Below are 50,115 nucleotides of genomic sequence, written 5' to 3' on the forward strand. Positions count from 1 at the left end.
ACACAGAAGTTAAGCTTCTCTACGCCGATAGTAGTTGGTGGGAAACTGCCTGCGAGGGTAGGAAGCTGCCACGCTCAAAATGGAGGATTAGCTCAGTTGGGAGAGCGTCTGCCTTACAAGCAGAGGGTCACAGGTTCGAGCCCTGTATCCTCCATTGAGCCGTTAGCTCAGTTGGTAGAGCAACGGACTTTTAATCCGTGGGTCGACAGTTCGAGCCTGTCACGGCTCATTTCTTTTTATGAAACGCAGTCATGCGGGTGTGGCGGAACTGGCAGACGCGCTAGATTTAGGTTCTAGTGGTTATCACCGTGGGGGTTCGAGTCCCTTCACCCGCATTTAGCTGTAGTTAGGCAGCAAACATGCCGACTTAGCTCAGTAGGTAGAGCATCTGATTTGTAATCAGAGGGTCGGGCGTTCGAATCGTCTAGTCGGCATTAACCAAATACGCGGAAGTAGTTCAGTGGTAGAACATCACCTTGCCATGGTGGGGGTCGCGGGTTCGAATCCCGTCTTCCGCTTTTCGCGCCACTTGGTACGGAAAGTTTAGTTAAATAATATGCACCCATAGCGCAACTGGATAGAGTGTCTGACTACGAATCAGAAGGTTGTAGGTTCAAGTCCTACTGGGTGCATTGTTCGGGAAATAGCTCAGCTTGGTAGAGCACCTGGTTTGGGACCAGGGGGTCGCAGGTTCGAATCCTGTTTTCCCGACTTGCGAAATGCGGAAGTAGTTCAGTGGTAGAACATCACCTTGCCATGGTGGGGGTCGCGGGTTCGAATCCCGTCTTCCGCTTTTTTTTATTACCGGGAAGTAGCTCAGCTTGGTAGAGCACTACGTTCGGGACGTAGGGGTCGCAAGTTCAAATCTTGTTTTCCCGACTTGGTAGTCATGACAGCGGTCATGACTTTTTTTGTGCGTTGACGGACACAATCACCTAATTGTGCTATTGGAAAGACGATAGCGACTTGCTGAGGGGAATGCCATTGAGTATAATGAATGTCAAGATTAGTCAAAGATTCAGCAGACTAGTGGATTAAGGCAGGGGTGATTCTGTGCAGGCACAAAATATGTCTGATATAATCGAATCTTATCTTAAATCGATTCTTGAGGAACAGCGGAAGATTGAAATTCGGCGTTCTGAAATAGCAGATCGATTTAATTGCGTACCGTCGCAAATCAATTATGTGATTAAAACACGGTTCACGCCTCAGCGCGGTTACGTTGTGGAGAGCAAACGTGGCGGCGGCGGATATATTCGAATAGTGAAAGCGAAACTAAGACCGGATCCATCATCGATTGCGGTCTTACGCGCAAACATTCCCGATCGGCTGCGAGAACACGATGCACGGATAATGACCCAACAGTTGTTTGACGCAAACGTCATCCAACGCGAAACGGGGAATGCGATGCTTGCAGCCATGAGCCATAATGAATTGGCACTAGATGACAGTAAGCTCGAAGAAACGATTCGTGCACGCATTTTCCGCGCCTTTTTGGACAGCTTACGGTTTGAGCACTAGTTATGTGCAACTAACAACGAATCAAAGGTTGCAAAATTGACACATTTGGTTAGAATGGCGTCTAAAGTAGTATTTTTTATTGGATAGGGCACCAGCCATAGGAGGTATGTGCATGGATAACTTATTTACAGCGAGCGCCAAAAACGTTCTGTTAATCGCGCAAAAGGAAGCACGCGCGTTCCACCACCACGCTGTGGGCACCGAGCACATTTTACTCGCACTGGTTACCGAAAATGTCGGCGTTGCTGGCAAAACCTTGCGCCAACTCGGTGTGACCGTGGATACGGTTCATGATGACATTGAGACGTACACGGGCTACGGTTCCCAGCCAGTTAGTGCAACTGGCGCCGATGCATACTTGCCATACTCACCCAAGGGAAAAGCCATTTTGGCCGCTGCTGGTGATGAGGCTAAGCGTTACGGTGCAGCCAAAATTGGGACTGAGCACATTCTGCTTGGCCTACTCTCGGACGAACAGACGATTGCCGTGCGTATTTTGCAAAGCTATGATCTGTCCGTCAAAAAACTGCGCCAATTAATAATGAAGAAAATGGGTGTGAACGATAAAATTGGCACCCGCCCAAGTCGGCCAAGTGGGGTCAGCCCCACACCAACCCTGGACGGACTGGCGCGTGACCTAACCCAAATGGCGCGTGAAAGTAAGATGGATCCCGTTGTGGGCCGAGACCAGGAAGTTGCACGCCTGATTCAAATTCTGGCGCGGCGGACCAAGAACAACCCTGTGCTCATCGGTGAACCCGGGGTTGGTAAAACAGCCATTGCGGAAGGCTTTGCTGAACGGATTGTTGCCGGGAAGGTGCCGCTTGAAATGCGGACCAAGCGAGTCATGATGCTCGACATGGGCTCACTCGTGGCCGGGACCAAGTACCGTGGTGAATTCGAAGACCGCCTTAAGAAGGTTATCGACGAAATTTACAAGAACGGTGACGTGATTCTGTTCATCGATGAACTGCACACGTTGATTGGTGCTGGCGGCGCTGAAGGGGCGATTGATGCCTCGAACATCCTGAAGCCCGCACTAGCACGTGGTGAGCTCCAGATGATTGGGGCAACAACGCTGGATGAGTACCAGAAGTACATCGAAAAAGACGCGGCCCTTGAACGGCGGTTTGCCACCATTCAGGTGAATGAACCAAGCCAGGATGAAGCTGAACAAATTCTGCGGGGGTTGCGGCCACGTTACGAAGAGCACCACGGAATTACAATTAGTGATGAGGCGCTCCACGCGGCGGTTGAACTGTCGAGTCGTTACATCACGACCCGTTTCCTGCCCGACAAGGCGATTGACCTGATTGATGAGTCGGCCGCAAAGGTACGGATTGCAAACGCGGATAAGCCAACGCAACTAGACAAGATTTCGGCCAAGGTTGCCGACGCCACTGCAGCCAAGGAAGCGGCCATCGCTGCTCAAGATTTCGAAAAAGTAGCCACTCTGCGTGAGGATGAACAACGGTTAACGCAAGAATTGAACGCTAAAGAAGCCGGTGCCGGTGACGATAAGAAGGTGCGGCGCGACGTGGTCGTTTCGGCTACGGACGTGGCCGAGGTTGTGGCACAGTGGACCGGTGTTCCGGTAACGCAGATGACCAAGCGTGAGAGTGAACGCCTGATGCATCTGGAGCGGGAATTGCACCAGCGGGTAGTTGGCCAGGACGAAGCAGTGTCAGCTGTTGCCCGGGCAATTCGCCGTGCACGCAGCGGGCTTAAGGCGCCAAACCGGCCAATCGGAAGCTTCATGTTCCTTGGTCCGACCGGGGTCGGGAAAACTGAATTGGCCAAGGCACTTGCACAGTCCATGTTCGGCAGTGAAGACGCCATGATTCGGGTAGACATGTCTGAATACATGGAAAAATACAGCACCAGCCGTTTGATTGGTGCTGCACCTGGGTATGTCGGCTACGAAGAGGGCGGCCAGCTCACGGAGAAGGTGCGCAACAAGCCGTACTCCGTTGTGCTCCTCGATGAAGTGGAAAAAGCGCACCCAGACGTGTTCAACTTGCTGCTGCAGGTTCTAGATGATGGGTACTTGCGTGATGCCAAGGGCCGGATGGTCGATTTCCGGAACACCATTTTGATTATGACCTCCAACCTTGGGGCCGCAGCACTGCGGGATGAAAAGAGCGTCGGCTTTGTTGCTAAGTCCAACGTGGACGATTACAAGGCAATGAGCGGGCGCATTATGGAAGAACTGAAGCGTTACTTCCGTCCAGAATTCCTGAATCGAATCGATGAGACGCTTGTGTTCCACAGCCTGGGCAAGACCGAGCTACACTCCATCGTTAAGATTATGGCCAAGCAACTGCTTAACCGTGTCCGCGAGCAGGGTATTGGCGTAAAACTGACCCCAGCGGCGGTTGACGCTATTGCTAAGGCTGGGTACGACCCTGAATACGGCGCGCGGCCAATCCGGCGGGCGCTGCAGCGGGACGTGGAGGATCAGCTGAGCGAAATTTTGCTGGCTGGCTCCGCAAAGCCTGGCGACACAATTACAATTGGGGCGAAGAAGGGGAAAATCACCTTCACCACGCACCACGCAGAAAGTGTCGACGCGGAACCCGAAACGGTTCAATAGGATAAACTAGCTGAGTTGATCTGCGGTCAACGAAGCGAGCAAAATAATTAAGCACGGGAGGCAGACAGCTGATTCTTGACAGTCTTGCCTCCCGTGGTGTATGATTACCTGCAGTTGTGTATCAGTTCGGACATCGACGCCGCGTGATCTATTGTCCATGCGGGGTTCGGCATAAAAGTCAAAAGTAGCAGCATCCTGATTGCTACTTTTGGTTTTTTTTTGCCTAAAAAGTCTCGCCGATACCACTTGTAAACTAAATGTAATATTTGGCTTACGTGCAATTTAATCAATGTTGATTCGTTAACTACGTAGTGTGCCGCACGCGGCGCGCTACCTGACTACTTATAGAGGGGTGAATAACTTGGCAGGACACTTAGTGAACTACGGTAAGCACCGCACCCGCCGTTCCTACGCCCGTATCAAGGAAGTTCTCGATCTACCAAACCTGATTGAGATTCAAACGAACTCGTACCAGTGGTTCCTTGATGAAGGCCTGCGTGAAATGTTCGATGACATCATGCCGATTTCTGACTTCCAAGGAAATCTAAGCTTGGAGTTTGTCGACTACCAGTTGCTTGAACCAAAGTACACTGTGGAAGAAGCTCGGCAGCATGACGCGAACTACTCCGCACCTTTGCACGTTACTCTGCGCTTGACTAACCACGAAACTGGCGAAATCAAGTCTCAGGACGTGTTCTTTGGCGACTTCCCACTGATGACTGAACAGGGTACGTTCATCATTAACGGGGCTGAACGGGTTATTGTTTCTCAGCTCGTTCGCTCGCCTGGTGTGTACTTCAACAGTGCCGTGGACAAGAACAGCCGCACCACTTACGGGACAACCGTAATTCCTAACCGGGGCGCTTGGCTTGAATACGAAACCGACGCCAAGGACATCGCCTACGTCCGCATTGACCGGACGCGGAAGATTCCATTGACGGAATTGGTTCGTGCACTTGGTTACGGTTCCGACCAGGACATCATCAACATGTTCGGGGACAACGATTCTTTGATGCTCACCTTGGAAAAAGATGTGCACAAGAACACGGATGATTCGCGCACTGATGAAGCCTTGAAGGACATTTACGAACGTCTACGCCCAGGCGAACCAAAGACTGCTGATTCCAGTCGTTCGCTGCTGTACGCACGTTTCTTCGACCCAAAGCGTTACGACTTGGCAAATGTTGGTCGTTACAAGGTCAACAAGAAGCTCACCTTGAAGAACCGTTTGCTCGGCCAGACGCTTGCTGAAACGCTCGCTGACCCTGACACCGGTGAAGTTATCCTGAACAAGGGTGACAAGGTGACCCGTCAGGCAATGGATACTCTTGCACCATACCTTGACCGTGAAGACTTCAAGACCGTGACCTACACACCAAGTGCCGATGGTGTATTGCAGGACCCAATGGAACTGCAAATCATCAAGGTCTACTCCCAGGTTAACCCTGAAAAGGAAGTTAACCTGATTGGTAACGGCCAAATTGGTAAGAAGACCAAGCACCTGACTCCTGCTGACATCATCGCCTCCATGAACTACTTCCTGAACTTGCAGGAAGGGCTCGGGAACACGGACGACATTGACCACTTGGGTAACCGTCGTATCCGTTCCGTTGGTGAATTGTTGCAGAACCAGTTCCGCATCGGTCTTTCCCGGATGGAACGTGTTGTTCGCGAACGGATGTCCATCCAGGACGCTTCCACCGTTACACCACAGCAGCTCATCAACATTCGGCCAGTTGTTGCTTCTATTAAGGAATTCTTCGGTTCATCCCAGCTGTCTCAGTTCATGGACCAGACCAACCCACTTGGGGAATTAACCCACAAGCGGCGTCTGTCTGCCCTTGGACCTGGTGGTTTGACTCGTGACCGTGCTGGTTATGAAGTTCGAGACGTGCACTACACCCACTACGGGCGTATGTGCCCAATTGAAACCCCAGAAGGTCCTAACATCGGTCTGATTAACAGTCTTGCCAGTTACGCTGTTGTTAACCCTTATGGCTTCATCGAAACTCCATACCGGCGTGTTTCATGGGAAGACCACAAAGTTACCGATAAGATTGACTACCTGACCGCTGACGAAGAAGATAACTACATCGTTGCGCAGGCCAACTCCCCACTGAACGAAGACGGTTCGTTCGAACAAGACACCGTCCTCGCACGGCACAAGGATGACAACATTGAAGTTAGCCCCGAAAAGGTTGACTACATGGACGTTTCGCCTAAGCAGGTAGTTGCTGTCGCTACGGCTTGCATTCCTTTCCTGGAAAACGATGACTCCAACCGTGCCCTCATGGGTGCTAACATGCAGCGTCAGGCTGTGCCTTTGATCAACCCACACGCACCACTTGTTGGTACCGGGATGGAATACAAGGCTGCACATGACTCAGGTACTGCTGTTCAGGCTCGCTTTGACGGGACAGTTACCTACGTTGACGCAAAGACCATCAAGGTTCGGCGCGAAGACGGTGCTGAAGACACGTACCGGCTGATGAAGTTCCGCCGCAGTAATGCTGGTAAGAACTACAACCAGAAGCCAATCGTGCACCTCGGCGATAAGGTTGACGCTGGCGAAATCATTGCTGATGGTCCCGCAATGGACAATGGGGAACTTGCTCTTGGGCAAAACCCAGTTATCGCGTTCATGACGTGGAACATGTACAACTATGAAGATGCTATCGTGCTTTCCGAAAAGCTTGTTCGTGACGATGCGTACACTTCGATTCACATTGAAGAGTACGAATCTGAAGCACGTGACACAAAGCTTGGACCTGAAGAAGTAACGCGCGAAATTCCTAACGTTGGGGATGACGCACTGAAGGACCTCGACGAATACGGGATTATCCGTATTGGCGCTGAAGTTCACGACGGTGACATTCTGGTTGGTAAGGTAACGCCTAAGGGTGTGACCGAACTGTCCGCTGAAGAACGTCTCCTGCACGCTATTTTCGGTGAAAAGGCGCGCGAAGTTCGTGACACCTCGCTCCGTGTTCCTCATGGTGGTGGCGGGATTGTCCAGAACGTTCACATCTTCACTCGTGAAGCTGGGGACGAACTGGCACCCGGTGTTAACATGATGGTCCGGGTCTACATTACCCAGAAGCGTAAGATTTCCGTTGGGGACAAGATGGCCGGCCGTCATGGTAACAAGGGGACCGTTTCTATCGTTGTTCCTGAAGAAGACATGCCATTCCTGCCAGACGGTACCCCAGTTGATATCTGCCTGTCACCAATGGGTGTGCCATCCCGTATGAACATCGGGCAAGTGCTCGAACTTCACCTGGGGATGGCCGCACGCAAGCTTGGCATCCACGTTGCAAGTCCTGTCTTTGATGGGGCTCGTGAAGCGGACCTTTGGGAAACCGTTAAGGAAGCTGGCATGCCATCTGATGGTAAGTCAATCCTTTACGATGGTCGCACTGGTGAACCATTCGAAACCCGTGTCTCCGTTGGGGTTATGTACTACATGAAACTTGCCCACATGTCCGCCGACAAGCTTCACGCTCGTTCCATTGGACCTTACTCTCTTGTTACGCAGCAGCCACTGGGTGGTAAAGCCCAGTTTGGTGGCCAGCGTTTCGGGGAAATGGAAGTTTGGGCCCTCGAAGCTTACGGTGCCGCATACACGCTGCAAGAAATTCTGACCTACAAGTCAGATGACGTTGTTGGTCGTGTGAAGACATACGAAGCAATCGTTAAGGGCGAACCAATTCCTAAGCCTGGTGTTCCCGAAAGTTTCCGCGTTCTGGTTAAGGAACTGCAGTCACTTGGTCTGGACATGAAGGTGCTCGACGCAGCAGACAACGAAATTGAGCTGCGGGACATGGACGATGACGACGATGATGTCGTGAACGTCGATGCACTCGAGAAATTTGCCAAGGAGCAGGAAGCTAAGAAGGCTGCTGATGAAGCAACCAAGGCTGCCGCAACTGAGCAAAAGTCAGAAGATAAAGAATAGGAGGGTACCCTGTGATTGACGTCAACAAGTTTGAAAGCATGCAGGTCGGTCTGGCTTCACCAGACAAGATCCGTAGCTGGTCTTACGGGGAAGTAAAGAAGCCCGAAACGATCAATTACCGCACGCTCAAGCCAGAGCGCGATGGGTTGTTCGATGAACGCATTTTTGGCCCAACCAAGGACTGGGAATGTGCTTGTGGTAAGTACAAGCGGATTCGGTACAAGGGCATTGTTTGTGACCGTTGTGGTGTTGAAGTAACGCGGGCCAAGGTTCGTCGCGAACGCATGGGTCACATCGAACTCGCTGCACCTGTATCCCACATCTGGTACTTCAAGGGTATCCCTAGCCGGATGGGACTTGTTCTTGACATGTCCCCACGTTCCCTTGAAGAAGTTATTTACTTCGCATCTTACGTTGTTATCGACCCAGGTGATACTGCTCTGGCCAAGAAGCAGCTTTTGACCGAACGTGAATACCGTGAAAAGCGCGAAGAATACGGCAACGGATTCAACGCGAAGATGGGTGCGGAAGCCGTTAAGGAACTTCTCCAGGACGTTGACCTCGAAACCGAAGTCAAGGAACTGAAGGAAGAACTGAAGACTGCTTCTGGCCAGAAGCGGACCCGGGCAATCCGGCGTCTCGACATTCTGGACGCATTCCGTCAGTCTGGCAATAACCCTGCATGGATGGTTATGGATACGATTCCCGTTATCCCACCAGACTTGCGGCCAATGGTTCAGCTCGAAGGTGGACGTTTTGCCACGTCTGACCTGAACGACCTGTACCGCCGGGTTATTAACCGTAACAACCGTCTCAAGCGTTTGCTCGACCTGAATGCACCAAGCATCATCGTGCAGAACGAAAAGCGGATGTTACAAGAAGCTGTCGACGCCCTCATCGATAACGGTCGTCGTGGCCGTCCAGTTACCGGTCCTGGTAACCGTCCACTGAAGAGTTTGTCCCACATGCTGAAGGGTAAGCAAGGACGTTTCCGTCAGAACTTGCTTGGTAAGCGTGTTGACTACTCTGGTCGTTCCGTTATTGACGTTGGCCCAACGCTTAAGTTCTACCAGTGTGGTTTGCCTCACGAAATGGCGCTTGAATTGTTCAAGCCATTCATGATGCGCGAACTGGTTAAGCGCGACATGGCTTCCAACATCAAGAACGCTCGCCGCAAAATTGACCGTCAGGATGACGACATCTGGGATGTTCTCGAAGATGTCATCAAGGAACGTCCAGTTCTCCTTAACCGTGCACCTACCCTGCACCGTCTTGGGATTCAGGCATTCGAGCCTGTTCTGGTTGATGGTAAGGCTATGCGTCTGCACCCAATCGTGTGTGAAGCCTACAACGCCGACTTTGACGGTGACCAAATGGCTATCCACGTGCCACTGTCTGACGAAGCCCAAGCTGAAGCACGCCTGCTGATGCTTGCTGCCCACCACATCTTGACTCCTCGTGATGGTACGCCTATCGTTACTCCTTCCCAAGATATCGTTCTGGGTAACTACTACCTGACGATGGAAGAAGCTGGCCGTGTTGGTGAAGGTATGATCTTCAAGGATGCATCTGAAGTAATCATGGCGCACGAAAACGGCGATGTGCACTTGCACACCCGGATTGGTCTGGCTGTTGACTCCATGCCAAACAAGCCATTTACCGAAGACCAGCGTAGCAAGATTATCGTTACCAGTGTTGGTAAGGTAATGTTCAACGAAATCATGCCTGAAGGGTTGCCATACCTGAACGAACCAACCGTTGACAACATTGTTAACGGTGTTCCGGACAAGTACTTCCTGAGCAAGGGTGAAGATATTTCCGCATACCTTGAGAATGCAGAAATCATCAAGCCATTCAAGAAGGGCTTCCTCTCCGACATCATTGCTGAAGTCTTCAAGACCTACAAGGTTCAGCGGACTTCTGATCTGTTGGACGACATGAAGACGCTCGGTTACACGCAGGCAACTAACTCCGGTCTGACCGTTGGGGTTGCCGACGTGCCTCACGTTCCGGAAAAGCAGGAAATCGTTGACGCTGCCCACAAGCAGGTTGCCACCGTTTCTAAGCAGTTCCGTCGTGGGCTGATCACCGATGATGAACGACACGAACGTGTTATCAGCATCTGGAACAAGGCGAAGGATGACATCCAGCAGAAGCTGGTTGAAAACTTCGACCCGAAGAACCCTATCTCCATGATGAGTGACTCCGGGGCCCGTGGTAACATTTCTAACTTTACTCAGCTTGCCGGGATGCGTGGTCTGATGGCCGCTCCTAACGGTGGGATGATGGAAGTACCTGTTATCTCGAACTTCCGTGAAGGTCTCTCGGTTCTGGAAATGTTCATGAGTACTCACGGTGCCCGTAAAGGGATGACCGATACGGCGCTGAAGACGGCTGACTCAGGTTACCTGACCCGTCGTCTGGTTGATGTTGCTCAGGACGTTATCGTTCGTGAAGAAGATTGTGGCACCGACCGCGGTCTTGAAGTTACCTCCATTCGTGAAGGTAACGAAATGATTGAACCTCTCTACGACCGTTTGGTTGGCCGTTACGCACAGAAGACTGTTCGTGACCCTCAGACTGGCGAAATCATTGCACCTAAGGGAACACTGCTTGACGAAGATACCGCTCAGCGCATTGTTGATGCTGGTATCGAACGCGTCACGATTCGTTCCGTCTTCACATGTAACACCAAGCATGGTGTCTGCCAGAAGTGCTACGGCCGTAACCTTGCAACCGGTGAACAGGTTGAAGTTGGTGAAGCAGTCGGGACCGTTGCTGCTCAGTCTATCGGTGAACCTGGTACCCAGCTGACGATGCGTAACTTCCATACCGGTGGTGTTGCCGGTGGTGAAGATATTACTCAGGGTCTTCCTCGTATCCAGGAAATTTTCGAAGCACGTAACCCTAAGGGGCTTGCGGTTATTACCGAAGTTACCGGTGAAGTTACTGCTATCGATGAAAACCCAGCTGAACACACCCGTGAGATTACGGTGCAGGGTAAGACCGACACCCGTTCCTACAGCGTGCCATACGCTTCCAGTGTGGCCGTTGCTGAAGGTGACCACGTTGGCCGTGGTCAGCGTCTGACTGGTGGTTCAGTTGACCCTAAGCAGTTGATCAAGGTTACCAACGTCATGGGTACGGAAAACTACCTGCTCTCTGAAGTGCAGAAGGTTTACCGTATGCAGGGGATTGAAATCGGGGACAAGCACATCGAAGTTATGGTGCGCCAGATGCTCCGTAAGATCCGCGTCATGGACCCAGGTGACACTGAGATTCTGCCAGGTACCTTGCTTGATATTGGTGAATTCAACGATCGCAACCGCGAGACCTTGATTAGTGGGGGTATCCCTGCTACTGGCCGTGCTGTTCTGCTCGGGATTACCAAGGCTTCCCTTGAAACCAACAGTTTCCTCTCCGCTGCTTCCTTCCAGGAAACAACGCGTGTGCTCACGGATGCATCTATCCGCGGCAAGAACGACCCACTGCTTGGGCTCAAGGAAAATGTTATCATCGGGAAGATCATTCCTGCTGGTACTGGTATGGCAACATACCGGCACATGGAACCAAAGACAGTTGGTGCCGTTTCCGAAAACGTCTACTCAATTTCCGATTTGGAAGAGAAGATGCACAAGGAAGACGCTCCAGCCGACAATCCAGAAAGTGCCAAGTAACATCTAGCATCTAAGAAGGCGTCAGCCCCATAAAAAGGGTTGGCGCCTTTTTTGTATAGTCTTTTCCTAATAACAGTCTCGCGCAGAGGTGAAGCATGGACCTGATTGCGTGAGGCCGTGCCATTTCGGGCTTTGCGCTTAAGTGCCTGAATAATTATCACACTTAACAATATCGCACCCCTGAATCCTGTTACCGCTAACAGAGCAACTTGACTTGTTGCACCCCGCCCGTCCCGATAACCTTAAGCAGGAAGGAAGGGATTGATATGGCGTCTTGGTATGACCGAGCAATTATTTACCAAATTTACCCCAAGTCATTTCAGGATAGTAATGGGGATGGCATTGGGGACTTGAACGGCATTCGGCAGCGAATTCCGTACCTGCAAGCGCTGGGGATTAACGCCGTTTGGCTCAATCCGGTGTTTGTCTCGCCCCAGGTCGATAACGGCTATGACGTGGCCAACTATTACGCGATTGACGAACGGATGGGGACCATGGAAGACATGGAGGCATTAATCCGCGACATGCACGCGGCCGGAATCCACGTCATCATGGATTTCGTGTTGAACCACACGTCGGACCAGCACCCGTGGTTTCAGGATGCCGTGCGCAACAAGGCCAGCATCTACCGGGACTACTACATCTTTGCCGGAGAAAATGGCAAAAAGCCGAACAACTGGGGCAGCTTCTTTGGCGGCTCGGTTTGGGCGCCGGACCCCAGTGGCAGTGGCCAGTCATACTTTCACCTGTTCGATAAGCGGATGCCCGATCTGAACTGGGCCAATCCGGAAGTCAGGCTGGCGATGGGTGATGTGGCTGAGTTCTGGCTGGGCAAAGGCATTGATGGCTTGCGGCTGGATGCGTTCATCCACATCGCCAAGGCGGATTTACAGCAGAGTTTCCCGTCTAATTCAGACGAGCCAATTGTTGCTGAACCGTTCTTTGCGAACCTGCCAATGGTGCAGGAGTGGCTGCGGCCATTCGCTGAGCGGATTAAGGCTGACTACCCCCAGGCGTTCCTGCTCGGGGAGGCGGCCAGTGCGAGCGTCAACTTGGCGGTCGACTACACGAGTGCGTATACCCACCTGATGGATTCGGTTATCACGTTCCGTTACTTCACGACCGATGAGACCGGGCTGGATGCACGGTTGCCCAAGCAGTATCAGCCAGTGCCGCTTGACTGGCGGGAATTCCGCAAGACGCAGGTTGTTTGGCAACAGACACTTGCAGCACAGCCAACACTCTACTGGGGGAATCACGACATGGCGCGGCTTGCTACGCGCGTGGCGCATTCGGAAACCGAGGCGCGCAGCTTGGCAATGCTTATGTACCTAGAGCGCGGGATTCCGATTATTTACTACGGCGAAGAGCTGGGGATGCAAAACCTGCAGTTCAATGCGGTCAGTGAGTTTAAGGATGCTTCGGTCGATGACTTTGTCCAAAAGGCAATGGCGGCGGGCAAAACGAAGGCCGCCGCGCTCAAGATGGTTAGTGACACCCACAAGTTACCGGCACGTGGCCCCATGCTGTGGGACGATTCGAAGCACGGCGGGTTTACAAGCGGTACGCCGTGGCTGACTGGCCAATTGCCGGCCGTGGCGTCTGTTGCCCAGCAGCAAAACGACAAGCACAGCATGCTGCATTTTTACCAGCAACTAATCGCGATTAAGCAGCAACCCGTGTTCCAGGATGGGGCTTTCCGACTGCTCAATCTGGGGGAATCCACGTACGTTTACACTAGAACGACGGCGATGGAAAGTGCGCTTGTCGCCATCAACCTGACCGGTGCTGAGGTAGAGGTTAAGCTGCCGGCCGGCGAGTACACGCAACTCCTGTCTGCGGGGGAATACGAGCAAGTTAGCGACAAGCTCGTGTTAAAACCGCACGCTGGCGTCGTGTTCCAGCGGTATTAATTCAATAATTCGGCGCCAGAGTTGGCGCTTAGTATGGAGGTCAATATGATTACTAGTGCATTAAGGCATCGTCCTGAAAGTGAAGATTGTTTTCTCTATGACGCAGACCACTTACGACTGCGGCTGCACACAGCCAAAGACGACATCGCGTCCGTGACCGTGATTGCCGGGGACCCTTACTGGATATTTGCCGATGCAAGTGGACAAAACATCTTCAAGTACACGGAAACCAAGATGACGCGCATCGGGCAAGGCGAGACGCAGGACTACTGGGGGGTTACCCTCACCGCGCCGTACCACCGCGTGCAATATCAGTTCGTGATTGAAGGACTTGATGGCACCAAGATGCTGCTTGGCGACCGGGGACTGCGCGCTGACACGGAGGCCAACCGGCAGGAACTATCGAATTACTTCCGCGTTCCGTACATGCACGCGATTGATGCCGTGCAGACCCCGGATTGGGTGAAGCGTACGGTCTGGTACCAGATTTTCCCGGAACGGTTTGCTAACGGTGATTCAAATAATGACCCGGTCGGGACGAAGCCGTGGCGGCCGGAAGATCACCCTGGCCGGGATGACTTTTACGGCGGCGATTTGCAGGGCGTGCTGGATCATCTCGATGACCTGCAGAAGCTGGGCGTGAACGGACTGTACTTCTGCCCAATCTTTGCGGCTAGCTCCAACCACAAGTACGACACGATTGATTATCTCGAAATTGACCCGGCGTTCGGGGATAAGGCCCTCTTTGCCAAGCTGGTGAAGGCGGCGCACAAGCGCGGGATGAAGATTATGCTCGACGCCGTGTTTAACCACATGGGCTATGAAAGCATGCAGTGGCAGGATGTGCTCGCAAACGGTGCGCAATCACGGTTTGCCGATTGGTTCCACATCAACGAGTTCCCCGTTATGCCGTTTAGGAACCCAATTAAGGGTGAGGGCCAGCCGCAGTACGAGACCTTCGCGTTCGAGCCGCACATGCCGAAGCTGAACACGGCTAACCCGGAAGTTCAGGATTACCTGCTGACGGTGGCCAAGTACTGGGTCAAAGAATTCGACATCGATGCTTGGCGGCTGGACGTTGCCAACGAGGTCGATCACCACTTCTGGCGGCGGTTCTACTCTGCAGTTACGTCCATCAAGACTGATTTTTACGTGCTTGGTGAGGTTTGGCACTCCAGCCAGCCGTGGCTGAATGGCGGTGAGTTCTCCGGCGTTATGAACTATGCGTACACCGAGCTAACGATGGACCACTTCCTGACCCACAAGCAAACCGCAACCCAAATGGTGGCACGCCTGACCGACCAACTCATGCTGTACCGCGACCAGGTGAACCAGGTCATGCTCAACATGCTGGATTCACACGATACCGCGCGGTTACTGACCCTGGCGCACGATGACCAGGAGCTCGCGCTGCAAACACTCGCCTTCATTTTCACCCAAACCGGGGCACCGTGCATTTACTACGGCACCGAGATGGGGATGGACGGGGATAACGACCCCGATGATCGTCGGCCGATGGACTGGTCGAAACTTGGGGGCGCGACCTGGCAGTCAGTGGCCGCGCTAATCAAGCTGCGGCGCAAGTACGCAGACACGCTCGGCAAGGGGACAACCAAGCTGAGCGTTGCGCCGAACGGACTGATTGTGGTGGAACGCGTGGGTGAGCAGAAGCTGACGGCGTACTTCAACACAACGGACGCACCGGTGCAACTGACGACAGATGCCGCTTTGGCGCAGGGTTACGCGGCCGGTAAGCTGGCGCCAAATGGTTTTGTAATCAAGGTCGATTAAAATCCTGATAACGGTAACAGAGTTTCCCTAATTGTAAAAGCGCTTACCCGCCAACATAATTAAGACTGTAGCAAGCAGCTTGCCCGAGTCGGCTGGCATTGTTGCTGCAAGTTAGCCAGCAATGGCAAACAGATTATGAGGAAGGTGCGTGGCACGAGTTGCGCACCGTGTGAGGGATAAGATGAAACGAATTTTTGAAATCGATCCCTGGCTTGTCCAAACGCATCAACTAGCGACTGCAGATAAACGGCTGCAAGAAAGTTTGACCGCGATTGGTAATGGCTACATGGGATTGCGCGGGAACTTTGAAGAGGGTTACTCGGGCGATCACCTCCAGGGAACATACATCGCGGGGACGTGGTTCCCCGACAAGACGCGTGTTGGCTGGTGGAAAAATGGTTACCCAGCGTATTTCGGGAAAGTGATTAACGCACCGAGCTTCATCGACCTTTTCCTGACGGTTAACGGCGAGCGCGTCGATTTAGCCAAAAGTAAGTTCAGTGACTTCACGCTCTGCCTGGATATGCACCAGGGTTTGCTCACCCGCAGCTTCGTTCTTCAGCAGAAGGACTGCAAGGTGCGCTTCGAGTTTGCCCGTTTCCTGAGCAACGTGATTCGCCAGGCCGCCTTGATTAAGGTGAAAGCCACGGTCCTTGCCGGCACCGCGGAGATTAAGTTTGATGCGGGCATCAACGGTAACGTGGTGAACGAAGATAGCAATTACGATGAGCATTTCTGGATGCCAGACGTCACCGATGTCAGTGATGGCTTGATCCAAATGACGACTAGACCCAACCCGTTCGACGTTCCGCAATTCACGGTGCTGGTTCAGCAGGGGCTGCGGCTTGATGGGGTGAAAACCACCGGCAGCCGCTCCGGGAACGATGGCGCCGTTAACGCGGCAGTCACGGCAACACTGAAGCAGGGTGAACAGGTTGAATTGGAAAAAGACGTTGTGGTGGTTACCAGCCGCGACGTGGCGAAGGACGATCAGCGAGGAGCTGCAGCGGCACTGATGCAGCAGGTTCAGAAGCAGAGTTTCGCCGATAACCTGCACGAACACGAACAGGTTTGGGCAAAACGTTGGCGTCAAAGCGATGTCACCATCGATGGCGACGATGCAGCCCAGCAGGGAATTCGCTTCAACATCAGCCAGATGTTCATGACGTATTACGGTGAGGACAAGCGGCTCAACATTGGGCCCAAGGGCTTTACCGGAGAAAAATATGGGGGCGCAACCTACTGGGACACCGAAGCCTACGTGGTGCCGATGTACCTAGCCGTCACGCCACCCGATGTTACCCGGGCCCTCCTCCAGTACCGGCACGACCAGCTGCCTGGCGCCTACCACAACGCACAGATGCAGGGCCTCGCCGGGGCGTTGTTCCCGATGGTCACCTTCAATGGGGTGGAATGCCACAACGAATGGGAAATCACCTTCGAGGAACTGCACCGGAACGCGGCCGTCGCCTTTGCCATTTACCAGTACACCGCATACACGGGTGATGAGACCTACGTCAATGGTCCTGGCCTCGAGGTGCTCGTTGGGATTGCCCGGTTCTGGGCCGACCGCGTTCACTTCAGCCAGCGTAAGCAGCAGTACATGTTGCACGGGGTGACCGGCCCGAACGAATACGAAAACAACGTCAACAACAACTGGTACACAAACACAATGGCTTCTTGGTGCCTCGAATACGCACTGGCCCGGTTGCCAAAGGGAAATGCGGATGTCGTTGCCAAACTTGGTGTCAGTGATGACGAAAAGGCACACTGGCAGGACATCATAGACCGGATGTACAAACCGGTTGATAAGGATTTGGGGATTTTCGTCCAGAACGATACGTTCCTTGACAAGAACATCCGGCCGGCAAGCTCCATTCCTGCCGATCAGCGGCCGATTAATCAGCACTGGTCATGGGACCGGATTCTGCGGTCGCCGTTCATCAAGCAGGCCGACGTGCTTCAGGGAATCTACTTTCTGAATGACCGGTTCAGCATGGCGGAAAAGGAACGGAACTTCGATTTCTACGAGCCATTAACGGTGCACGAAAGCTCGCTCAGTGCCTCGATTCACGCAATCTTGGCTGCTGAGCTGGGCAAGAGTGAAAAGGCTGTTGAGCTATATGCCCGCACCGCACGGCTGGATTTGGACAACTACAACAATGACACCGCTGATGGTTTGCACATCACATCAATGAGCGGTGGCTGGCTCGCAATCGTTCAGGGATTTGCCGGTATGCGGTACGACCACAATGAATTGCGGTTCAAGCCGTTCCTGCCAGACAACTGGCACAGTTACAGCTTCAAACTCAACTACCGGGGCCGCCTCATTGGGGTCAAGGTGGCAAAGCAAGCGACCTTCACGCTACTTGATGGTGCTGATCTAGACATCGCGGTGGCCGGCCAGCAGCTACATTTGCAAAAGGGGGATACCAATGCTCAAAGGGTTGATCTTTGACGTTGACGGGGTCATTACCGACTCTGCCAGCTACCACCTAGCAGCGTGGCGGGCCCTCGCGACAAAGCTCGACATTGACTTGCCGGAAGCAGCTGATGATCAGCTGCGGGGCCGGTCACGGATGGATTCGCTGAACGTGATTTTACGGTTTGGCAATCAGCTTGGCCGCTACAGTGACGCTGAGCTGGCCGCATTTGCCGCTGAGAAAAACGCGATGTACCAGCAGGCCATCAAGCAAATGACGCCTGCAGATATATTGCCGGGGATGTTGCAGTTGCTGAAGGATGCGCGGCAGGAAAAGCTGCTGATGGCGGTTGCCTCCGCATCCCAGAATGCTCCCACGATATTACGGCAGCTTGGTTTAACGACGTACTTCGACGCCATTGTGGATCCAACAACCCTGCACAAGGGTAAACCGGATCCGGAGATATACGTTAACGCGCAGAACATGCTCAAGCTGAAGGCCGATGAGGTGATTAGCTTCGAGGACGCGTCCGCGGGGGTGGCCGCAATTAAGGCGGCAGGGCAGTTTGCTGTTGGCATCGGTGAGACGCAGGTATTACAAGCTGCGGATTACGTGGTGCCAGATACAAGCCAGCTACAATTAAGCGCGGTAATCGCCGCATTTGCGCAATAAGGCGCGGAGAACCTGGGTCATTGCCAGGTAGATTGGAAGAAGGGATACACAATGGTTGAAATTGATTTGAATCACCTCTACAAAAAATATGATCACGCGGAGGAAGCCTCGGTCAAAGACTTTGACCTGCACGTGAAGGATAAGGAGTTCATCGTCTTCGTTGGTCCCTCAGGGTGCGGGAAGTCCACTACCTTGCGCATGATTGCGGGACTTGAGGACATCACGAAGGGTACGCTTGAAATTGACCACAAAGTGATGAACGATGTGGCGCCCAAGGACCGGAATATCGCAATGGTGTTCCAGAACTACGCGCTGTATCCACACATGACCGTGTACGACAACATGGCGTTTGGCCTGAAGCTGCGCCACTACAAGAAGGACGATATCGATGCGCGCGTGCAAAATGCCGCCAAGATTTTGGGCCTGACCGAATTCCTCGCACGCAAGCCCGCCGATTTATCCGGTGGTCAGCGCCAGCGGGTTGCCCTTGGCCGCGCGATTGTCCGGGATGCACCAATCTTCTTGATGGACGAACCACTGTCCAACCTGGATGCAAAACTGCGGGTGACGATGCGTGCGGAAATTGCTAAGTTGCACCAGCGCCTGAACACGACCACCATCTACGTCACGCATGACCAGACCGAAGCCATGACCATGGCCGACCGGGTTGTCGTCATGTCCACGGGGAAGGTGCAGCAGATTGGCAGTCCCGAGGAGGTTTACCAGCACCCGAAGAACCAATTTGTTGCGGGCTTCATTGGCTCGCCGGCCATGAACTTCTTCACCGTCACGTACAAAGACGGTAAGATCAGCGACGGCCGCAGCCTCAAGCTGGCCGTGCCTGAAGGGCGTGCACGCATTCTGGACGCAAAGGGCTACAACGGCAAGGAGGTCGTCTTCGGGATTCGCCCTGAGGACATTCACGCCGAGGAAGCCTTTCTTGATACCTGGCCCGATGCGGTCATTAAGTCCACGGTCGTGGTTTCCGAATTACTCGGCGCCACGGTGCAGATGTACCAGAAGCTCGATGACACAGAATTCGTTGCCATCGTGCCCGCACGTGCTTTGCACACGCCGGGGGATGTTGTGGCCATGGGCTTTGACATTAACAAGGGTCATTTCTTCGACAAGCAGACGACGAATGCGATTGTGGATGAGAGCCCGGAGTGTGGGTACTAGGCGGGGCTGAGAAGGCTCGGTAGCATAGTCGAGCTGCGCCACCCAGCTTTTTCCGCTTATCACGAGTCTGAACTCGCCGAGCAAAAAGCGCTCGCCAAGTTCAGACTCACGGTAATGCTCAAAAGCTCCTGGGTGGCTCCGCTCTGTGGTGTAGTCGAGCTCCGCAGCCCTGCTCGTTCCGCTCAGCACGCTCCGACAACTGATGGCAAAAAGCGCCATCACTTGTCAGAGCAAGCTGATGCTCACGAGCAAACCGGGCTGCTCCGCTCTGTGATTTTAAGGAGGTGTTGCCATGCATGAATGGTGGCGTAACGCTGTAGTCTACCAGATTTATCCCCGTAGTTTTCAGGATAGTAATGGGGACGGCATTGGGGATATTCCTGGGATTGTTTCGCGGCTGGATTATCTAGCTGAGCTTGGGATTGATGCAATCTGGCTGAGTCCGGTGTACAAGTCACCGGGGATTGATAATGGCTATGATATCGCCGATTATCAGGCCATTGATCCGCAGTTTGGGACAATGGCGGATATGGATGAGTTGATTGCCGAGGCCGGTAAGCGCAACATTCGTATCATTATGGATCTGGTCGTCAATCATACGTCAGATCAACACGAGTGGTTCAAACAGTCACGGCGCTCCCGCAGCAATCCTTACCGGGATTACTACATTTGGCGCGATGGCAAAAATGGTGTGGCGCCGAACTCCATGCAGTCGACCTTCTCCGGGTCCGCCTGGCAGGAAGATTCCCGCACCGGGCAGTATTACCTGCACCTATTCAGCGCCGGCCAACCAGATTTGAATTGGGCCAATCCAAAGGTGCGGCAGGCAATTTACCGCATGATGAACTTCTGGCTCGATAAGGGTATCGGCGGATTCCGCATGGATGTCATCGATCTGATTGGCAAGGACCCGGATCACGAAATTCGCGAGAACGGACCGCACTTGCACGACTACCTGCAGGAAATGAACGCAGCCACGTTTGGTCGTGGCGACTTCATGACTGTCGGGGAGACGTGGGGGGCCACCCCGAGCATCGCGCAGAAGTATTCCGACCCGAGCCGGCATGAATTGTCGATGGTCTTTCAGTTTGAGGCTATGCAGCTGGATCAAGAACCCGGCAAGGAAAAATGGGATACGCGGCCACTCCAATTTGACCAGCTCAAGGCCGTTTTGAACAAGTGGCAAACGCAGCTGGATTATCGTGCGGGCTGGAACAGCTTGTTTTGGAACAATCACGACTTACCGCGGATTGTTTCGCGCTGGGGTGATGATGGTCGCTGCCGGGTCGCTAGTGCGCAGATGTTTGCCATCTTGCTGCACCTGATGCGCGGGACCCCGTACATCTACCAGGGCGAAGAAATCGGGATGACGAATTGCCCGGTCAAGTCGATTGCCGAAGTTGACGATATCGAAAGTGTCAACATGTACAACGAACGTCTCGCTGCTGGCGAGGCGCCGGCAGCTCTAATCGCCGCAATTAACAAGGTGGGCCGGGACAACGCCCGCACCCCAATGCAGTGGGCGGATGTCCCGGCAGCCGGATTCACCAGCGGCCAGCCGTGGCTGCACGTTAACCAGAATTACCACAAGATTAATGTGGCCGCGGCGATGGCGGCTCCCGATTCGGTCTACGCGACGTACAAGCAGTTAATCAAATTACGGCATGATGAGCCAATCATCACAAATGGGGATTATGAACCGATTGACTCGGTGCCAGAAGCCGTTATGGCATATTACCGCACTTATCAAAAAACAAGGTGGCTTGTGGTCGCCAACCTGGCAAACGCAGAGGCGACCATCAACTTACCGGATGAGATCGAGAAAGTCTTAATTACTAATTATTCAGCAGTACCAGCAACATTGATTAACGCAACGCTAGCGCCCTACCAGGCATTTGCCGTTGCGGTTAGGTAAAACAATTAGCATTTGTTGAGGAAATATTCCGTTGGGAGGAATTTTACAATGAAACTATGGAAGAAGATTGCTCTGAGCAGCAGTTCAATCATCGCAGTAGCATTGCTTGCGGCTTGTGGCAACAGTTCTAGCTCTTCAGACACCAAGACCGACACGGAGAAAGTATCCGGGAACGTCAAATTGTGGGTCGACACAACTCAGGTATCCTACTACAAGAAGATTGCCAAGAACTTCAACAAGAAGTATCCAGACGTGAAGGTTAAGGTTACCCAGAGTCCAAACGGCTCGGCGAACGCGAAGACCGACGTCGCAAAGGACCCAGCTAAGGCTGCCGACGTGTTTGAAGTGCCAAATGATCAGCTCGGTGCCATGGCTAACCAGGGTTACATCAACCCGCTTTCACCAGACGCAACCAAGGCTGTGAAGAAGAACAACGCCGCCGTTTCCGCCAAGGGTGTGGAATGGAAGAACAAGCTTTACGGCTACCCATTCGCGGAGCAGGCCCAGACGCTTTACTACAACAAGTCCAAGCTCTCTGCTGAAGACGTTAAGGATTGGGACACACTCACCTCTAAGGGTGTCATTGCGACGGACTTCACCGTTCCTTACAACTTCTACCCAATTTTCCTCTCTGCCGGGACCTACCTCTACGGTAAGGATGGCGAAACGTTGAAGGGCACGAACGTTAACAACCAAAAGGGCGTCAACGCGATGACCTGGTACGCTCAGCAAAAGCACAACAAGGGTGTCATGCAGACGTCCAACGCACTCAACCAACTCAAGTCCGGTAACGCAACGGCCATCCTCGACGGCCCTTGGGACACCGCCAACATCAAGAAGGTTCTGGGCAAGAACTTCGGGGTTGCACCTTACCCAACGATTACCATCGGCGGCAAGAAGGCCCAGATGCAGGCATTCCTTGGGATTGAAGCCTTTGCGGTTAACTCCCACACGGACACCAAGAACCAGAAGGCAGCCGCAACACTGGCTCAGTTCATCACCAACAAGCAGTCTCAGCTGATTGTTTACAAGAACTCCGGCCAGATCCCAGTTGATAAGGCAGCACAGAAGAGTTCCGTTGTTGCAAGCGACGAAGCGGCACAGGCGGTCATGACCATGGCTAAGCCAGGTAACTCCACCGTTATGCCAAAGATGTCCCAGATGGCAACATTCTGGAACCTGGCAACACCACTCATCAACGGTGCTTACACTGGTTCCATCAAGGCTAGTCAGTACCCTGCTAAGCTGCAGACGTTCTATGACGGGATTTCTAAGGCTAACTAGCATTGATTGTTTGAAGTTAGGCGGATTTCACCGCTAAGAAAAAAGCTTTGAGCCGGCGGGATTGCCGCTGGTTGTTGCTGAGGAAGGAGAAGCTATGTTTCAACGTAAGAAGAAGTTGCCGCAAGCGGCGACGTATAAGGAAGTGTGGCAGCGCGGTGACACAGCCACCAAGCTATCCTTCCTCATCATGGGCCTGGCGCAACTGAAGAATAAGCAGTGGGTCAAGGGCTTTGGGTTCCTGATTACCGAGGTTGTCTTCATTCTGTGGATGGCATTCAGCGGCGTAAGTACGCTGAGTATGCTGACCAATCTGGGGACAATCAAGCACAAAAAGGTTGTTTACGACGCGACGCAAGGGGTCTATCTGACCAAGATGCCAGATAACTCGGTTGTTATCCTGTTGTTCGGGGTGCTGGCGGTCATTCTGGTCATTGCCATGATTGGCCTGTACGTTGCGAACCTCAAATCAGTCCGGAACCTGTACGTCTTGCACCGTGATGGGGAACACATTCCAAGTAATGGTGAGGAATTAAAATCGCTGCTCGATCAGCGACTGCACGTAACGCTGCTTGCCATTCCAATTATTGGGATTGTTGCCTTCACGATTCTGCCAACCGTCTACATGATCTCGATGGCGTTCACGAACTATGATGCCAAGCACTCGATTGGGTTTTCTTGGACCGGTTTTAAGGCGTTTGGTAATGTGCTCACCGGGGACTTAGCCGGGACCTTCTTCCCCGTATTGGGGTGGACCTTGGTCTGGGCGGTTTGCGCCACGGCCACCACGTTTTTCTTCGGTGTCCTGCTGGCAATGCTGATTGAATCAAAGGGGATTAAGCACAAGGGCTTCTGGCGGACGATCTTCGTGATTGTCTACGCGGTACCACAGTTCATCTCCCTACTCATGATGGCGCAGTTCCTGGACCTGCAGGGGCCGCTGAACACGTTGCTCCTCAACTGGGGCTGGATTAGCCACCCGATTAACTTCATCAGTGCGTCGGCGAACCCGCTGGTTGCACGGATTACCGTTATTGTCGTGAACATGTGGATTGGGATTCCGGTTTCCATGCTGGTTTCCACGGCGATTATTCAGAACCTGCCGCAGGATCAAATTGAAGCGGCGCGGATGGATGGTGCGAATGCCTTTCAAGTGTTCAAATCAATTACCTTCCCGCAAATTCTCTTCGTGATGGCACCGGCGCTGATTCAACAGTTCATTGGGAATATCAATAACTTCAACGTTATCTACCTACTGACCGGTGGTTACCCGATGAACAACAACTACAATGGTGCTGGTGATACGGATTTGCTGGTAACCTGGCTGTACAACTTGGTCTTCGGGCAAACGCAGCGGTACAACGCTTCAGCGGTCTTGGGGATTCTCATCTTCATTATTTCCGCGACCGTTTCGTTGATAGCATACCGGCGGACCAACGCGTTTAAGGAGGGTTAGCTTTGAAATCATACAAAGAGCAGCGGCGCATTTCACTGATTCTGCGTTACACCTTGCTGGCTTTGCTTGCCATCGTTTGGATTTTTCCAATCATTTGGATCATCCTCGCCAGTTTCTCGTACAACGACACTGGGTTTGTTTCGACCATCTGGCCGGAAAAATTCACGCTGCAAAACTACATTGGGATTTTTACCAGTAAACAGTTTCCGTTCGTGCACTGGATGGCCAACACGTTCTTCGTTGCGGTAATCTCCGCCACGTTGTCGACGTTCGTCACCATCTGTGTGGCGTACGTGCTATCCCGCCTACGCTTCAGGTTGCGCAAACCGTTCCTGCAAATCGCACTGGTGCTGGGGATGTTCCCTGGCTTCATGTCCATGATTGCGCTGTATTACATTCTGAAGAGCTTCAATATGTTGAACCTCTTCGGACTGATTCTGGTGTACGTCGGCGGAGCGGGCCTCGGGTTCTACGTGGCCAAAGGGTTCTTCGACACGATTCCGCGGGCAATTGATGAGGCGGCGGAAATGGACGGCGCCACCAAGTGGCAGACGTTCATCCACATTGGGTTACCGATGTCACGGCCAATCATCGTGTACACGGCGCTCATGGCGTTCATCGCCCCATGGATTGATTTCATCTTCTCTGGGATCATCCTGTCATCAAGTGGGAACTCGAAGAATTACACCATCGCGTACGGGCTGTACAACATGGTGCACACCACCAAGGGGACCTCGACCTTGTACTTCACCCAGTTCATCGCGGGTTGTGTCATCATCGCGATTCCAATCACAATTCTCTTTGTCATCATGCAGAAGTTCTACGTAAATGGAATTACTGCCGGTGCCGATAAGGGATAGGCGAGAGGGGGCAACTACTGCACGTAAAAAGTGTGGTAGCTGCTCTTTTTTGCTTGCCGATAGAAAAACGCTAGCGGCGGATAAGATAACCGATTAAAAACTACGGTTACGCATTTTTCATTTGATAAGTATTTGCGTTCGGGTGATTGCAGGCTCTATAAAAACGCTTTAATAACAACTTATGTTTATGATAAACTAGAGGGTGCGGTTCACCGCTTAATTGAACATAACAAACAGGAGGAACCCGGCTTGGTCACGCTATCTGATGTTGCAAAAAAAGCAAATGTTTCCAAAATGACAGTCTCACGCGTCATTAACCATCCAGAACAGGTGACGGATGAGCTGCGCCAGTTGGTGCAGGATGCGATGGCGTCTCTTCAGTACCGACCGAATTCCGCGGCAAAGGCACTCGCAAACAACCGCACCAATGTGATCAAAGTGGTGATTCTTGAGGATGTCGAGGTAACTGAGCCCTACTACATGAACTTGTTGTTCGGTATTGCTAAGGGCCTGGATCGCCAGCAGTACGCGCTCCAGCTCGTTACCGACCGGAGTCACCTGACTGCGGGTAATCCGGACGGGTACATCGTCACGGGGGCGCGGAACAACGATATTCAGCTTCTGGATCAACTCACCGAACCGGTCGTTGTCTTTGGTGAGAACCGGTATGGTTATGATTTCATTGACACTGATAACAAGCTGGGCATCCAGAAGGCGACTGAGTTTGCCATTGCGAAGAATTATCAGTCGATTATCTTCATTGGCATTGACGTGAAGGAGCCGTTCGAATATTCACGCGAGGCGGGCTACATCAACACCCTGCAGAAGAATAAGATGCTGCCGCGCATCCACCGAATGGGGAATCACTCGCACTTGTCCCAAAAGTTCATCAATAGTCACTGGCACGAGTTTGCGCGCAACACGATTTTTATTTGTGCCAGCGACCGGCTAGCCGTGGGGGTTGTGCGGGCAATCCTCCAAAATGGCGGTGACATCCCGAAGGACTTTGGCGTCATCGGTTTTGACGGCGTCTTGCTGGACCAGGTTAGCAACCCGCAGCTGACGACGGTGCGCCAGCCAATCATGCAACTGGGTGAACTACTTGCGCGCATGCTGCTGCAAAAGATCGCCCAGTCAGGCGCGCAGCAGGGGGAAACGATGGTCACACCGGAACTTGTTGTGCGCGACACAACCAGAAAATGAGCTTTACCAATTAGGACGCGTCTTTTGGCGGGCCCTTTTTGATTAGCGCAAGCCATTTAGAACGCGTTGAGCAAAGATGCGACGCTTGCGCAGAGGACGGCAAAGGTGAGGTGCGGGATGAAGGCAATGACGGGTGATTTCTGCAAGAGCGCGTGAATGATGCCCGTGGTGCACGCTAGCAGCAGGGCCAGGAGGGCGGGTATGATTCCCATAATACTGACGGTGCCGGTCAGGACAATAACGTCCGCGCTGCCCAGGCCGCGGGTCACAAGGGCAAAGAGCGCAAGACAAAGCGCCAAAATCACAGCGGCAAGTGTCTGCTTGGGTGCGTACACGTAACTAAAGGCGAGCATGCACACCAGCCACGTATCGGTAAGGGCGGCGGGGACGCTCCGGGTGCGCCAGTCGCTACTGGCCATCAATATTAGACCGACATAAAAGATGACGTACCAAACAATCATTAACGCTTCTCCTCACTTGCTATTTTGTGACCAGCTCGCTATAATCTTTCCGTGCTCATTTAAAGATTACGCAAGAAAACGGCGCGAACAGCACTAGGATTTGCAGTTTTATGAAAATAAACCCATTTGCAATGATTCTTTTGCATAATCCGTGTTGACAGTGCGCGCTCAACCCTTGTATACTAGCAAAGGTGCTTTTTTCCAGTATATTCGGCTAGTCCGACGCGCTGGTTCATCGTTGCCTCGCGTCGTCAACCTGTTGTTGGCGGCAACTGGCGGGCACCGAACCTAGATGCCGCCGGGCCGGCAAATTTTTTCGCACAAAAATGAACCGCCTGGATGTGTGGACTTAAAATAGCACATAATTTGAAAGGAGGAACCTTTGAATGCCAACCATTAACCAATTGGTACGCTCAGGTCGTAAGTCTCAGACAACCAAGTCCAACTCTCCTGCGTTGAACTTCGGTTACAACAGTAAGAACAAAGCCCTCACCAACACACCAGCTCCTCAGAAGCGCGGTGTTGCTACTCGTGTGGGGACCATGACACCAAAGAAGCCTAACTCCGCTCTGCGGAAGTACGCTCGTGTCCGTCTTTCTAACCTGATTGAAGTTACTGCCTACATTCCTGGTATCGGTCACAACCTGCAAGAACACTCTGTTGTTCTTATCCGTGGGGGCCGTGTTAAGGATTTGCCTGGGGTACGTTATCACATCATCCGTGGTGCGCTTGATACAGCCGGCGTTGACGGCCGTATGCAGAGCCGTTCTAAGTACGGTGCAAAGCGCCCTAAGGCTAAGAAGTAATTCGTTTCAACAAAATAAAATTTTCCCCTAGAATGGGGCAATAACTAGGAGGCTATCAGGATGCCACGTAAAGGCAATGTTACAAAGCGAGATGTCCTGCCTGACCCAATTTACAATTCTAAATTGGTAAGTCGCTTAATCAACCACTTGATGGTTGATGGTAAGCGCGGTAAGGCTTCAACCATTATTTACGATGCATTTGACATCATTAAGACCCAAACCGGTAACGACCCAGTCGAAGTTTTCGAGGAAGCTATGAAGAACATCATGCCTGTCCTTGAAGTTAAGGCTCGCCGTATCGGTGGTTCTAACTACCAGGTTCCTATCGAAGTTCGCCCAGATCGTCGTACGACGCTCGGCCTTCGTTGGTTGACCCAGTACTCCCGTCAGCGCGGTGAACACACCATGGACGAACGTCTTGCACGTGAAATCATGGATGCTGCCAACAACACGGGTGCTGCAGTTAAGAAGCGTGAAGACACGCACAAGATGGCAGAAGCAAACCGGGCTTTCGCTCACTATCGTTGGTAAGAAATTGGGCTATTATATGCGGGTCATATCGTCATATAGTAGCCTTTTTCTTCAGTTTGAACCAAAAATTACAATTAACTATTCAATTTAAATTGAGAGGAGCAAATATTTCACATGGCTAACAAGCGTGAATTCCCACTTGAAAAAACCCGGAACATCGGGATCATGGCCCACATTGATGCGGGTAAGACCACGACGACCGAGCGTATCCTGTACTACACGGGTAAGATCCACAAGATTGGTGAAACCCATGATGGTGCTTCCCAGATGGACTGGATGGCCCAGGAACAGGAACGTGGGATTACCATCACTTCTGCTGCCACTACGGCCGTTTGGAAGGGCCACCGTGTCAACATCATCGATACCCCAGGACACGTTGACTTCACTATCGAAGTTGAACGTTCCCTCCGTGTCCTTGACGGTGCGGTAGCCGTTCTTGATGCCCAGGCCGGTGTTGAACCACAGACCGAAAACGTTTGGCGTCAGGCTACTACCTACAGTGTTCCCCGGATTGTTTTCGTTAACAAGATGGACAAAATCGGTGCTGACTTCAAGTTCTCCGTTAACTCCATCCACGACCGCTTGGGTGCAAACGCCCACGCCGTTCAGCTGCCAATCGGTGCTGAAGACAACTTCGAAGGTATCATTGACCTGCTCACCATGAAGGCTGACCTTTATGATGAAGACGATCTTGGTACCGAATGGGACACCGTTGAAATTCCAGAAGATTACCGTGCAGAAGCAGAAGCTGCCCGTGCTGAACTCGTTGAAGCCGTAGCTGACGTGGACGACGATATCATGGACAAGTACCTTGAAGGCGAAGAAATCTCCGTCGACGAACTCAAGGCTGCTATCCGTAAGGCAACCATCAACCTGGAATTCTTCCCAGTGTTTGCTGGTTCCGCCTTCAAGAACAAGGGTGTTCAGATGATGCTTGACGGTGTCGTTGACTACCTGCCAAGCCCACTGGACGTTCGTCCTTACAAGGCAACCAACCCTGACACTGACGAAGAAGTTGAACTCATCGCCGGCGATGACAAGCCATTCGCTGCCCTTGCGTTCAAGATTGCCACCGACCCATTTGTTGGTCGTCTGACCTTCATCCGTGTTTACACTGGTACCCTTGAATCTGGTTCTTACGTTCAGAACACGACCAAGGGCGTTCGTGAACGTGTTGGTCGTCTGCTGCAAATGCACAGTAACCACCGTCAGGAAATTCCAGAAGTATTCTCCGGGGATATTGCTGCCGTTATCGGTTTGAAGAACACCACCACTGGTGACTCCCTGACCGATAAGGACCACCCTCTGGTACTTGAATCTATGGAAATCCCAGAACCAGTTATCCAGGTTTCCGTTGAACCTAAGTCTAAGGAAGACCGGGACAAGCTCGACGTTGCTATCCAGAAGCTCGCCGAAGAAGACCCAACTTTCCGTGCTGAAACCAACCCTGAAACGGGTGAAACCTTGATCGCCGGGATGGGTGAACTTCACCTTGACATCATGGTTGACCGTATGCGTCGTGAATTCAACGTTGACGCGCAGATCGGTGCCCCTCAGGTTGCTTACCGTGAAACCTTCACCAAGACTGCTAGCGCACAAGGTAAGTTTGTTCGCCAGTCTGGTGGTAAAGGTCAATATGGTGACGTTTGGGTTGAATTTACCCCTAACGAAGAAGGTAAGGGCTTCGAATTCGAAGACGCTATCGTCGGTGGTGTTGTTCCTCGTGAATACATCCCATCCGTTGAACAGGGTCTGAAGGAATCGATGGCTAACGGTGTTCTTGCCGGTTACCCTCTGATTGACGTTAAGGCTAAGCTCTACGATGGTAGCTACCACGAAGTCGACTCCTCTGAAGCCGCATTTAAGGTTGCTGCATCCATGGCACTTAAGAACGCTGCTAAGGCTGCTGGTGCCGTGATCCTTGAACCTATCATGAAGGTTGAAGTTGTTGCTCCTGAAGAAAACTTTGGGGACATCATGGGTCAGGTTACCGCACGTCGCGGACGCGTTGAAGGTATGGAAGCTCGTGGGAACGCCCAGGTTGTTAACGCCATGGTCCCACTTGCCGAAATGTTCGGTTACGCTACTACACTTCGTTCTGCTACTCAGGGCCGTGGTACTTTCACCATGACCTTTGACCACTACGAAGCTGTGCCTAAGTCCATTCAAGAAGAAATCATCAAGAAGAACGGCGGCCAGTAATACAAAAACGGCCCGCTCTGCAAACACGATTGTGCTTGCGGGGCGGGCCGTTTTTTGTACTTGGTGGAGCAGCGCACATTGCCGTAATCGGTTAGTGCCGCTTACGTGCACCGCTTTGCTTGATAACCTCGCTGAATGCCAGTGCGTTCTTCTTGCTGATGTAGTACGTCCGGTTCCCAGTTTCGGTCCGGGCGAGGGGCGCCTTGCCGGTGTAGTTCAGCAGCTCGTTTAGGTCAGCGGCGTTCAGGTTTTTATCATCAGCTAGCGCCCACATCTGATCGAGTGCCGCGTTAACCTGCTTCTCATACTGGGTGAGGTAATACATCACGACTAGGTACAGCGCAAGGATGAGGATGGCGAGCCACCACCATGGCGAAATCATCGCGCTAATGACGATGGCAATAAGTGTCACGGCATTGAAGATGTTAATTAGATTGTGTGCAAGTTGAACACGCATGTAATGACCTCCATTTATGTATTTTGATTCCAGTATACACTAGTTGTAGACGCAAAAAGGGGACAAAAGAAGCGCGCGTCACGCTCAACTTTTGTCCTCTCTTCAGACAGGTTAACTTAATGTAGTTACCGTAAATCGTCGTGGCCTTGCTGAAGCTGGTGTGCCTCTAGGTCATCCAGTACTTTGACAATCCGGCGAATATCGGTATTGCTGATGAAGTATTTGCGATTTTCCGGCCGGGTCATCGCTAGGTCGATGCTGCCCTGATACTTGGTGGCTGCACTCAAATCCGTCGCGGAAAGTCCGAGCGCATCGGCCCGTGCCCACATCTGGTCAAGCAACCGGCTCTTTTGTTTCATCGAGTAGGTGCCACCAAATGAGAGCACAATGACCAGCAGGATGGCGTTAATAGCGGAGTGCCGAACGCCGATGATGGTCATGGCAAACACGTAGATGAAAAAGAGCACCACGTTAAAGGTCCAACTGAGAATCTGTGCTTTGCGAACTGACATTGGTATTACCTTCCTTAATAGGCAAATTATACTCCACTAAGAGCGTTCGAGGCACGGGCAATATAATCCGCTACTTGCCGGACACCACCGTGGCCCCGAGCGTGTTCTTGAAGTGATCCAGTGACCATTTGGCACCATCTGGATTGAAGGTAGCACAGGCATCGGCGTGGATTGTGATGTCGTAACCTAGGTTGTACGCGTCAATGGCAGTGTGCAGGACACAGATGTCGGTGCAAACGCCAACGATGTGCACGGAAGTAATGCGGCGCTCACGGAGCCACTGATCTAATGGTGTGCCGGCGAAACTGGAGTAGCGGCGCTTGGGGAAAGCAAAAACGTTGCTGTCGTCATCGTGTGCTGCGTACCATTTTGCAAGCTGACCGTAATAGAGCCGGCCCCAGGTGTTTTCCTGATTGTGGGGCGGGAAGAGCTTGGTCTCTGGGTGGTAGGGGTCACCGGCAACGTGGATATCGGTTGGCAGGAAGACAAAGTCACCGCGGGCGGCGAACTCGGTTGCCAGCTCCGTGATGCGGGTGTCGACTTCTTGCGCGGGTTTTCCGGCCGTTAGTGCGCCTTTATCCGCGACAAAATCGTTCGTATAGTCTACAATAATCAATGCTTCAGCCATAATTTGAGCTCCTTTGGCGACTTGCCATTTTATATAGAAGAAACGTAGCAGCTTTCCGTTCAGTAAAACTAACATGTCGGCGAAAACTGTGTTATTTTTCCTATATCATACCTGTCTTGACAGATAAAATAAAGGCGGAATCGTTTTCGTGAAAGTGAAAATGGAAGCTAAATAAAAAAATTTGCACTTTAAGAAAAAAGTCTGCATAAAGCCCTTGTTATCGGCTTTTTTCTGCTGTATACTACTACAAGTGCTGATTACCAAGGGGCGCATTGCGCACCTTGATGCTTTGGCGCAGAGTAGCGTGGATGTGAGAGGTTGCGACACGCCCGGCCGCTTTGCCATGGCGGCGTGTTGGTAATTTTCACGGAGCTAGTCTACTAGTTCATAATAGACGAAGGAGGATACACAATTGGCAAAACAAAAGATTCGCATCCGGCTTAAGGCATACGAACACCGGATTCTTGATCAGTCTGCAGAAAAGATTGTCGAAACTGCTAAGCGCACTGGCGCCGCAGTTTCCGGCCCAATCCCTCTGCCAACCGAACGGACCCTGTACACGGTGCTACGTTCACCCCACAAGTACAAGGATTCTCGGGAACAGTTCGAAATGCGCACACACAAGCGCTTGATCGACATCGTTAACCCTACGCCAAAGACGGTTGATGCTCTTATGAAGCTCGACCTGCCAAGCGGCGTGGACATTGAGATCAAACTTTAATCTATAGGAAATTGGAGGTGTACCCATGTCTCGTAAAGGAATCTTAGGTAAAAAGGTCGGCATGACCCAGGTCTTTACCGCAAACGGCGAGCTCGTTCCAGTTACTGTCATTGACGTAACTCCTAACGTTGTTCTCCAGGTTAAGACCAATGAAACTGATGGCTACGAAGCCGTTCAGCTCGGGTTTGGCGACAAGCGTGAAGTTCTGACCAACAAGCCTGCCCAAGGGCACGCAAAGAAGGCGAACACCACCCCTAAGCGCTTCATTAAGGAACTCCGTGATGTAGCGCTTAGCGAATACGAAGTCGGTTCTGAAGTTAAGGCCGACACTTTCGCTGCTGGTGACATCGTGGATGTTACTGGGACAACGAAGGGTCACGGTTACCAGGGTAACATTAAGAAGGACGGCCAGTCCCGTGGACCTATGGCTCACGGTTCTCGTTACCACCGTCGTCCTGGTTCCCTCGGTGCAATTATTAACAAGGTGTTCAAGGGCAAGAAGCTCCCAGGTCGGATGGGTAACAAGACTGTTACCATGCAAAACCTCGAAGTTGTCTCCGCTGACCTCGAACACAACGTATTGCTCATTAAGGGTAACGTCCCTGGGGCAAACAAGTCTTTTGTTACCGTTCGGACCGCTGTTAAAGCGGCCAACAAATAATTACGAAGGGAGGACATTAACAGATGGCTAACGTTACTTTGTACAAGCAAGATGGCTCTGAAAACGGCACAGTTGAATTAAACGATGCAATTTTCGCTATCGAACCAAACGAGAACGTCGTATTTGATGCAATTCTGATGCAGCGTGCTTCTCTTCGTCAGGGTACCAGCAAGGTTAAGAACCGTCACGAAGTTTCTGGTGGTGGCCGCAAGCCATGGCGTCAGAAGGGTACTGGTCGTGCACGTCAGGGTTCTATCCGTTCCCCACAATGGCGTGGCGGTGGTATCGTCTTCGGACCTCACCCACGCAGCTACAGCTACAAGCTTCCTAAGAAGGTTCGCCGCTTGGCTCTCAAGTCCGTTCTTTCCGAAAAGGTTGCTGAAAGCGCACTGGTTGCAGTTGACGCATTTAGCTTCGACGCTCCTAAGACCAAGGACTTTGCTAAGTCCCTTAAGAGCTTGAACGCGGAAGGTAAGACATTGGTTGTTCTTGAAGCCGGCAACGACAACGCTGCTTTGGCTGCACGCAACCTGCCAAACGTTAAGGTAGTTGACGCAGAAGGGATTAACGTCCTGGACATCGTTAACGCAAAGAAGCTGGTTGTAACCCAAGCAGCTCTCCAAAAGATTGAGGAGGTGTTCGCATAATGGATGCACGCGACGTAATTCTTCGCCCAATCATTACCGAACAATCTACCGCTGAAATGGACAACCGCAAGTACACCTTTGAAGTTGCTCTTCACGCAGAAAAGACGGCCGTTCGCCGTGCTGTAGAAGACATCTTCGGTGTTAACGTCAAGAGCGTAAACATTGCGAATATTCGCGGTAAGAAGAAGCGCCAGGGTCGCTACGAAGGTATGACGCGCCGTCGTCGTAAGGCCGTAGTTACTCTGACTAAGGATTCTAAAGAAATCAAGATCTTTGAAGACTAGTTCTTTAAATTCTAAATAGGAGGTAAAAATCGTGGCGATTATTAAGTACAAACCAACCAGCAACGGTCGCCGGAACATGTCCGGTTCCGACTTTGCTGAAATCACCAAGAAGGCGCCTGAAAAGGCCCTGCTCGAAAGCCAGAGTCACACTGCCGGCCGTAACGCCCATGGGCACATTACGGTTCGTCACCGTGGCGGTGGTCACAAACAGTTCTACCGTGTGATTGATTTCAAGCGCATGAAGGATGACGCAACTGCTAAGGTTACGGCCATCGAATACGATCCAAACCGTACAGCGAACATTGCTTTGCTTACTTACGAAGATGGGGTTAAGACCTACATCCTCGCACCTAAGGGTCTCAAGGTAGGGGACAAGGTTGTTTCTGGTCCTGATTCAGATATCAAGCCTGGTAACGCATTGCCACTTGCAGACATCCCTGATGGTACCACGATCCACAACATCGAATTGAAGCCTGGTAAGGGTGGCCAGTTGGCACGTTCCGCTGGTGCATCTGCACAGCTGCTTGGTCACGACGGCAAGTACGTTACCGTTCGTCTTTCCTCCGGTGAAGTCCGGATGGTCCTTGCAGTTAACCGCGCAACCATCGGTGAAGTTGGTAACGCTGAACACGCACTTATCAACATTGGTAAGGCTGGTCGCAAGCGTTGGCTCGGATTCCGTCCTACCGTTCGTGGTTCTGTAATGAACCCTAACGATCACCCTCATGGTGGTGGTGAAGGTAAGGCTCCTATCGGTCGTCCAAGTCCACTCTCCCCATGGGGTAAGAAGACGCTTGGTAAGAAGACGCGCGATACTAAGGCTAAGTCCGAGAAGTTCATCGTTCGTCACCGTAAGCACAAATAAACCACTAACCATAGTTAAGGAGGTCACACAATGGGTCGCAGTCTTAAAAAAGGACCTTTTGCCGACGCTTCACTTCTCAAGAAGATTGATGCGCAGGCAGATAACGACAAGAAGACCGTCATCAAGACATGGTCACGTCGTTCAACCATTTTCCCTAGTTTCATCGGCTACACCATCGCAGTATACGATGGCCGTAAGCACGTCCCAGTTTTCGTTTCCGAAGACATGGTTGGCCACAAGCTGGGCGAATTCGTTCCAACTCGTACCTTCCGCGGGCACATCGTTGCCGATAAGAAAACTGCTAAGCGCTAGAAAGGAGCAATCAACACATGACTGAAACAATTACGTCTGCAACCGCTACGGCGAAGACGGTGCGGATTGCTGCTCGCAAAGTGCGCCTAGCAATCGACTTGATTCGTGGCCGGGGCGTTGATGAAGCCCTCGCCATTCTGGAATTCACCCCACGTGGTGCTTCACCAGAAATCGCAAAGGTATTGAAGAGTGCTATTGCTAACGCAGAACACAACTTCGACCTCGACAAGCAGAACCTGTACGTTAAGGAAGCTTTCGTTAACGAAGGCCCTACCCTCAAGCGGTTCCGTCCCCGTGCTAAGGGTTCTGCATCACCAATTAACAAGCGTACCAGTCACATCACAGTGACTGTTGCCGAAAAAGAAGCATAAGGAGGGATACACGTGGGTCACAAGATTAATCCAAATGGGTTCCGTGTGGGTGTCATCCGTGATTGGGAAGCTAAGTGGTATGCCGAAAAGGATTTCGCTACCTTCCTTCACGAAGACCTCAAGATCCGGAGCTTCATTAACAAAAAGCTTGCTGATGCGTCCGTTTCTACTATTGAAATCGAACGTGCCGCAAACAAAGTGAATGTTTCCATCCACACCGCAAAGCCAGGTATGGTTATTGGTAAGGGTGGTTCCGAAGTTGAAGCACTGCGCAAGCAGATCAACGCTTTGACCGGCAAGAACATTCACATCAACATTGTCGAAATTAAGAAACCAGATCTCGATGCCAAGCTTGTCGGTGAAAACATCGCTAGCCAGCTTGAACAGCGGATCGCTTTCCGTCGCGCAATGAAGCAGACCATGCAGCGTACCATGCGTGCAGGTGCCAAGGGTATCAAGACCCAGGTTTCCGGCCGTTTGAACGGTGCTGACATTTCCCGTCGCGAACACTACGCCGAAGGAACTGTTCCTCTGCACACTCTGCGTGCGGATATTGACTATTCTTGGCAGGAAGCTAAGACCACTTACGGCCAGCTGGGTGTAAAGACCTGGATCTACCGTGGTGAAATTCTTCCTGAAAAGAAATCTGCGAAGGGAGCGAAGTAACCGATGCTTGTACCAAAGCGTGTAAAGCACCGCCGCGAATTCCGTGGTAAGATGCGTGGTGCCGCTAAGGGCGGTAAAGAAGTAAGTTTCGGTGAATACGGTCTGCAGGCTTTGGAATCCTCTTGGATCTCCAACCGCCAGATTGAAGCAGCTCGTGTCGCCATGACCCGCTACATGAAGCGTGGTGGTAAGGTTTGGATCCGTATCTTCCCTCAGAAGTCCTACACCAGTAAGGGTGTTGGGGTTCGTATGGGTAATGGTAAGGGTGCACCAACCGGTTGGGTAGCTGTTGTTAAGCGTGAAAAGGTTATGTTCGAAGTTGCTGGTGTTCCAGCAGAAGTCGCACATGAAGCTTTGCGCCTTGCATCCAACAAACTCCCCATTCGTACGAAGATTCTTAAGCGCGAGGAAGTAGGTGGCGAATCTAATGAAGGCTAAAGAAATTACCGCATTGAGCGCTGCTGAAATGCTTGACAAAGAGAAGCAGTACAAAGAAGAGCTTTTCAATCTGCGTTTCCAGCAGGCAACGGGACAGCTTGAAAACACTGCTCGTTTGAAGCAGGTTAAGAAGAACATTGCCCGTATTAAGACGGTCCTGCGTCAGCAGGAACTGAACAAGTAGGAAAGGAGCCAATACCTTGGAAGAACGCAACAGTCGTAAAGTTTATCAGGGTCGCGTGGTTTCCGCCAAGATGGACAAAACCATCACCGTTGAGGTAAGTACAACTAAGACTCACCCAACGTATGGCAAGCGCGTTAAGTACTCCAAGAAGTACTACGCCCACGACGAAGAGAACGCAGCCAAAGTTGGCGACATCGTTCAAATCATGGAAACTCGTCCGCTGTCTAAGCAGAAGCGGTTCCGCTTGCTCAGCATCGTTGAGAAAGCCGTTATCATTTAACAGAATTTCGTAGCGAAAGGAGGACACTATAGTGATTCAACAAGAAAGTCGCCTCAAAGTGGCAGACAACTCCGGTGCACGCGAAATCCTCGTGATCAAGGTGCTCGGCGGTTCATTCCGCAAGACCGGTAACATCGGTGATGTCGTTGTGGCAACCGTTAAGCAGGCAACGCCAGGCGGTGTTGTCAAGAAGTCAGACGTAGTCAAGGCAGTTATTGTCCGCACCAAGTCTGGTAAGCGTCGTGCCGACGGTTCTTACATCAAGTTCGATGAAAACGCAGCAGTTATCATTAATGCTGACAAGTCGCCTAAGGGTACTCGTATCTTTGGCCCTGTCGCTCGTGAGCTGCGTGATAACGACTTCATGAAGATCGTTTCATTGGCACCCGAAGTTCTGTAATTTTCCCCAGTAAGAGGAGGTGCAACATGATTATCAAAACTGGTGACAAAGTCCGTGTTATGCGTGGTAAAGACGCTGGCAAGGAAGGCACCGTAACCAAGATCCTTAAAGCTAAGGACCGTGTGGTTGTCGAAGGTGTCAACATGATTAAGAAACACGTAAAGCCATCTACGACTAACCCTAACGGTGGGGTTGTAGATACAGAAGCTGCAATTCACGTCTCCAACGTGATGTTGCTGGATCCTGAAAGTGGCAAGCCAACTCGTGTTGGTAAGGACGAAAAGCGCGCTCGCGTTGCTAAGAAGTCCGGCGCCGCAATCGACAAGTAAGCAGAAAGGAGGACCCAATTTTCATGGCTAATCGTTTACAAGAACGCTACAGCAAAGAAATCGCACCTGCATTGGTTGAAAAGTTCAGCTACAAGAGCACAATGCAGACGCCAAAGATTGACAAGATTGTTTTGAACATGGGTGTTGGTGACGCAACTCAGAATGCTAAGCTCCTCGACGAAGCAGTTGAAGAACTCAAGCTCATCTCCGGTCAGCAGCCACTCATCACCAAGGCGAAGAAGTCTATCGCGGGCTTCCGTCTGCGTGAAGGCATGCCAATCGGTGCTAAGGTAACACTCCGTGGAGAACGGATGTATGACTTCCTTGACAAGCTGATCAACGTTTCCCTTCCACGAGTTCGTGACTTCCATGGTATTTCTACCAAGAGTTTCGACGGTCGTGGGAACTACACCTTGGGTGTACGTGAACAGTTGATTTTCCCAGAAATCGACTACGATCAGGTTAACCGTGTACGCGGTCTCGATGTTGTCATCGTAACTACCGCTAACACAGATGAAGAATCTCTCGAATTGCTTAAGCAGTTCGGGATGCCATTCGCTAAGTAAGGAGGTCTACCACTTGGCTAAGAAGTCTCTCATTATTAAGAACGAGCGCCCGGCTAAGTTTGCAGTGCAGGAATACACCCGCTGCAAGCGCTGTGGTCGGCCACACTCTGTATACCGCAAATTTCAGCTTTGCCGGATCTGCCTTCGCGAGTTAGCACATGCCGGTCAGATCCCTGGTCTCAAAAAGGCCAGCTGGTAACATTTACCTAGACAAAGGAGGTTTAATCAATGGTCCTGACAGATCCAATTGCAGATTACTTGACACGGATTCGTAACGCCAACATGGTTCGTCACGAAAGTCTCAACGTTCCTGCTTCTAAGATTAAGGTCGCAATGTCCGAAATCCTGAAGAGCGAAGGTTTCATCCGTGACTTCGAAGTAATCGACGACGACAAGCAGGGTGAAATCCGCATTTTCCTCAAGTACGGCAAGAACAACGAACGCGTTATTTCCGGCTTGAAGCGTATTTCTAAGCCTGGTCTGCGCACGTACGTCAAGGCTGACGCTGTTCCTAAGGTCTTAAATGGCTTGGGTATCGCGATCATTTCCACGTCTGATGGTGTTATCACCGACAAGGAAGCTCGCGCAAAGAACGTCGGCGGCGAAGTTCTCGCATACGTTTGGTAATTAATACAAAAATAGAGGAGGTGCACACCTGTGAGTCGTATCGGTTTGAAAGTTGTTAACATCCCAGCAGGGGTTACTGTTAAGAGCGACGGCGACAAAGTCACCGTTAAAGGTCCCAAGGGTGAACTGACTCGTCAGTTTGACTCTAACATCAAGATGAGCATCGAAGGCACGGAAGCTTCTTTCTCCCGTGAATCCGAAGCTTACAAGGCACTTCACGGTACTACACGTGCAAACTTCAACAACATGGTTATCGGGGTTACAGAAGGTTTCAAGAAGGAACTTTCCCTGGTCGGTGTTGGTTACCGTGCTCAGATGCAGGGTAAGAAGCTTGTGCTCAACGTTGGTTACTCCCACCCAGTAGAGATGGAAGCACCAGAAGGTATTACTGTTGAAGTACCTGCAACTACTAGCATTACTGTTTCTGGTATCAGCAAGCAGGAAGTTGGACAGTTCGCTGCCCAGATCCGTGCCGTTCGCTCACCAGAACCTTACAAGGGTAAGGGTATTCGTTACGTCGATGAAGTTGTTCGTCGTAAGGAAGGTAAGACTGGTAAGTAACATTACTAGATTAGGCAAGAGTGCCTAACCTTTTACACACATTAACGAGGTGAACATTGTGATTTCTAAGCCAGATAAGAACAAGACTCGTGCAAAGCGCCATGCGCGTGTACGGGGCAAGATCTCTGGTACGAGCGAGCGCCCACGCTTGAACGTATTCCGTTCTAACAAAAACATCTACGCACAGTTGATTGATGACGTAGCGGGTGTGACGCTAGCAAGTGCCTCCACTCTCGATAAAGAAGTTAGTGATGATCTTAACAAGACCGAGCAGGCTACTGCTGTTGGCGAACTCATCGCCAAGCGCGCAGTTGCTGCAGGTAAAGAGGAAGTCGTATTTGACCGTGGTGGGTATCTCTATCATGGGCGTGTAGCTGCACTTGCTGAAGCTGCTCGTGATAACGGCCTCAAATTCTAGACAAAGGAGGATATCCAACTCATGGCAGAATACATCGATCCAAACCAGCTCGATTTGGAAGATCGCGTAGTTTCCATCAACCGTGTTACGAAGGTTGTTAAGGGTGGTCGCCGCCTGCGTTTTGCTGTTATCGCAATCGTCGGTGACAAGGCTGGCCACGTTGGCTTCGGTACCGGTAAGGCTCAGGAAGTTCCTGAAGCTATCCGCAAAGCCGTTGAAAATGCAAAGAAGAATCTGATTAACGTGCCAATCGTGGGTACCACGATTCCTCACGAAGTAATCGGTCACTTCGGCGCTGGTGAAGTTATGCTGAAGCCAGCTGTCGAAGGTTCCGGGGTTGCCGCTGGTGGCGCCGTCCGTGCCGTTATGGAACTTGCTGGTGTCGCTGACGTTACCAGTAAGTCCCTTGGCCGTAACACGAACATTAACATGATTCGTGCGACCATCGACGGTTTGAAGCAGCTCAAGACTGCACAGCAGGTTGCTGACCTGCGTGGAGTCTCCGTTGCGCACCTGAATGACTAGGAGGTAGACAACATTGGCTAAGCTAAAAATCACGTTGGTTAAAAGCGCAGCACACCGTCTGCCTAAGCAACGTAAAATCGTTAAGGAATTTGGTCTTAACCGTGTAAGCAGCTCCGTTATCAAGCCTGATAACGCTGCTACCCGCGGGGTAATTTTCCAGATTTCCCACTTGGTTTCCGTTGAAGAAATCAAGGACTAAAACAAACCTAGAACAAGGAGGTGCGAACACTAATGAAACTGCACGAATTGACACCAAGTGAAGGTTCCCGTCACTCCAAGAAGCGTCTTGGCCGTGGTACTTCTAGTGGTCAAGGTAAGACTGCTGGTAAAGGTACTAAGGGTCAATTGGCTCGTCAGGGTGGTAAGACCCGTCTCGGTTTCGAAGGTGGTCAGATGCCACTGTTCCGTCGTATGCCTAAGCGCGGGTTTAACAACATTAACCGCAAGGAATACGCTATCGTGAACCTGAGCGATCTGAACCGTTTCGAAGACGGTACTGACGTAACCGCAGCAACATTGGTAGAATCCGGTCTCGTGAAGAACGAACAGGATGGTATCAAGTTGCTTGGTAACGGCGAAGTTACTAAGAAGTTGAACATTAAGGTAGCAAAGGCATCCGCAGCTGCTAAGGCTGCTGTAGAAGCTGCAGGCGGTACGATTGAGGTGATCTAATGATTGCTACCCTCAAAAACGCGATTAAGGTCAAAGAAATCCGTAACAAGATGCTTTTCACCTTGGCCGTTTTACTGGTTTATCGCTTAGGGGCTCAGATTTCCGTCCCTGGTATTGATGCTGGTGCGCTGACTAAGATTGGGTCCACTGGGCTTATTTCAATCTTGGACACGGTCAGTGGTGGTGGTTTGTCGAACTACTCCATCTTCGCGTTGGGGGTTTCGCCTTACATTACCGCTCAGATTGTTATTCAGTTGCTCCAAATGGACATTGTGCCAAAGTTCGTTGAATGGAGTAAGCAGGGTGAAGTTGGTCGGCGTAAGTTGAACCAATGGACCCGTTACCTCACCATCGCGCTTGCGATGTTCCAAGCAATTGGGATTACAGCTGGTTTCCAGGTGCTGTCTCAGTATGGCTTAGTTGCAAACCCAACCCCGAAGACGTTTATTATTCTGGGCATCATCATGACCGGTGGCACGATGCTGCTGACCTGGATGGGTGAACAGATTACGGATAAGGGTCTTGGGAATGGGATTTCGCTAATCATCTTCGCCGGGATTATCGCCCGGCTCCCAAGTGGTGTGCAGCAGATCTGGACGGATCAAATCACGAACAACAATGCTAGCGACCGCTGGCAGGGTGTTTTGTTCATGATTGCCTTAGTACTGCTGGTTCTGCTCGTGGTAACCTTTGTTACCTGGGTTCAGCAGGCTAACCGCAAGATTCCAATCCAGTACACCCGTCGTGTGACGAGTGCGGGGGATAATTCCTACCTGCCCCTGAAGATTAACGTTGCTGGGGTTATCCCAGTTATCTTTGCTAGTTCTTTTATTGTGACCCCTCAAACCATTTTGATGGCGTTCCAAGCAAAGCACAGCACGGATGGCTGGTACATCTGGGCAACTAATGTCTTCAGCATGACCAAACCATGGGGGATTGCACTTTACACCTTGCTCATTGTTCTGTTCACGTTCTTCTACGCATTCGTTCAGGTTAACCCTGAGAAGGTTGCGGAGAATTTGACGAAACAAGGAAGCTACATCCCGGGCGTTTGGCCAGGGAAAGCCACCGAAAAGTATCTTTCCGGTGAGCTGATGCGGTTATCCACCGTCGGGGCACTGTTCCTTGGGTTCATTGCGCTGCTACCACAGCTTGCAGCGAACCTCTGGGATTTGCCACAGTCGATTGGACTTGGTGGAACGAGCCTACTGATTGTTGTTATGACCGCCATTGAACTGGTTCGCCAGATTGATGGTTTGCTGATGAAGCGCGAGTACATCGGTTTCATCCGGAATGACTTGATCAAGTAGGACAGAACGGAGGAAACACTGTGAATTTGATGCTCATGGGACTGCCAGGTGCCGGTAAAGGTACCCAAGCAGAAAAGATTGTGGACAAGTTCCCAATTGCCCACATTAGCACCGGTGACATGTTCCGTGCGGCAATCGCCAATGGAACAGAGCTCGGCAAACAAGCCAAGTCCTTTATGGACAAGGGGCAACTTGTGCCGGACGAAGTTACCGAAGGGCTTGTCAAGGAGCGGTTGCAGGAATCCGACACGGACGCCGGCTACATGTTAGACGGTTTCCCCCGGACGATTGCCCAGGCTGAAGCACTCGAACAGATTGGTTCCGAGTTGAAGAAGCCCCTTGATGCCGTCATCAACATTGATGTTGATCCGGCGATTCTCGGCGCGCGTCTCTCCGCACGCTACATTTGCAAAACCTGTGGTGCAACTTACAACAAGTTGTCCCACAACCCAAAGGTCGAAGGTACGTGTGATCGTTGTGGAGGACATGAGTTCTTCCAGCGTGACGACGACAAGCCTGAGACCGTGCAAAACCGCCTCAAGGTCAACATCGAAATGAACACGCCCCTGCTTGATTTCTACGCTGACCGCAAGTTGCTATTTACAGTAAATGGTGACCAGGACATTGACGCGGTATTCGCAGAGATTGAATCAATTCTCGATGACCTTAACAAGTAAATCGAGGGTGGCATCGTCTGTCGGCGGGCAGAGTTGTTTTCAACGTGCGAAAATTGTGATACACTGACGCAGTGTGTCACAGGTCGACGTCCAGGCAGTTTATTGTGGGCGCAGTTATATTTATATAATGACCAACCGGACGAGGAGGAAAAAGTTCCGTGGCAAAAGACGATGTCATTGAAATTCAGGGCACCGTGGTGGATACCCTACCCAACGCGATGTTCCAAGTCGAGCTTGAAAATGGTGCCAAGATTTTGGCCCACGTTTCAGGAAAAATTCGGATGCACTACATCCGAATCCTACCAGGTGACCGTGTAACGGTCGAATTGTCTCCGTACGATTTGACTAAAGGCCGGATCACGTACCGTTTCAAGTAGCCAAGACAGGAGGCAAAAACAACAATGAAAGTACGTCCATCAGTTAAGAAAATGTGCGAGCACTGCAAAGTTGTACGCCGCAAGGGTCGCGTTATGATCATTTGCTCTGCTAACCCAAAGCACAAGCAGCGCCAAGGTTAATCTAGAATAAAAACAGGAGGTGTCATAACATGGCTCGTATTGCAGGTGTCGACTTGCCCCGTGGCAAGCGTATCGTGATTGCTCTTACCTACATTTATGGTATTGGTAACACGACTGCACAGAAGATTATCGCCGATTCTGGTGTGTCCGAAGACATTCGCGTCCAGGACCTTAATCCAGACCAGGAAGATAAGCTTCGTCAGGAAGTTGAAAAGTACCGTGTTGAAGGTGATCTTCGTCGTGAGACTAACCTCAACATCAAGCGTCTCATGGAAATTGGCTCCTACCGTGGCATCCGTCACCGTAAGGGTCTTCCAGTTCGCGGTCAACACACCAAGAACAACGCACGCACGCGCAAGGGTAAGAAAACTACCATTGCCGGCAAGAAGAAATAAGATAAGGAGGTTCGTATAGATGGCACAACGCAAGACAACCCGTAAGCGCCGTGTACGCAAGAACATCGAAACCGGTGTTGCGCACATCCACTCCACGTTCAACAATACTCTCGTCATGATTACTGACGTTCAGGGTAATGCAGTGGCTTGGTCTTCAGCTGGTGCTCTTGGGTTCAAGGGTAGCCGTAAGTCCACTCCATTTGCTGCGCAGATGGCTGCGGAAGCTGCTTCCAAGGAAGCTATGGAACATGGTCTGAAGTCCGTTGAAGTAGCAGTTAAAGGTCCTGGTTCAGGTCGTGAAGCCGCAATTCGCGCGATTCAGGCTACCGGTATCGACGTCACCGCTATCCGCGATGTAACGCCAGTACCACATAACGGTTCTCGTCCTCCAAAGCGGCGTCGTGTGTAGTTTGTATACCCACACGTCTCGTTTACTGGAGGCAGGGTATGCTGACATCACTCTCGTTCTGAAAGGGGTACACTTTAGATGATCGAATTTGAAAAGCCAAACATTACCAAAGTTGACGAAAACAGCAACTACGGCAAGTTTGTCATCGAGCCACTCGAACGCGGGTACGGTACCACACTCGGAAATTCGTTGCGGCGGATTTTACTTTCATCTTTGCCTGGGGCTGCAGTCTCAAGCATTCAGATTGACGGCGTGCTCCACGAGTTCTCCACAATCGATGGGGTTCTCGAGGATGTTACCCAAATCATCCTGAACATCAAGAAGCTTGCTTTGAAGATGCACGGTGATGGCGAAAAGACAGCTGAAATCAACATTGAGGGTCCAGCAACGGTTACCGCTGCTGACATCAAGACCGATGCCGACGTCGACGTTTTGAACCCTGAACAGTACATTTGCACGGTCGCTGAAGGTGCAGAATTGCACATGCGGATGACCGTCAAGTCTGGCCGTGGTTACGTGCCAGCTGTTCAAAACAAAACTGATGACATGCCGATTGGCGTAATTGCTGTCGACTCGATTTTTACCCCGATCAGTCGGGTTAACTACCAGGTTGAGAGCGCACGTGTTGGTCGTCGGAGTGACTTTGATAAGCTGACTCTTGATGTTTGGACTAATGGTTCAATTAACCCACGTGAGGCAATTGCTCTGGCTGCGAAGATTCTGACCGATCACTTGGCCATCTTCGTTAACCTGACCGACGATGCCAAAAACACGGAAGTTATGGTCGAAAAGGAAGAAGATCACAAGGAGAAGATGCTCGAGATGACAATCGAAGAGCTTGACCTCTCTGTCCGGTCTTACAACTGCTTGAAGCGTGCTGGAATCAACACGGTTCAGGAACTGACTAATAAATCCGAAGCCGAAATGATGAAAGTGCGCAATCTGGGCCGTAAATCACTTGAAGAAGTGAAAAACAAGCTCGCTGACTTGGGCCTCAGCCTGCGCCAGGATGATTAATTCGTAAAGGAGGCCAAAATTCATGAGTTACCGGAAATTGGGACGTACCAGTTCCCAGCGTAAGGCACTGCTTCGTGACCTTACCACCGATCTGATTATCAACGAACGCATCACTACTACTGAAGCGCGCGCGAAGGAACTTCGCTCCGTTGCAGAAAAGATGATTACGCTTGGTAAGCGCGGCGACCTGCACGCACGTCGTCAGGCAGCAGCATTTGTTCGCAACGAGGTTGCGAACGTTACCGAAAAGGATGACGCGGTTATCGTAGAATCCGCTCTGCAGAAGTTGTTCAACGACATTGCAAAGCGCTACGAAAGTCGTAACGGTGGTTACACCCGTATCCTCAAGACGAGCCCACGTCGCGGCGACGCGGCACCGATGGTTATCATCGAGTTCGTCTAGTTTGGCAACGTGCGGCGGAGCGCTTACGGCACTCCGCCGTCGTGCTATTGCGGAACTGCAACGCAGGACCGTACTAAGCGGCGGGAAGAGCAATCGTTCGGCCACAAAGTAAAACCGAACTGACCCACGTGGCTGGTTCACTTTGATCATTTGATCGATGGAGCGTTACGATGATGGGCACCCTAGTGGTGTGGACAGTAGTCCGGGAAACCGCGTATGCGGATTCTTCTTAGTCTAGCTTGCGAGTGCTAGGGCAACCTGGTCCTCCATCATCATTTGGTTTTACATAGAAAATGACGCAGCTGGAGTTCGCTAATGGGCGGATGACGGCTGCGTTATTTTTATTTGACAGTGTCTACGCTAATTCTTATATTTTGCGTGGAATCTTCCATGAAAGTACTATTGGTAAGTATGGTAAAATGTGACTAGCTTTTCACGAATTGGCAAACGGAGGATAATCATGGCGGATGACATTATCACAGTTGAACATTTGCGTTATACCTACCAGGACGCGCAGGTTGCTGCACTGGACGATGTGAGCCTGCGCGTTCCCCGCGGCACTTGGGTTTCAGTAATCGGCCACAACGGTAGCGGTAAGAGTACGCTCGCCAAAAACATCTTGGGTCTGCTCGAGCCGGATGCCGGTGTGATTAATGTCGATGGCATGGTGCTCAGTGAAGAAACAGTCTGGGACATTCGCAGTCGGGTTGGTATTGTGTTTCAGAATCCCGAGAACCAGTTCGTGGGCGCAACGGTTGCTGATGACGTTGCGTTCGGGTTGGAAAATCATGCAGTTCCCCGGGAAGAAATGCTGACGCGTGTTGATGACGCCCTTAATGCGGTGCGCATGCGTGAGTTTGCTAACCGCGAACCGGCACATCTGTCTGGTGGGCAGAAACAGCGTGTGGCCATCGCCGGGGTGGTTGCGCAACAACCACAGATTATTATCCTGGATGAGGCCACGTCAATGCTAGATCCTGCTGGGCGCAAGGAAATCCTGGCTCTCATTCGCGAACTTAAGGACAGGCTCGGTCTCACCGTGCTGTCAATCACGCACGACCTTGACGAAGCGGCGGGCAGTGATCAACTGATTGTGCTGGATGATGGGCACGTGGTGGAGACGGGAAAGCCGAGCCAAATCTTTGCGCACGGAACCAGCTTGGTCGCACACGGGCTGGATGTGCCGTACTCGCAGCAACTGCGGGGTGAGTTGGGCAAGCTGGGGATTGAGATACCCGGTGATTACTATGATGATGAAGGGCTGGTGGACTACCTGTGGACATTACGTTCGACCATGTAAGCTATACGTATCAGGCTAATACCCCCATGGCTGGGGTGGGCTTAGACGACGTGTCGGTCACCATTCACGGTGGTGCATACACAGCCATCATTGGGCACACTGGCTCGGGGAAGAGTACCTTGTTGCAGCACCTGAACGCGCTGCTCAAGCCAACGAGTGGCACGGTGCGAATTGGTGAACGAATGATCACGCCGTCGACGAGCAACAAAAACCTGCACCCGCTGCGGAAAAAGGTCGGTATGGTGTTCCAATTTGCGGAAAGTCAGCTTTTTGCCGCGACGGTGCGGGAAGATGTTGCTTTTGGGCCTCGTAACTTCGGCGTCAGTGCCGAGGATGCAGACGCACTTGCCGTGCAAATGGTGGCGCGGGTGGGCCTGCCCGAAGATGTGCTGGACCGCTCGCCGTTTGATTTGTCAGGTGGCCAGATGCGGCGCGTGGCAATTGCGGGCGTGCTTGCCATGCAGCCAGAGGTACTGGTCCTAGATGAGCCGACCGCCGGCTTGGATCCTGCGGGGCGGCGTGAGATGATGGCGCTGTTTGCGAAGCTGCATGCAGATGGACAAACCATTGTGCTGGTCACACACCAAATGGATGATGTTGCCGATTTTGCCGACGATGTACTGGTGATGGACCAGGGGAAGGTTGTGCGTCAGGGTCACCCTAAGGAAATTTTCCAGGATGCGCAGTGGCTGCTGGACCATCAGCTCGGTCTGCCGCGGACAACGCAATTTGCGCTGCGGTTGCAGCAAAAGGGGTTCAAGTTTGACCACCTGCCACTCACCACACCGGAATTGGCGCAAATGCTAGCCGAGCAGTTAGGGGGCGCCCGTCATGAATAAGATGATTCTTGGCCGGTACATTCCCGGTGACTCGTTCATCCACCGGCTGGATCCACGCACCAAGCTGCTCGCGACCTTTTACTACATCGCCGTGATCTTTCTGGCGAATAACTGGCAGAGCTACCTGCTCGCGACCGTCGTGACGCTTGCGATTATTCCGGTGTCGAAGGTCAGCCTGCGCTTTTTCCTGAACGGACTGTTGCCGGTGCTGTTCCTGATTGTGTTCACGGTGCTAATTCAGGTATTCTTTACTACTGGGGGCCACGTTTACTGGCATTGGGGCTGGCTCAGTGTTACCAGTCTGGGCCTTACTAACGCGGGATTTATCTTCGTGCGCCTGGTTTTGATTATCTTCATGTCGACGCTGCTGACGCTGACCACGCCGTCGCTATCGCTTGCGGACGCCGTGGAGTCATTGCTGAAGCCACTAGCCAAAATTCACTTCCCAGTTACCGAAGTGGCGCTCATGCTGAGTATTGCGTTGCGCTTTGTGCCGACGCTGCTGGACCAAACAACGAAAACGATGAACGCGCAGCGCGCACGTGGTGTGGACTTCGGAAGTGGTGGCCTGTTCAAGCAGGTTAAGACGATTGTGCCACTGTTCATTCCGCTGTTTGTTACCGCGTTTACGATGGCCGACGAACTCGCGACTGCCATGGAAGCGCGTGGGTATCGTGATGGCTATGGCCGGACGCGTTTTCGTGTGTTGCGGTACGGGCGCGGTGACTTGCTGGCTGCAGTGGTGCTGATATTGCTGACTTTGGGGCTGATTTTTCTGCGTAATTAGAAAGGACTTTGACTGTGCAACATTATCGTTTGACCCTTGAATACGACGGGACCAAGTTTGCTGGCTATCAGGTCCAGCCGGAGCAGCGCACCGTCCAGGGGGTACTGCAAAAGGCCCTCACCAAAATGGCAAAGGGGACGCCGGTGCACATCGACGGTTCCGGGCGGACAGATTCCGGCGTTCACGCGTTGGGCCAGGTTGTTTCGTTTGATTACCCGGGAAATATTCCACCGCAAAACATGCTAATGGGGCTCAACAGCATGATGCCGCTTGATATTTTGATTAAGGACGTGCAGTACGCTGACCCGGAGTTTCACGCGCGGTATTCCGCCAAGGGCAAGCGGTACATGTATCGTGTTGCGCTGGGTAAATACACCAACCCGTTCAAGCGCCTGTACACGGGTCATTACGCGTACAGTGTTGACGTGGACCGCATCCAGACTGCCCTCAAGGACCTGGTGGGTACCCACGACTTCACGAGCTTTGCTGCTAGTGGCGGCGTGATTGAGGACAAGGTGCGGACCATCTACGAGGCTACTTGCCGGTATGATGCAGACAACAACGAACTTATTATGGAGTTTTACGGGAACGGCTTCTTGTACAACATGGTCCGCATCCTCGTCGCGACCGCACTGGAAATTGGCAACGGGCGGCGCGACCTGCACGATTTTATCCGCCTATTCGAGGTTAAAGATCGGCAGCAGGCACGTGGTACGGCACCGGCTTCAGGTCTGTACCTGAAGGAAGTATATTACTAGGCAAGCATTGCTAGTCATGGTACTACCTAACTGACGCTGTCCGGCAACGTCGCTCCGCGTTGCGGGGTTTGGCCTCCGGGTCCGGGCTGGGCCTCGGGTGTGCTTCGCCGTGGTCGCTGTGGCGGTCGTCTGGAGCCGG

Annotated in this window: 54 protein-coding genes and 9 tRNA genes; 59 read left to right on the forward strand and 4 right to left on the reverse strand. The window is 51.9% G+C overall.

Going from position 1 to position 50,115, the window contains the following annotated elements:
* The first annotated feature begins 81 nt into the window (after positions 1-81).
* The 23 genes from EKN00_RS06085 (at position 82) to EKN00_RS06195 (ending at position 26,439) form a co-directional block, all read left to right on the forward strand.
* Positions 82-154 (forward strand) — tRNA-Val (locus EKN00_RS06085).
* A gap of 2 nt (positions 155-156) precedes the next feature.
* Positions 157-229: transfer RNA gene (locus EKN00_RS06090), tRNA-Lys, on the forward strand.
* Between the two features lie 24 nt (positions 230-253).
* A tRNA-Leu gene (locus tag EKN00_RS06095) sits at positions 254-335 on the forward strand.
* A gap of 26 nt (positions 336-361) precedes the next feature.
* Positions 362-434 (forward strand) — tRNA-Thr (locus EKN00_RS06100).
* Positions 435-446: 12 nt separating this feature from the next.
* A tRNA-Gly gene (locus tag EKN00_RS06105) sits at positions 447-518 on the forward strand.
* 40 nt (positions 519-558) lie between these two features.
* A tRNA-Arg gene (locus tag EKN00_RS06110) sits at positions 559-632 on the forward strand.
* A gap of 5 nt (positions 633-637) precedes the next feature.
* Positions 638-711 (forward strand) — tRNA-Pro (locus EKN00_RS06115).
* Positions 712-721: 10 nt separating this feature from the next.
* Positions 722-793: transfer RNA gene (locus EKN00_RS06120), tRNA-Gly, on the forward strand.
* 12 nt (positions 794-805) lie between these two features.
* Positions 806-879: transfer RNA gene (locus EKN00_RS06125), tRNA-Pro, on the forward strand.
* 174 nt (positions 880-1,053) lie between these two features.
* On the forward strand, positions 1,054-1,521 hold the full coding sequence (locus EKN00_RS06130; RefSeq protein WP_127849269.1) for a CtsR family transcriptional regulator: 468 nt from the start codon (positions 1,054-1,056) through the stop codon (positions 1,519-1,521).
* Positions 1,522-1,633: 112 nt separating this feature from the next.
* The gene (locus EKN00_RS06135) at positions 1,634-4,114 is read left to right on the forward strand and encodes an ATP-dependent Clp protease ATP-binding subunit (protein ID WP_127849270.1); all 2,481 of its coding nucleotides are present in this window, start codon (positions 1,634-1,636) and stop codon (positions 4,112-4,114) included.
* Between the two features lie 361 nt (positions 4,115-4,475).
* Positions 4,476-8,069, forward strand: coding sequence for a DNA-directed RNA polymerase subunit beta (gene rpoB, locus EKN00_RS06140; protein WP_127849271.1), 3,594 nt, complete (start codon positions 4,476-4,478; stop codon positions 8,067-8,069).
* Positions 8,070-8,080: 11 nt separating this feature from the next.
* Positions 8,081-11,746, forward strand: a complete 3,666-nt coding sequence (gene rpoC, locus EKN00_RS06145) for a DNA-directed RNA polymerase subunit beta' (RefSeq protein WP_127849272.1) — start codon at positions 8,081-8,083, stop codon at positions 11,744-11,746.
* Positions 11,747-12,012: 266 nt separating this feature from the next.
* A complete protein-coding gene (locus EKN00_RS06150) occupies positions 12,013-13,659 on the forward strand; it encodes a glycoside hydrolase family 13 protein (RefSeq protein ID WP_127849273.1) in 1,647 nt (548 codons plus the stop codon).
* Between the two features lie 45 nt (positions 13,660-13,704).
* Entirely contained in the window at positions 13,705-15,450 is a 1,746-nt protein-coding gene (locus EKN00_RS06155) for a glycoside hydrolase family 13 protein (RefSeq protein ID WP_127849274.1), read from the forward strand.
* A 181-nt stretch (positions 15,451-15,631) separates the two neighbouring features.
* Entirely contained in the window at positions 15,632-17,908 is a 2,277-nt protein-coding gene (locus tag EKN00_RS06160; protein ID WP_127849275.1) for a glycoside hydrolase family 65 protein, read from the forward strand.
* The gene (gene pgmB, locus EKN00_RS06165) at positions 17,886-18,545 is read left to right on the forward strand and encodes a beta-phosphoglucomutase (protein WP_127849276.1); all 660 of its coding nucleotides are present in this window, start codon (positions 17,886-17,888) and stop codon (positions 18,543-18,545) included. The genes EKN00_RS06160 and pgmB overlap by 23 nt, the downstream gene beginning before the upstream one ends.
* Positions 18,546-18,596: 51 nt before the next feature.
* A complete protein-coding gene (locus EKN00_RS06170; RefSeq protein ID WP_127849277.1) occupies positions 18,597-19,724 on the forward strand; it encodes an ABC transporter ATP-binding protein in 1,128 nt (375 codons plus the stop codon).
* A 292-nt stretch (positions 19,725-20,016) separates the two neighbouring features.
* A complete protein-coding gene (locus EKN00_RS06175; protein WP_127849278.1) occupies positions 20,017-21,639 on the forward strand; it encodes a glycoside hydrolase family 13 protein in 1,623 nt (540 codons plus the stop codon).
* A gap of 48 nt (positions 21,640-21,687) precedes the next feature.
* Entirely contained in the window at positions 21,688-22,923 is a 1,236-nt protein-coding gene (locus EKN00_RS06180) for an extracellular solute-binding protein (protein ID WP_127849279.1), read from the forward strand.
* Between the two features lie 94 nt (positions 22,924-23,017).
* On the forward strand, positions 23,018-24,376 hold the full coding sequence (locus tag EKN00_RS06185; protein ID WP_127849280.1) for a carbohydrate ABC transporter permease: 1,359 nt from the start codon (positions 23,018-23,020) through the stop codon (positions 24,374-24,376).
* Between the two features lie 2 nt (positions 24,377-24,378).
* On the forward strand, positions 24,379-25,236 hold the full coding sequence (locus tag EKN00_RS06190; RefSeq protein WP_127849281.1) for a sugar ABC transporter permease: 858 nt from the start codon (positions 24,379-24,381) through the stop codon (positions 25,234-25,236).
* 249 nt (positions 25,237-25,485) lie between these two features.
* A complete protein-coding gene (locus EKN00_RS06195) occupies positions 25,486-26,439 on the forward strand; it encodes a LacI family DNA-binding transcriptional regulator (protein ID WP_127849282.1) in 954 nt (317 codons plus the stop codon).
* Between the two features lie 56 nt (positions 26,440-26,495).
* Here the strand turns inward: EKN00_RS06195 and EKN00_RS06200 are convergent, their stop codons facing one another.
* A complete protein-coding gene (locus EKN00_RS06200; protein ID WP_127849283.1) occupies positions 26,496-26,900 on the reverse strand; it encodes a prepilin peptidase in 405 nt (134 codons plus the stop codon).
* Positions 26,901-27,286: 386 nt separating this feature from the next.
* Here EKN00_RS06200 and rpsL point away from each other — a divergent pair, with 386 nt between their 5' ends.
* From rpsL to fusA, 3 genes are all read left to right on the forward strand, one after another.
* Entirely contained in the window at positions 27,287-27,706 is a 420-nt protein-coding gene (gene rpsL, locus EKN00_RS06205) for a 30S ribosomal protein S12 (protein WP_054675435.1), read from the forward strand.
* Positions 27,707-27,766: 60 nt separating this feature from the next.
* Entirely contained in the window at positions 27,767-28,237 is a 471-nt protein-coding gene (gene rpsG, locus EKN00_RS06210) for a 30S ribosomal protein S7 (protein WP_127849284.1), read from the forward strand.
* A 114-nt stretch (positions 28,238-28,351) separates the two neighbouring features.
* On the forward strand, positions 28,352-30,439 hold the full coding sequence (fusA, locus tag EKN00_RS06215) for an elongation factor G (RefSeq protein WP_127849285.1): 2,088 nt from the start codon (positions 28,352-28,354) through the stop codon (positions 30,437-30,439).
* A 91-nt stretch (positions 30,440-30,530) separates the two neighbouring features.
* Here the strand turns inward: fusA and EKN00_RS06220 are convergent, their stop codons facing one another.
* The 3 genes from EKN00_RS06220 to EKN00_RS06230 all read right to left on the reverse strand — a co-directional run bounded on the left by EKN00_RS06220 (position 30,531) and on the right by EKN00_RS06230 (position 32,036).
* Entirely contained in the window at positions 30,531-30,896 is a 366-nt protein-coding gene (locus EKN00_RS06220) for a hypothetical protein (protein ID WP_127849286.1), read from the reverse strand.
* Between the two features lie 125 nt (positions 30,897-31,021).
* Positions 31,022-31,408, reverse strand: coding sequence for a hypothetical protein (locus EKN00_RS06225; RefSeq protein ID WP_127849287.1), 387 nt, complete (start codon positions 31,406-31,408; stop codon positions 31,022-31,024).
* A 70-nt stretch (positions 31,409-31,478) separates the two neighbouring features.
* Positions 31,479-32,036, reverse strand: coding sequence for a cysteine hydrolase family protein (locus tag EKN00_RS06230; protein ID WP_127849288.1), 558 nt, complete (start codon positions 32,034-32,036; stop codon positions 31,479-31,481).
* A gap of 412 nt (positions 32,037-32,448) precedes the next feature.
* Here EKN00_RS06230 and rpsJ point away from each other — a divergent pair, with 412 nt between their 5' ends.
* The 33 genes from rpsJ to truA all read left to right on the forward strand — a co-directional run bounded on the left by rpsJ (position 32,449) and on the right by truA (position 49,976).
* Positions 32,449-32,757 (forward strand): 30S ribosomal protein S10, encoded by a 309-nt coding sequence (rpsJ, locus tag EKN00_RS06235; RefSeq protein WP_054675450.1) that lies wholly within the window; start codon positions 32,449-32,451, stop codon positions 32,755-32,757.
* A 25-nt stretch (positions 32,758-32,782) separates the two neighbouring features.
* Positions 32,783-33,418, forward strand: a complete 636-nt coding sequence (gene rplC / locus EKN00_RS06240) for a 50S ribosomal protein L3 (protein WP_127849289.1) — start codon at positions 32,783-32,785, stop codon at positions 33,416-33,418.
* Positions 33,419-33,441: 23 nt separating this feature from the next.
* Positions 33,442-34,065 (forward strand): 50S ribosomal protein L4, encoded by a 624-nt coding sequence (rplD, locus tag EKN00_RS06245; RefSeq protein WP_127849290.1) that lies wholly within the window; start codon positions 33,442-33,444, stop codon positions 34,063-34,065.
* Positions 34,065-34,349: a 50S ribosomal protein L23 gene (gene rplW / locus EKN00_RS06250; RefSeq protein WP_127849291.1), complete on the forward strand. Its 285-nt coding sequence runs from the start codon at positions 34,065-34,067 to the stop codon at positions 34,347-34,349. The genes rplD and rplW overlap by 1 nt, the downstream gene beginning before the upstream one ends.
* 31 nt (positions 34,350-34,380) lie before the next feature.
* Positions 34,381-35,214, forward strand: a complete 834-nt coding sequence (gene rplB, locus EKN00_RS06255) for a 50S ribosomal protein L2 (protein ID WP_127849292.1) — start codon at positions 34,381-34,383, stop codon at positions 35,212-35,214.
* Between the two features lie 30 nt (positions 35,215-35,244).
* Positions 35,245-35,526 (forward strand): 30S ribosomal protein S19, encoded by a 282-nt coding sequence (rpsS, locus tag EKN00_RS06260; RefSeq protein WP_127849293.1) that lies wholly within the window; start codon positions 35,245-35,247, stop codon positions 35,524-35,526.
* Positions 35,527-35,543: 17 nt separating this feature from the next.
* A complete protein-coding gene (gene rplV, locus EKN00_RS06265; RefSeq protein WP_056976290.1) occupies positions 35,544-35,897 on the forward strand; it encodes a 50S ribosomal protein L22 in 354 nt (117 codons plus the stop codon).
* Positions 35,898-35,909: 12 nt separating this feature from the next.
* A complete protein-coding gene (gene rpsC, locus EKN00_RS06270; RefSeq protein WP_127849294.1) occupies positions 35,910-36,563 on the forward strand; it encodes a 30S ribosomal protein S3 in 654 nt (217 codons plus the stop codon).
* Positions 36,564-36,566: 3 nt separating this feature from the next.
* Positions 36,567-37,001, forward strand: a complete 435-nt coding sequence (rplP, locus tag EKN00_RS06275; protein WP_127849295.1) for a 50S ribosomal protein L16 — start codon at positions 36,567-36,569, stop codon at positions 36,999-37,001.
* Positions 36,991-37,185: a 50S ribosomal protein L29 gene (gene rpmC / locus EKN00_RS06280; RefSeq protein WP_054675477.1), complete on the forward strand. Its 195-nt coding sequence runs from the start codon at positions 36,991-36,993 to the stop codon at positions 37,183-37,185. Before rplP ends, rpmC begins: the two co-directional genes overlap by 11 nt.
* 16 nt (positions 37,186-37,201) lie before the next feature.
* Positions 37,202-37,465, forward strand: a complete 264-nt coding sequence (gene rpsQ, locus EKN00_RS06285; protein ID WP_127849296.1) for a 30S ribosomal protein S17 — start codon at positions 37,202-37,204, stop codon at positions 37,463-37,465.
* A 31-nt stretch (positions 37,466-37,496) separates the two neighbouring features.
* Positions 37,497-37,865, forward strand: a complete 369-nt coding sequence (gene rplN / locus EKN00_RS06290) for a 50S ribosomal protein L14 (RefSeq protein ID WP_127849297.1) — start codon at positions 37,497-37,499, stop codon at positions 37,863-37,865.
* A 26-nt stretch (positions 37,866-37,891) separates the two neighbouring features.
* Positions 37,892-38,194, forward strand: coding sequence for a 50S ribosomal protein L24 (gene rplX, locus EKN00_RS06295; RefSeq protein WP_127849298.1), 303 nt, complete (start codon positions 37,892-37,894; stop codon positions 38,192-38,194).
* Positions 38,195-38,217: 23 nt separating this feature from the next.
* Entirely contained in the window at positions 38,218-38,760 is a 543-nt protein-coding gene (rplE, locus tag EKN00_RS06300) for a 50S ribosomal protein L5 (RefSeq protein ID WP_054675489.1), read from the forward strand.
* A gap of 13 nt (positions 38,761-38,773) precedes the next feature.
* Positions 38,774-38,959 (forward strand): type Z 30S ribosomal protein S14, encoded by a 186-nt coding sequence (locus EKN00_RS06305; protein WP_054675492.1) that lies wholly within the window; start codon positions 38,774-38,776, stop codon positions 38,957-38,959.
* Between the two features lie 29 nt (positions 38,960-38,988).
* Positions 38,989-39,387, forward strand: coding sequence for a 30S ribosomal protein S8 (rpsH, locus tag EKN00_RS06310; protein WP_127849299.1), 399 nt, complete (start codon positions 38,989-38,991; stop codon positions 39,385-39,387).
* Between the two features lie 30 nt (positions 39,388-39,417).
* A complete protein-coding gene (gene rplF / locus EKN00_RS06315; protein ID WP_127849300.1) occupies positions 39,418-39,948 on the forward strand; it encodes a 50S ribosomal protein L6 in 531 nt (176 codons plus the stop codon).
* 49 nt (positions 39,949-39,997) lie between these two features.
* The gene (gene rplR / locus EKN00_RS06320) at positions 39,998-40,366 is read left to right on the forward strand and encodes a 50S ribosomal protein L18 (protein ID WP_127849301.1); all 369 of its coding nucleotides are present in this window, start codon (positions 39,998-40,000) and stop codon (positions 40,364-40,366) included.
* 21 nt (positions 40,367-40,387) lie between these two features.
* Positions 40,388-40,891 carry a 30S ribosomal protein S5 gene (rpsE, locus tag EKN00_RS06325; protein ID WP_127849302.1) on the forward strand — a complete coding sequence of 168 codons (504 nt, stop codon included), beginning with the start codon at positions 40,388-40,390 and terminating at the stop codon, positions 40,889-40,891.
* Between the two features lie 13 nt (positions 40,892-40,904).
* A complete protein-coding gene (gene rpmD, locus EKN00_RS06330; RefSeq protein WP_127849303.1) occupies positions 40,905-41,090 on the forward strand; it encodes a 50S ribosomal protein L30 in 186 nt (61 codons plus the stop codon).
* 32 nt (positions 41,091-41,122) lie between these two features.
* Positions 41,123-41,563, forward strand: a complete 441-nt coding sequence (rplO, locus tag EKN00_RS06335) for a 50S ribosomal protein L15 (RefSeq protein ID WP_127849304.1) — start codon at positions 41,123-41,125, stop codon at positions 41,561-41,563.
* Entirely contained in the window at positions 41,563-42,873 is a 1,311-nt protein-coding gene (gene secY / locus EKN00_RS06340; protein ID WP_127849305.1) for a preprotein translocase subunit SecY, read from the forward strand. The genes rplO and secY overlap by 1 nt, the downstream gene beginning before the upstream one ends.
* 20 nt (positions 42,874-42,893) lie before the next feature.
* Entirely contained in the window at positions 42,894-43,550 is a 657-nt protein-coding gene (locus tag EKN00_RS06345) for an adenylate kinase (protein WP_127849306.1), read from the forward strand.
* Between the two features lie 158 nt (positions 43,551-43,708).
* A complete protein-coding gene (gene infA, locus EKN00_RS06350) occupies positions 43,709-43,927 on the forward strand; it encodes a translation initiation factor IF-1 (RefSeq protein WP_056976297.1) in 219 nt (72 codons plus the stop codon).
* A gap of 24 nt (positions 43,928-43,951) precedes the next feature.
* A complete protein-coding gene (rpmJ, locus tag EKN00_RS06355; RefSeq protein WP_003567518.1) occupies positions 43,952-44,068 on the forward strand; it encodes a 50S ribosomal protein L36 in 117 nt (38 codons plus the stop codon).
* A gap of 29 nt (positions 44,069-44,097) precedes the next feature.
* Complete coding sequence (gene rpsM / locus EKN00_RS06360; RefSeq protein WP_127849307.1) at positions 44,098-44,463, forward strand: 30S ribosomal protein S13; 366 nt, start codon at positions 44,098-44,100, stop codon at positions 44,461-44,463.
* A gap of 19 nt (positions 44,464-44,482) precedes the next feature.
* Complete coding sequence (gene rpsK / locus EKN00_RS06365; protein ID WP_054675523.1) at positions 44,483-44,872, forward strand: 30S ribosomal protein S11; 390 nt, start codon at positions 44,483-44,485, stop codon at positions 44,870-44,872.
* Between the two features lie 78 nt (positions 44,873-44,950).
* Positions 44,951-45,889 carry a DNA-directed RNA polymerase subunit alpha gene (locus tag EKN00_RS06370; RefSeq protein ID WP_127849308.1) on the forward strand — a complete coding sequence of 313 codons (939 nt, stop codon included), beginning with the start codon at positions 44,951-44,953 and terminating at the stop codon, positions 45,887-45,889.
* Between the two features lie 22 nt (positions 45,890-45,911).
* Entirely contained in the window at positions 45,912-46,292 is a 381-nt protein-coding gene (gene rplQ, locus EKN00_RS06375) for a 50S ribosomal protein L17 (protein WP_127849309.1), read from the forward strand.
* A 460-nt stretch (positions 46,293-46,752) separates the two neighbouring features.
* Positions 46,753-47,592, forward strand: coding sequence for an energy-coupling factor ABC transporter ATP-binding protein (locus EKN00_RS06380; protein ID WP_127849310.1), 840 nt, complete (start codon positions 46,753-46,755; stop codon positions 47,590-47,592).
* Positions 47,568-48,431 (forward strand): energy-coupling factor ABC transporter ATP-binding protein, encoded by an 864-nt coding sequence (locus tag EKN00_RS06385; RefSeq protein WP_127849311.1) that lies wholly within the window; start codon positions 47,568-47,570, stop codon positions 48,429-48,431. The genes EKN00_RS06380 and EKN00_RS06385 overlap by 25 nt, the downstream gene beginning before the upstream one ends.
* Positions 48,424-49,218 (forward strand): energy-coupling factor transporter transmembrane component T family protein, encoded by a 795-nt coding sequence (locus EKN00_RS06390; protein WP_127849312.1) that lies wholly within the window; start codon positions 48,424-48,426, stop codon positions 49,216-49,218. Before EKN00_RS06385 ends, EKN00_RS06390 begins: the two co-directional genes overlap by 8 nt.
* Positions 49,219-49,232: 14 nt before the next feature.
* On the forward strand, positions 49,233-49,976 hold the full coding sequence (gene truA, locus EKN00_RS06395; RefSeq protein WP_127849313.1) for a tRNA pseudouridine(38-40) synthase TruA: 744 nt from the start codon (positions 49,233-49,235) through the stop codon (positions 49,974-49,976).
* Positions 49,977-50,115 lie beyond the last annotated feature (139 nt).

The organism is Lacticaseibacillus hulanensis (assembly GCF_004010095.1).
Taxonomy (GTDB): domain Bacteria; phylum Bacillota; class Bacilli; order Lactobacillales; family Lactobacillaceae; genus Lacticaseibacillus; species Lacticaseibacillus hulanensis.

What these genes read in the sequence shown, in the direction of transcription:
- rpsK (WP_054675523.1), top strand. Translation starts at nt 44,483, where the DNA reads ATGGCACAACGCAAGACAACCCGTAAGCGCCGTGTACGCAAGAACATC.
- pgmB (WP_127849276.1), top strand. Translation starts at nt 17,886, where the DNA reads ATGCTCAAAGGGTTGATCTTTGACGTTGACGGGGTCATTACCGACTCT.
- EKN00_RS06390 (WP_127849312.1), top strand. Translation starts at nt 48,424, where the DNA reads ATGAATAAGATGATTCTTGGCCGGTACATTCCCGGTGACTCGTTCATC.
- rplX (WP_127849298.1), top strand. Translation starts at nt 37,892, where the DNA reads ATGATTATCAAAACTGGTGACAAAGTCCGTGTTATGCGTGGTAAAGAC.
- secY (WP_127849305.1), top strand. Translation starts at nt 41,563, where the DNA reads ATGATTGCTACCCTCAAAAACGCGATTAAGGTCAAAGAAATCCGTAAC.
- rplQ (WP_127849309.1), top strand. Translation starts at nt 45,912, where the DNA reads ATGAGTTACCGGAAATTGGGACGTACCAGTTCCCAGCGTAAGGCACTG.
- rpsL (WP_054675435.1), top strand. Translation starts at nt 27,287, where the DNA reads ATGCCAACCATTAACCAATTGGTACGCTCAGGTCGTAAGTCTCAGACA.
- rpsH (WP_127849299.1), top strand. Translation starts at nt 38,989, where the DNA reads ATGGTCCTGACAGATCCAATTGCAGATTACTTGACACGGATTCGTAAC.
- fusA (WP_127849285.1), top strand. Translation starts at nt 28,352, where the DNA reads ATGGCTAACAAGCGTGAATTCCCACTTGAAAAAACCCGGAACATCGGG.
- rpsG (WP_127849284.1), top strand. Translation starts at nt 27,767, where the DNA reads ATGCCACGTAAAGGCAATGTTACAAAGCGAGATGTCCTGCCTGACCCA.
- EKN00_RS06150 (WP_127849273.1), top strand. Translation starts at nt 12,013, where the DNA reads ATGGCGTCTTGGTATGACCGAGCAATTATTTACCAAATTTACCCCAAG.
- EKN00_RS06230 (WP_127849288.1), bottom strand. Translation starts at nt 32,036, where the DNA reads ATGGCTGAAGCATTGATTATTGTAGACTATACGAACGATTTTGTCGCG.
- rplE (WP_054675489.1), top strand. Translation starts at nt 38,218, where the DNA reads ATGGCTAATCGTTTACAAGAACGCTACAGCAAAGAAATCGCACCTGCA.
- rplW (WP_127849291.1), top strand. Translation starts at nt 34,065, where the DNA reads ATGGATGCACGCGACGTAATTCTTCGCCCAATCATTACCGAACAATCT.
- rpsS (WP_127849293.1), top strand. Translation starts at nt 35,245, where the DNA reads ATGGGTCGCAGTCTTAAAAAAGGACCTTTTGCCGACGCTTCACTTCTC.
- EKN00_RS06155 (WP_127849274.1), top strand. Translation starts at nt 13,705, where the DNA reads ATGATTACTAGTGCATTAAGGCATCGTCCTGAAAGTGAAGATTGTTTT.
- EKN00_RS06175 (WP_127849278.1), top strand. Translation starts at nt 20,017, where the DNA reads ATGCATGAATGGTGGCGTAACGCTGTAGTCTACCAGATTTATCCCCGT.
- EKN00_RS06170 (WP_127849277.1), top strand. Translation starts at nt 18,597, where the DNA reads ATGGTTGAAATTGATTTGAATCACCTCTACAAAAAATATGATCACGCG.
- EKN00_RS06225 (WP_127849287.1), bottom strand. Translation starts at nt 31,408, where the DNA reads ATGTCAGTTCGCAAAGCACAGATTCTCAGTTGGACCTTTAACGTGGTG.
- EKN00_RS06220 (WP_127849286.1), bottom strand. Translation starts at nt 30,896, where the DNA reads ATGCGTGTTCAACTTGCACACAATCTAATTAACATCTTCAATGCCGTG.
- EKN00_RS06200 (WP_127849283.1), bottom strand. Translation starts at nt 26,900, where the DNA reads ATGATTGTTTGGTACGTCATCTTTTATGTCGGTCTAATATTGATGGCC.
- rpmC (WP_054675477.1), top strand. Translation starts at nt 36,991, where the DNA reads ATGAAGGCTAAAGAAATTACCGCATTGAGCGCTGCTGAAATGCTTGAC.
- EKN00_RS06180 (WP_127849279.1), top strand. Translation starts at nt 21,688, where the DNA reads ATGAAACTATGGAAGAAGATTGCTCTGAGCAGCAGTTCAATCATCGCA.
- EKN00_RS06370 (WP_127849308.1), top strand. Translation starts at nt 44,951, where the DNA reads ATGATCGAATTTGAAAAGCCAAACATTACCAAAGTTGACGAAAACAGC.
- EKN00_RS06185 (WP_127849280.1), top strand. Translation starts at nt 23,018, where the DNA reads ATGTTTCAACGTAAGAAGAAGTTGCCGCAAGCGGCGACGTATAAGGAA.
- rplP (WP_127849295.1), top strand. Translation starts at nt 36,567, where the DNA reads ATGCTTGTACCAAAGCGTGTAAAGCACCGCCGCGAATTCCGTGGTAAG.
- rpsM (WP_127849307.1), top strand. Translation starts at nt 44,098, where the DNA reads ATGGCTCGTATTGCAGGTGTCGACTTGCCCCGTGGCAAGCGTATCGTG.
- rpmJ (WP_003567518.1), top strand. Translation starts at nt 43,952, where the DNA reads ATGAAAGTACGTCCATCAGTTAAGAAAATGTGCGAGCACTGCAAAGTT.
- rplD (WP_127849290.1), top strand. Translation starts at nt 33,442, where the DNA reads ATGGCTAACGTTACTTTGTACAAGCAAGATGGCTCTGAAAACGGCACA.
- rplO (WP_127849304.1), top strand. Translation starts at nt 41,123, where the DNA reads ATGAAACTGCACGAATTGACACCAAGTGAAGGTTCCCGTCACTCCAAG.
- EKN00_RS06160 (WP_127849275.1), top strand. Translation starts at nt 15,632, where the DNA reads ATGAAACGAATTTTTGAAATCGATCCCTGGCTTGTCCAAACGCATCAA.
- EKN00_RS06135 (WP_127849270.1), top strand. Translation starts at nt 1,634, where the DNA reads ATGGATAACTTATTTACAGCGAGCGCCAAAAACGTTCTGTTAATCGCG.
- rplV (WP_056976290.1), top strand. Translation starts at nt 35,544, where the DNA reads ATGACTGAAACAATTACGTCTGCAACCGCTACGGCGAAGACGGTGCGG.
- EKN00_RS06380 (WP_127849310.1), top strand. Translation starts at nt 46,753, where the DNA reads ATGGCGGATGACATTATCACAGTTGAACATTTGCGTTATACCTACCAG.
- rplC (WP_127849289.1), top strand. Translation starts at nt 32,783, where the DNA reads ATGTCTCGTAAAGGAATCTTAGGTAAAAAGGTCGGCATGACCCAGGTC.
- rpsE (WP_127849302.1), top strand. Translation starts at nt 40,388, where the DNA reads ATGGCAGAATACATCGATCCAAACCAGCTCGATTTGGAAGATCGCGTA.